General features: G+C 69.8%; 55 protein-coding genes, 4 tRNA genes and 1 pseudogene (1 of these 60 only partly in view). 46 read left to right on the forward strand and 14 right to left on the reverse strand.

All coding sequences use genetic code 11. From position 1 onward, the window contains the following. The 5 genes and pseudogenes from AB0L37_RS34505 to AB0L37_RS34525 all read right to left on the reverse strand — a co-directional run. A pseudogene (locus tag AB0L37_RS34505) lies at positions 1 to 257 on the reverse strand (2-oxoacid:ferredoxin oxidoreductase subunit beta); the annotation flags it as partial. Continuing rightward, positions 250 to 2,205, reverse strand: coding sequence for a 2-oxoacid:acceptor oxidoreductase subunit alpha (locus AB0L37_RS34510; RefSeq protein WP_365514724.1), 1,956 nt, complete (start codon positions 2,203 to 2,205; stop codon positions 250 to 252). The pseudogene AB0L37_RS34505 and the gene AB0L37_RS34510, both read right to left, overlap by 8 nt. A 281-nt stretch (positions 2,206 to 2,486) precedes the next feature. Beyond that, positions 2,487 to 3,158, reverse strand: a complete 672-nt coding sequence (locus AB0L37_RS34515; RefSeq protein WP_338697398.1) for a response regulator transcription factor — start codon at positions 3,156 to 3,158, stop codon at positions 2,487 to 2,489. 255 nt (positions 3,159 to 3,413) lie between these two features. Continuing rightward, positions 3,414 to 4,766, reverse strand: a complete 1,353-nt coding sequence (locus tag AB0L37_RS34520; protein WP_365514728.1) for a sensor domain-containing protein — start codon at positions 4,764 to 4,766, stop codon at positions 3,414 to 3,416. A 147-nt stretch (positions 4,767 to 4,913) separates the two neighbouring features. Then, on the reverse strand, positions 4,914 to 6,101 hold the full coding sequence (locus AB0L37_RS34525) for a sensor domain-containing protein (RefSeq protein WP_365514731.1): 1,188 nt from the start codon (positions 6,099 to 6,101) through the stop codon (positions 4,914 to 4,916). Positions 6,102 to 6,368: 267 nt separating this feature from the next. Here AB0L37_RS34525 and AB0L37_RS34530 point away from each other — a divergent pair, with 267 nt between their 5' ends. The 13 genes from AB0L37_RS34530 to AB0L37_RS34590 all read left to right on the forward strand — a co-directional run bounded on the left by AB0L37_RS34530 (position 6,369) and on the right by AB0L37_RS34590 (position 18,294). Beyond that, on the forward strand, positions 6,369 to 6,752 hold the full coding sequence (locus AB0L37_RS34530) for an NADH-quinone oxidoreductase subunit A (RefSeq protein ID WP_365514734.1): 384 nt from the start codon (positions 6,369 to 6,371) through the stop codon (positions 6,750 to 6,752). Continuing rightward, on the forward strand, positions 6,749 to 7,384 hold the full coding sequence (locus AB0L37_RS34535) for an NADH-quinone oxidoreductase subunit B family protein (RefSeq protein ID WP_365514737.1): 636 nt from the start codon (positions 6,749 to 6,751) through the stop codon (positions 7,382 to 7,384). The genes AB0L37_RS34530 and AB0L37_RS34535 overlap by 4 nt, the downstream gene beginning before the upstream one ends. Then, positions 7,381 to 8,457, forward strand: coding sequence for an NADH-quinone oxidoreductase subunit C (locus AB0L37_RS34540; RefSeq protein WP_365514740.1), 1,077 nt, complete (start codon positions 7,381 to 7,383; stop codon positions 8,455 to 8,457). Before AB0L37_RS34535 ends, AB0L37_RS34540 begins: the two co-directional genes overlap by 4 nt. After that, positions 8,454 to 9,422, forward strand: a complete 969-nt coding sequence (locus AB0L37_RS34545) for a complex I subunit 1 family protein (protein ID WP_365514743.1) — start codon at positions 8,454 to 8,456, stop codon at positions 9,420 to 9,422. The genes AB0L37_RS34540 and AB0L37_RS34545 overlap by 4 nt, the downstream gene beginning before the upstream one ends. Further along, positions 9,423 to 10,175: a 4Fe-4S binding protein gene (locus AB0L37_RS34550; RefSeq protein WP_365514745.1), complete on the forward strand. Its 753-nt coding sequence runs from the start codon at positions 9,423 to 9,425 to the stop codon at positions 10,173 to 10,175. Continuing rightward, complete coding sequence (locus AB0L37_RS34555; protein WP_365514748.1) at positions 10,172 to 10,801, forward strand: NADH-quinone oxidoreductase subunit J; 630 nt, start codon at positions 10,172 to 10,174, stop codon at positions 10,799 to 10,801. The genes AB0L37_RS34550 and AB0L37_RS34555 overlap by 4 nt, the downstream gene beginning before the upstream one ends. Beyond that, positions 10,801 to 11,205 (forward strand): NADH-quinone oxidoreductase subunit NuoK, encoded by a 405-nt coding sequence (gene nuoK / locus AB0L37_RS34560; protein WP_365514750.1) that lies wholly within the window; start codon positions 10,801 to 10,803, stop codon positions 11,203 to 11,205. The genes AB0L37_RS34555 and nuoK overlap by 1 nt, the downstream gene beginning before the upstream one ends. Next, positions 11,202 to 13,232 carry an NADH-quinone oxidoreductase subunit L gene (locus AB0L37_RS34565; RefSeq protein WP_365514753.1) on the forward strand — a complete coding sequence of 677 codons (2,031 nt, stop codon included), beginning with the start codon at positions 11,202 to 11,204 and terminating at the stop codon, positions 13,230 to 13,232. Before nuoK ends, AB0L37_RS34565 begins: the two co-directional genes overlap by 4 nt. Positions 13,233 to 13,238: 6 nt before the next feature. After that, positions 13,239 to 14,816: an NADH-quinone oxidoreductase subunit M gene (locus AB0L37_RS34570; protein WP_365514756.1), complete on the forward strand. Its 1,578-nt coding sequence runs from the start codon at positions 13,239 to 13,241 to the stop codon at positions 14,814 to 14,816. Continuing rightward, entirely contained in the window at positions 14,813 to 16,348 is a 1,536-nt protein-coding gene (locus AB0L37_RS34575; protein WP_365514759.1) for an NADH-quinone oxidoreductase subunit N, read from the forward strand. Before AB0L37_RS34570 ends, AB0L37_RS34575 begins: the two co-directional genes overlap by 4 nt. 51 nt (positions 16,349 to 16,399) lie before the next feature. Continuing rightward, entirely contained in the window at positions 16,400 to 16,855 is a 456-nt protein-coding gene (locus tag AB0L37_RS34580; protein ID WP_365514761.1) for an MscL family protein, read from the forward strand. A 186-nt stretch (positions 16,856 to 17,041) separates the two neighbouring features. Beyond that, complete coding sequence (htpX, locus tag AB0L37_RS34585) at positions 17,042 to 17,905, forward strand: zinc metalloprotease HtpX (protein WP_365514764.1); 864 nt, start codon at positions 17,042 to 17,044, stop codon at positions 17,903 to 17,905. Beyond that, the gene (locus AB0L37_RS34590) at positions 17,902 to 18,294 is read left to right on the forward strand and encodes a YccF domain-containing protein (protein ID WP_365514767.1); all 393 of its coding nucleotides are present in this window, start codon (positions 17,902 to 17,904) and stop codon (positions 18,292 to 18,294) included. The genes htpX and AB0L37_RS34590 overlap by 4 nt, the downstream gene beginning before the upstream one ends. Before the next feature lie 9 nt (positions 18,295 to 18,303). Here AB0L37_RS34590 and AB0L37_RS34595 read toward each other — a convergent pair whose 3' ends face one another. After that, positions 18,304 to 19,548: an APC family permease gene (locus AB0L37_RS34595; RefSeq protein WP_365514770.1), complete on the reverse strand. Its 1,245-nt coding sequence runs from the start codon at positions 19,546 to 19,548 to the stop codon at positions 18,304 to 18,306. Positions 19,549 to 19,641: 93 nt separating this feature from the next. On the opposite strand from AB0L37_RS34595, the gene AB0L37_RS34600 reads away from it, so the two are divergent. Continuing rightward, positions 19,642 to 19,914: a GlsB/YeaQ/YmgE family stress response membrane protein gene (locus AB0L37_RS34600; RefSeq protein WP_365514773.1), complete on the forward strand. Its 273-nt coding sequence runs from the start codon at positions 19,642 to 19,644 to the stop codon at positions 19,912 to 19,914. Positions 19,915 to 20,022: 108 nt separating this feature from the next. On the opposite strand, the gene AB0L37_RS34605 is transcribed toward AB0L37_RS34600, so the two are convergent. After that, positions 20,023 to 20,511: a YajQ family cyclic di-GMP-binding protein gene (locus AB0L37_RS34605; protein WP_365514775.1), complete on the reverse strand. Its 489-nt coding sequence runs from the start codon at positions 20,509 to 20,511 to the stop codon at positions 20,023 to 20,025. A 234-nt stretch (positions 20,512 to 20,745) separates the two neighbouring features. Between AB0L37_RS34605 and AB0L37_RS34610 the strand changes: the two genes are divergently transcribed. Then, positions 20,746 to 20,827, forward strand: a tRNA-Tyr gene (locus tag AB0L37_RS34610). A 227-nt stretch (positions 20,828 to 21,054) separates the two neighbouring features. Here the strand turns inward: AB0L37_RS34610 and AB0L37_RS34615 are convergent. Next, positions 21,055 to 21,270, reverse strand: coding sequence for a hypothetical protein (locus AB0L37_RS34615; RefSeq protein WP_365514778.1), 216 nt, complete (start codon positions 21,268 to 21,270; stop codon positions 21,055 to 21,057). Continuing rightward, on the reverse strand, positions 21,267 to 21,587 hold the full coding sequence (locus AB0L37_RS34620; protein ID WP_365514886.1) for a nucleotidyltransferase domain-containing protein: 321 nt from the start codon (positions 21,585 to 21,587) through the stop codon (positions 21,267 to 21,269). The genes AB0L37_RS34615 and AB0L37_RS34620 overlap by 4 nt, the downstream gene beginning before the upstream one ends. Before the next feature lie 136 nt (positions 21,588 to 21,723). Here AB0L37_RS34620 and AB0L37_RS34625 point away from each other — a divergent pair, with 136 nt between their 5' ends. From AB0L37_RS34625 to AB0L37_RS34640, 4 genes are read left to right on the forward strand one after another with little or no spacing between them, the layout of a single operon-like run. After that, positions 21,724 to 23,607: a RiPP maturation radical SAM C-methyltransferase gene (locus AB0L37_RS34625; RefSeq protein ID WP_365514781.1), complete on the forward strand. Its 1,884-nt coding sequence runs from the start codon at positions 21,724 to 21,726 to the stop codon at positions 23,605 to 23,607. Next, complete coding sequence (locus tag AB0L37_RS34630) at positions 23,604 to 24,194, forward strand: DUF5825 family protein (protein ID WP_365514784.1); 591 nt, start codon at positions 23,604 to 23,606, stop codon at positions 24,192 to 24,194. The genes AB0L37_RS34625 and AB0L37_RS34630 overlap by 4 nt, the downstream gene beginning before the upstream one ends. Before the next feature lie 4 nt (positions 24,195 to 24,198). Further along, positions 24,199 to 25,497, forward strand: a complete 1,299-nt coding sequence (locus AB0L37_RS34635; protein WP_365514787.1) for an MFS transporter — start codon at positions 24,199 to 24,201, stop codon at positions 25,495 to 25,497. A 4-nt stretch (positions 25,498 to 25,501) separates the two neighbouring features. Beyond that, positions 25,502 to 25,720: a hypothetical protein gene (locus tag AB0L37_RS34640; protein WP_338697355.1), complete on the forward strand. Its 219-nt coding sequence runs from the start codon at positions 25,502 to 25,504 to the stop codon at positions 25,718 to 25,720. Between the two features lie 20 nt (positions 25,721 to 25,740). On the opposite strand, the gene AB0L37_RS34645 is transcribed toward AB0L37_RS34640, so the two are convergent. Beyond that, positions 25,741 to 26,397, reverse strand: coding sequence for an SDR family oxidoreductase (locus AB0L37_RS34645; protein ID WP_365514791.1), 657 nt, complete (start codon positions 26,395 to 26,397; stop codon positions 25,741 to 25,743). Here AB0L37_RS34645 and AB0L37_RS34650 point away from each other — a divergent pair. Next, positions 26,371 to 27,591, forward strand: coding sequence for a hypothetical protein (locus AB0L37_RS34650; protein WP_365514794.1), 1,221 nt, complete (start codon positions 26,371 to 26,373; stop codon positions 27,589 to 27,591). The genes AB0L37_RS34645 and AB0L37_RS34650 overlap by 27 nt on opposite strands. Positions 27,592 to 27,717: 126 nt before the next feature. Here AB0L37_RS34650 and AB0L37_RS34655 read toward each other — a convergent pair whose 3' ends face one another. Further along, positions 27,718 to 29,004 carry an amidohydrolase family protein gene (locus AB0L37_RS34655; protein ID WP_365514797.1) on the reverse strand — a complete coding sequence of 429 codons (1,287 nt, stop codon included), beginning with the start codon at positions 29,002 to 29,004 and terminating at the stop codon, positions 27,718 to 27,720. A 228-nt stretch (positions 29,005 to 29,232) separates the two neighbouring features. Here AB0L37_RS34655 and AB0L37_RS34660 point away from each other — a divergent pair. The 10 genes from AB0L37_RS34660 (at position 29,233) to AB0L37_RS34705 (ending at position 35,891) form a co-directional block, all read left to right on the forward strand. Beyond that, positions 29,233 to 29,305, forward strand: a tRNA-Thr gene (locus tag AB0L37_RS34660). A gap of 34 nt (positions 29,306 to 29,339) precedes the next feature. Then, positions 29,340 to 29,412, forward strand: a tRNA-Met gene (locus AB0L37_RS34665). A 91-nt stretch (positions 29,413 to 29,503) separates the two neighbouring features. Then, complete coding sequence (rpmG, locus tag AB0L37_RS34670; protein WP_004571794.1) at positions 29,504 to 29,668, forward strand: 50S ribosomal protein L33; 165 nt, start codon at positions 29,504 to 29,506, stop codon at positions 29,666 to 29,668. Between the two features lie 76 nt (positions 29,669 to 29,744). After that, entirely contained in the window at positions 29,745 to 30,197 is a 453-nt protein-coding gene (locus AB0L37_RS34675; protein WP_365514800.1) for a MaoC family dehydratase N-terminal domain-containing protein, read from the forward strand. Positions 30,198 to 30,199: 2 nt separating this feature from the next. Then, on the forward strand, positions 30,200 to 30,628 hold the full coding sequence (locus AB0L37_RS34680; protein WP_365514802.1) for a MaoC family dehydratase: 429 nt from the start codon (positions 30,200 to 30,202) through the stop codon (positions 30,626 to 30,628). Positions 30,629 to 30,750: 122 nt separating this feature from the next. Next, positions 30,751 to 31,326 carry a TetR/AcrR family transcriptional regulator gene (locus AB0L37_RS34685; protein ID WP_365514805.1) on the forward strand — a complete coding sequence of 192 codons (576 nt, stop codon included), beginning with the start codon at positions 30,751 to 30,753 and terminating at the stop codon, positions 31,324 to 31,326. Between the two features lie 93 nt (positions 31,327 to 31,419). After that, the gene (locus AB0L37_RS34690; protein WP_365514808.1) at positions 31,420 to 32,856 is read left to right on the forward strand and encodes a DHA2 family efflux MFS transporter permease subunit; all 1,437 of its coding nucleotides are present in this window, start codon (positions 31,420 to 31,422) and stop codon (positions 32,854 to 32,856) included. Between the two features lie 40 nt (positions 32,857 to 32,896). After that, positions 32,897 to 33,277, forward strand: a complete 381-nt coding sequence (locus tag AB0L37_RS34695; RefSeq protein ID WP_365514811.1) for a DUF3291 domain-containing protein — start codon at positions 32,897 to 32,899, stop codon at positions 33,275 to 33,277. Position 33,278: 1 nt separating this feature from the next. Beyond that, a complete protein-coding gene (locus AB0L37_RS34700) occupies positions 33,279 to 34,394 on the forward strand; it encodes a UDP-N-acetylmuramate dehydrogenase (protein WP_365514814.1) in 1,116 nt (371 codons plus the stop codon). A 93-nt stretch (positions 34,395 to 34,487) separates the two neighbouring features. After that, the gene (locus AB0L37_RS34705) at positions 34,488 to 35,891 is read left to right on the forward strand and encodes a hypothetical protein (protein WP_365514817.1); all 1,404 of its coding nucleotides are present in this window, start codon (positions 34,488 to 34,490) and stop codon (positions 35,889 to 35,891) included. Here AB0L37_RS34705 and AB0L37_RS34710 read toward each other — a convergent pair. After that, a complete protein-coding gene (locus tag AB0L37_RS34710; protein WP_365514820.1) occupies positions 35,888 to 36,520 on the reverse strand; it encodes an NAD(P)H-binding protein in 633 nt (210 codons plus the stop codon). The two genes, AB0L37_RS34705 and AB0L37_RS34710, sit on opposite strands and share 4 nt — an antisense overlap. A gap of 120 nt (positions 36,521 to 36,640) precedes the next feature. Here AB0L37_RS34710 and AB0L37_RS34715 point away from each other — a divergent pair, with 120 nt between their 5' ends. After that, on the forward strand, positions 36,641 to 37,246 hold the full coding sequence (locus tag AB0L37_RS34715) for a TetR/AcrR family transcriptional regulator (RefSeq protein ID WP_365514823.1): 606 nt from the start codon (positions 36,641 to 36,643) through the stop codon (positions 37,244 to 37,246). 30 nt (positions 37,247 to 37,276) lie between these two features. Beyond that, positions 37,277 to 38,041 (forward strand): thioredoxin domain-containing protein, encoded by a 765-nt coding sequence (locus AB0L37_RS34720; RefSeq protein ID WP_365514826.1) that lies wholly within the window; start codon positions 37,277 to 37,279, stop codon positions 38,039 to 38,041. Here AB0L37_RS34720 and AB0L37_RS34725 read toward each other — a convergent pair whose 3' ends face one another. Next, the gene (locus AB0L37_RS34725; protein ID WP_365514829.1) at positions 38,042 to 39,067 is read right to left on the reverse strand and encodes an adenosine deaminase; all 1,026 of its coding nucleotides are present in this window, start codon (positions 39,065 to 39,067) and stop codon (positions 38,042 to 38,044) included. A 127-nt stretch (positions 39,068 to 39,194) separates the two neighbouring features. Beyond that, entirely contained in the window at positions 39,195 to 40,442 is a 1,248-nt protein-coding gene (locus AB0L37_RS34730; protein ID WP_338697328.1) for a pyridoxal phosphate-dependent aminotransferase, read from the reverse strand. A gap of 213 nt (positions 40,443 to 40,655) precedes the next feature. On the opposite strand from AB0L37_RS34730, the gene AB0L37_RS34735 reads away from it, so the two are divergent. From AB0L37_RS34735 to rpsG, 14 genes are all read left to right on the forward strand, one after another. After that, a tRNA-Trp gene (locus AB0L37_RS34735) sits at positions 40,656 to 40,728 on the forward strand. A gap of 108 nt (positions 40,729 to 40,836) precedes the next feature. Beyond that, positions 40,837 to 41,124: a preprotein translocase subunit SecE gene (gene secE / locus AB0L37_RS34740; RefSeq protein WP_365514833.1), complete on the forward strand. Its 288-nt coding sequence runs from the start codon at positions 40,837 to 40,839 to the stop codon at positions 41,122 to 41,124. A gap of 77 nt (positions 41,125 to 41,201) precedes the next feature. Continuing rightward, positions 41,202 to 42,062 carry a transcription termination/antitermination protein NusG gene (gene nusG / locus AB0L37_RS34745; RefSeq protein WP_365514836.1) on the forward strand — a complete coding sequence of 287 codons (861 nt, stop codon included), beginning with the start codon at positions 41,202 to 41,204 and terminating at the stop codon, positions 42,060 to 42,062. Between the two features lie 167 nt (positions 42,063 to 42,229). Continuing rightward, positions 42,230 to 42,664 carry a 50S ribosomal protein L11 gene (gene rplK / locus AB0L37_RS34750; protein ID WP_016645192.1) on the forward strand — a complete coding sequence of 145 codons (435 nt, stop codon included), beginning with the start codon at positions 42,230 to 42,232 and terminating at the stop codon, positions 42,662 to 42,664. A gap of 77 nt (positions 42,665 to 42,741) precedes the next feature. Then, complete coding sequence (rplA, locus tag AB0L37_RS34755) at positions 42,742 to 43,473, forward strand: 50S ribosomal protein L1 (RefSeq protein WP_365514839.1); 732 nt, start codon at positions 42,742 to 42,744, stop codon at positions 43,471 to 43,473. 125 nt (positions 43,474 to 43,598) lie between these two features. Then, complete coding sequence (locus AB0L37_RS34760) at positions 43,599 to 44,288, forward strand: hypothetical protein (RefSeq protein WP_365514841.1); 690 nt, start codon at positions 43,599 to 43,601, stop codon at positions 44,286 to 44,288. Between the two features lie 213 nt (positions 44,289 to 44,501). Beyond that, a complete protein-coding gene (locus tag AB0L37_RS34765) occupies positions 44,502 to 45,290 on the forward strand; it encodes a hypothetical protein (protein ID WP_365514844.1) in 789 nt (262 codons plus the stop codon). 265 nt (positions 45,291 to 45,555) lie between these two features. Further along, a complete protein-coding gene (rplJ, locus tag AB0L37_RS34770; protein ID WP_365514847.1) occupies positions 45,556 to 46,086 on the forward strand; it encodes a 50S ribosomal protein L10 in 531 nt (176 codons plus the stop codon). Between the two features lie 110 nt (positions 46,087 to 46,196). Next, complete coding sequence (gene rplL, locus AB0L37_RS34775; RefSeq protein ID WP_365514851.1) at positions 46,197 to 46,586, forward strand: 50S ribosomal protein L7/L12; 390 nt, start codon at positions 46,197 to 46,199, stop codon at positions 46,584 to 46,586. 567 nt (positions 46,587 to 47,153) lie between these two features. Then, positions 47,154 to 50,639: a DNA-directed RNA polymerase subunit beta gene (gene rpoB, locus AB0L37_RS34780; protein ID WP_365514854.1), complete on the forward strand. Its 3,486-nt coding sequence runs from the start codon at positions 47,154 to 47,156 to the stop codon at positions 50,637 to 50,639. 99 nt (positions 50,640 to 50,738) lie between these two features. Next, positions 50,739 to 54,638 carry a DNA-directed RNA polymerase subunit beta' gene (locus AB0L37_RS34785; protein WP_365514857.1) on the forward strand — a complete coding sequence of 1,300 codons (3,900 nt, stop codon included), beginning with the start codon at positions 50,739 to 50,741 and terminating at the stop codon, positions 54,636 to 54,638. Positions 54,639 to 54,757: 119 nt separating this feature from the next. Further along, positions 54,758 to 55,297, forward strand: coding sequence for a DUF1707 and DUF4190 domain-containing protein (locus AB0L37_RS34790; RefSeq protein WP_365514860.1), 540 nt, complete (start codon positions 54,758 to 54,760; stop codon positions 55,295 to 55,297). A 292-nt stretch (positions 55,298 to 55,589) separates the two neighbouring features. Further along, positions 55,590 to 55,961 (forward strand): 30S ribosomal protein S12, encoded by a 372-nt coding sequence (gene rpsL / locus AB0L37_RS34795; protein WP_003948652.1) that lies wholly within the window; start codon positions 55,590 to 55,592, stop codon positions 55,959 to 55,961. A 2-nt stretch (positions 55,962 to 55,963) separates the two neighbouring features. Further along, a protein-coding gene (gene rpsG / locus AB0L37_RS34800) for a 30S ribosomal protein S7 (RefSeq protein ID WP_116511074.1) crosses the window boundary here: on the forward strand, positions 55,964 to 56,385 show its 5' portion. The gene runs 49 nt beyond the window's last position; 422 of the gene's 471 nt are visible here — the first part of the coding sequence; it begins with the start codon at positions 55,964 to 55,966; its stop codon lies beyond the right edge, outside the window.

Consider the following 56,385-nt stretch of genomic DNA (forward strand, 5'->3'; position numbering starts at 1 on the left):
TTCATGTAGTACGGGAAGCGGGACGAGCAGCCGATGCCGGAGACGAAGACGATGTTCTCCTTCGCCAGGCCGAGTTCGGGCATGAAGCCCTGCACGGCGGCCAGGATCGCGTAGTCACCGCAGCCGGGGCACCAGCGCACCTCCTGGTCGGACTTGAAGTCCTTCATGGACTGCTTGGCCTCGGCCTTGGGGACGAGTGAGAGAAGCGCCTCCGCGCCGCCGCCCCCGCTTCCTTCCGTGGTCGTCGTGTCAGCCATCGATGGCCTCCTTGAGAGCCGTGGCGAGCTGCTCAGCCTTGAACGGCATTCCGTTGACCTGGTTGTAACTGTGGGCGTCCACCAGGTACGTGGCACGGATGAGGGTGGCGAGCTGGCCGAGGTTCATCTCGGGGATCACCACCTTGTCGTAACGCTTCAGGACCTCGCCCAGATTCCGCGGGAACGGGTTGAGGTGACGCAGATGCGCCTGCGCGATCGAGTCCCCCGCGCCGCGCAGTCGACGCACGGCCGCCGTGATCGGCCCGTACGTCGAACCCCAGCCGAGAACAAGGGTGCCGGCGGCGCCGGACGGGTCGTCGACCTCCACGTCCGGGACGGCGATGCCGTCGATCTTGGCCTGGCGGGTGCGGACCATGAAGTCGTGGTTGGCCGGGTCGTAGGAGATGTTGCCCGTGCCGTCCTGCTTCTCGATGCCGCCGATCCGGTGCTCCAGGCCCGGGGTGCCGGGGATGGCCCACGGCCGCGCGAGGGTCTGCGGATCGCGCTTGTACGGCCAGAAGACCTCGGTGCCGTCGTCCAGCGTGTGGTTGGGGCCCTGGGCGAACTGGGTGCGCAGGTCCGGGAGTTCGTCGATCTCGGGGATGCGCCAGGGCTCGCTGCCGTTGGCCAGGTAGCCGTCGGAGAGCAGCAGCACCGGGGTGCGGTACGTGACCGCGATACGGGCCGCTTCCATCGCCGCGTCGAAGCAGTCCGCCGGGGTGCACGGTGCGACGACCGGCACCGGGGCCTCGCCGTTGCGCCCGTACATCGCCTGCAACAGGTCGGCCTGCTCGGTCTTGGTCGGCAGACCGGTGGACGGGCCGCCGCGCTGGATGTCGACGACCAGCAGCGGCAGCTCCAGGGAGACGGCAAGGCCGATCGTCTCGGACTTCAGCGCCACACCGGGCCCGGAGGTGGTGGTGACGGCCAGCGACCCGCCGAACGCCGCGCCGAGCGCCGCGCCGATCCCGGCGATCTCGTCCTCCGCCTGGAAGGTCCGTACGCCGAAGTTCTTGTGCTTGGACAGCTCGTGCAGGATGTCCGAGGCCGGCGTGATCGGGTACGAGCCCAGGTACAGCGGCAGGTCCGCCTGCTTCGAGGCCGCGATCAGCCCGTACGACAGGGCCAGGTTCCCGGAGATGTTGCGGTAGGTGCCCGTCGGGAACGCGGTGGCCGCGGGCGCGACCTCGTAGGAGACCGCGAAGTCCTCGGTCGTCTCGCCGAAGTTCCAACCCGCGTGGAAAGCCGTCAAGTTGGCCTTCATGATCTCGGGCTTGCGGGCGAACTTCTGCTGGAGGAACTTCTCCGTGCCCTCGGTGGGCCGGTGGTACATCCAGGACAGGAGTCCGAGCGCGAACATGTTCTTGGAGCGCTCGGCCTCCTTGCGGGAGAGGTCGAACTCCTTGAGCGCCTCCACCGTCAGCGTCGTCAGCGGCACCGGGTGCACGTGGTAGCCGTCGAGCGAACCGTCCTCAAGGGGGGACGTCTCGTAGCCGACCTTCGCCATCGCCCGTTTGGTGAACTCGTCCGTGTTGACGATGACTTCGGCGCCGCGCGGCACGTCCCCGATGTTCGCCTTCAGCGCGGCCGGGTTCATCGCCACCAGCACGTTGGGCGCGTCGCCGGGCGTGAGGATGTCGTGGTCGGCGAAGTGGAGCTGGAAGGAGGAGACGCCGGGCAGCGTGCCGGCGGGGGCGCGGATCTCGGCCGGGAAGTTCGGCAGAGTGGAGAGGTCGTTGCCGAAGGACGCCGTCTCCGAGGTGAAGCGGTCGCCGGTGAGCTGCATCCCGTCACCGGAGTCGCCCGCGAACCGGATGATCACCCGGTCCAGGCGCCGCACGTCCTTGCTCGATCCACCCGCGGCTGTGCGCTGTTCTCCCACGACGACGCCGTCGGCCCCGTCTGCTCCGTCGGCCTGCTCGGCCGGGCTACTGACCTGGCTGGTCACTGAACTGGACCTCCCTCGAGGCGGCTGTTCGGGCAGGCCTGTACCGCCGGCCTTCCCACGGCCCACCCTACGTCTGTAAGGGTCGCCTTCCTCCGAGCATTCACATGATGGACGAGGAAATGAGATGATCTGTCGTCCTGGTTTGCCATGTTTTGCTCGCCCCCCTGGGCCTCTCCTTGAAGACGCTCCGTGCCGTCCTTCAGTTCTGGGCGGGCTCGGTTCCGCCTCGGTCCGGCCCACTGCATCTGACAGGGTGTCAGTTTTTCGGGAGTTCAGGTAGATCAGGAGTTCAGGTAGGTCAGGACCGCCAGGACGCGGCGGTGGTCCCCGTCGCTGGGGGAGAGCCCCAGCTTCAGGAAGATGTTGCTCACGTGCTTCTCCACCGCGCCGTCGCTGACCACGAGTTGACGCGCGATCGCCGAGTTCGTCCGGCCCTCCGCCATCAGGCCGAGGACCTCGCGCTCGCGCGGCGTGAGGTTCGCGAGGACGTCCTGCTTGCGGCTGCGGCCGAGGAGCTGGGCGACGACCTCCGGGTCGAGCGCCGTGCCGCCCTCGGCGACCCGCACCACCGCGTCCACGAACTCCCGCACCTCGGCGACCCTGTCCTTGAGCAGATAGCCGACGCCGTGGCTCGACCCCGCGAGCAGTTCGGTGGCGTACTGCTCCTCCACGTACTGCGAAAGGACGAGGACCCCGAGGCCGGGGAACCGGCCGCGCAGCTGCACCGCCGCGCGCACGCCCTCGTCGGTGTGCGTGGGCGGCATCCGTACGTCCGCGACGACCACGTCCGGGAGCTGATCCTGCGCCCCCAGGTCGGTGATCGTCTTGACCAGCGCGTCCCCGTCCCCGACGCCCGCGACGACCTCGTGCCCGCGGTCGGTCAGCAGCCGGGTCAGCCCCTCCCTGAGCAGCACTGAATCCTCGGCGATGACGACCCGCACCCTGTCCTCCATGTTTCTCGGCCCCCCAGCGCCCCCGCGTACGTGTTCACGGGGGTCGGTTCTGACAGGGCCAGCATTCCAGCATCACGTCCGGGGTGCGCCCGCGCGTAGGTAATCGTGGTGGATCCATCCGGTACGGGGCCGAACCCTGGCCGGACACCGTGTGTCTGGCCGGAACCCGACCCCGCGCGCACATGCGGGCGGGGCCGCCGTCTCCGGCCGCCCCGCCCTGTCCCGGGTCCGACTATGTCGTACGTCGGTGCTCGCTCACGCCCGTCGCCACGGCAGCTCCGCCGTCACCCGGGTCGGGCCCGCCGCGGGGGAGTCGACCACGAGGATGCCGTCGACCGCGTCCAGACGCTCGGCCAGGCCCGCGAGACCGCTGCCGGCGGAGGCGTCCGCGCCGCCGACCCCGTTGTCGTGCACCTGGAGCATCAGGCGGTCCCGGGTGCGCCACACATCGACGCTCGCCCGCGTCGCCCGGCTGTGCTTGCTGACGTTCTGGAGCAGCTCGGAGACGGTGAAGTACGCGATGCCCTCGATGGCGGGGGCCGGGCGCTCGGTGAGGTCGACCTCGACCGTCACCGGGACCGTGCAGCGGGAGGCGACGGAGGAGAGGGCGGCGTCGAGGCCGCGGTCGGTGAGGACCGCCGGGTGGATGCCGCGGGCCAGATCGCGCAGCTCCTGGAGGGCCGTCTTCACCTCGCCGTGCGCCTCGCCCACCATGCGCGCCGCCGACTCCGGGTCCTCGGCCAGCTTCTCCTTGGCGAGGCCGAGGTCCATGGCGAGGTTGACCAGGCGGGCCTGCGCGCCGTCGTGCAGGTCGCGCTCGATGCGGCGCAGGTCGGCGGCGGCCGTGTCGACCACGACGCCCCGGTCCGACTCCAGCTCCACCACACGCGAGTCCAGCCGCGACGGGCCGAGCAGCCCGGCGACCATCACCCGGTCCACCGTCGTCAGGGCCCGCAGCACCCACGGCGTCGCCAGCACGAAGAGCAGGCCGACCGCCGAGGTCAGGGCGATCTCGAAGGGGTTGTTCAGGTAGACGGAGTGCGACTCGTCGCCGTAGAGCTGAAGACCGGCCTGGCCCGCGTACATCGGGAAGACCCACTGCCACAGCGGATACGTGAACAGCGTCCAGCCCGTCGTCCAGAAGGCGATCGCCACCGAGAACGCGAACGTCGCCCACGGGAAGTGCAGCACCGTGTAGACGAGGTGCCGCCAGGAGGCGCCGCTCTTGAGCGTCGCGCCGATCCACGCCAGCGGACCGTTCTTGCGCGGGCGCAGCGGCTGCGGCGCGTCGACGTCGAGGCCGAGCAGCGTCCGCGCCCGCACCCGCTCCAGGGCGCCGAGGCCGCGCGCCCCGGCCAGGCCCGCCGCCAGCACCGGAACGCCGATGAAGGTGATGAGCAGGCCCGCGCCGAGCGACATCATCGTCACGGTCCACACGAACCCGACGACGGCGATCGGGAAGCTCAGCAGGAGGTAGCCGAACTCCCGCCAGGTGCGGCCCTCGACCGGGGCCCGCAGTCCGGCGGGCAGCCGGTTCAGACCGCGCTTGGGTCGCGGCTCGTCGTCGTACGAGTACTCGCTGCGGTATCCGTACTGCTGCGTGGCCATCGGCGTCGTCCGTTTCTGCTCAGGCTTGTCAAAGGGGGCTGCTTCTGGGCTCTGGTTCCAGCGTCCTCGCCGGCGGGCGTACGGGCCATGCGGCGGGTCGGCGTCTTCGACCGGGGGTTTTCCCCACCCCTGCTGCCCCTGTTACCGCTATGGCTGCTGGGGCGTGCGGTCGCGCCAGGGCAGCTCGGCGGTGACCGTCGTCCCCTCGCCCTCGGGGGAGTCGACGACGAACAGGCCGTCGACCGCGCCGAGCCGCTCCGCGAGACCGGCCATACCGGTGCCCTTGTCGAGGCTCGCGCCGCCCTGCCCGTCGTCCTTGACCTGGATCAGGAGCCGCTCGCCCGAGCGCCACACCTCGACCGACGCCGACCGCGCGCCGCTGTGCTTGCTGACGTTCTGGAGCAGCTCGGAGACCGTGAAGTACGCGATGCCCTCGATGGCCTCGGCGGGCCGTGCGGGCAGATCGGCCGTGACCTTCACCGGGACCGTGCAGCGGGAGGCGACGGAGGAGAGGGCGGCGTCGAGGCCGCGGTCGGTGAGGACCGCCGGGTGGATGCCGCGGGCCAGATCGCGCAGCTCCTGCAGCGCGAGCTTCACCTCGCCGTGCGCCTCGTCGACCATCGCCGCGACCGTGTCGTCGACCTGCCCCTCGAGGAGCTTCTCCTTGGCGAGGCCGAGGCCCATGGCCAGGTTGACCAGGCGGGCCTGCGCGCCGTCGTGCAGGTCGCGCTCGATGCGGCGCAGGTCGGCGGCGGCCGTGTCGACCACGACGCCCCGGTCCGACTCCAGCTCCTCGATCCGGCGCTCCAGCTCGTCGGACGGCGAGAGCAGGGCCCGCGCCATCGCCCGGTCCGCGTTGCTCAGCCCGCGCACCACGAACGGCAGCACCGGCCACAGCACGAAGAGGCCGACCAGCGTCACGACGAACGTGAGGATGCCCCAGGGCAGCCGCATCACCGCGTAGAGCATGGCCCGCCAGCCCACCGGGTCCTTCAGGGCGTTCCACAGCCGGCCGAAGAAACCGTCCCCGGGCCGCGTCGGCAACGGGCTCGGCTCGTCGATCCGCACCCCGAGCAGCGCCCGCGCCCGCCCCCGCTCGACCCGGCCGATCAGCCGCGCGCCCATCAGCGCGGCCGCGATCAACGGCAGGCCGACCACGGTCACGGTCAGGCCCGCGCCGAGGGCCAGCGCCGTCACGGCGTAGATGAAGCCGAGGAGGGCGAGCGGGAAGTTGGACAGGAGATACGCGATCTCCTTCCAGGTGTGGGCGTCGTAGGCGAGACGCGCCCGCGGCAGTACGGGCTGCGCGTCGGAGGCGTCGAGAGGCTCGGTCATATCGAAAGGGTGCCCTGCGCACGATGGGCGGCGCCATGAGGCGGACTGCCGGGGACGAACGGGGGATAACCCCACCCCGCAGAGGGCCGCGCCCGGGTGGTGGCCGGGAACCCGGGCGGTACCGGACTGCTTACCGTCTCTTTAACAGGCCCTAGACTCCCGTGCGTACAGATCGTCGAACACCACTCGGCGTACCTGACTTGTCGGAATGTTTCGGAACCTGCCGGAACTTGTCGGATACAACGAACACGCGAGGGGCGCTAGGACGTGACCGTCATCGCGGCGGACTACTTTCGGTCGTACTCGGTGGTCGGCCTGCTCGCCGTCGTCGGCGTGCTGTTCGTCGCCGTCGCCTTCGGCGCGGGGAAACTGCTGCGCCCGGTGGTCCCCACCCCCGAGAAACTCCTCACGTACGAGTGCGGCGTCGACCCCGTCGGCGAGGGCTGGGCCCACACGCAGGTCCGCTACTACGTGTACGCCTTCCTCTACGTGATCTTCGCGGTCGACTCGATCTTCCTCTTCCCGTGGGCCACGGTCTTCGCCGCGCCGGGATACGGCGCGACGACCCTCGTCGAGATGTTCGTCTTCCTCGGCTTCCTCACCGTGGGCCTGCTGTACGCATACAAGAAGGGCGTCCTGACGTGGGCGTGAGTGACGTGACCCCCGAGCCCGTGCCTGTGTCCGAGTCCGAGTCCGTGCCCGTTCTCCTCCCGGAGCCGAAGCGGCTCGGCGTGCTCTCGCGCCTGGCCCCCGAACCGATGAAGGTGGTCCTCAACTGGGGCCGCCGGTACTCGCTGTGGGTCTTCAACTTCGGCCTCGCCTGCTGCGCCATCGAGTTCATCGCGGCGTCGATGGCCCGCCACGACTTCATCCGGCTCGGCGTCATCCCGTTCGCCCCGGGTCCGCGCCAGGCCGACCTGATGGTCGTCTCGGGCACGGTCACGGACAAGATGGCCCCGGCCGTGAAGCGCCTGTACGAGCAGATGCCCGAGCCCAAGTACGTCATCTCGTTCGGCGCCTGCTCCAACTGCGGCGGCCCGTACTGGGACTCGTACTCGGTGACCAAGGGCGTCGACCAGATCATCCCCGTGGACGTGTACGTGCCCGGGTGCCCGCCCCGTCCCGAGGCGCTGCTCCAGGGCATCCTCAAGCTCCAGGAGAAGATCGCGCGCGAGTCGCTCGGCGACCGGTACGCCTCCGCCGACGCGGCGGCGGGACGGCCCTCGGCGGCGGCGCTGAGCAGCGGACTCGTGCAGCCGCCGAAGCCCGGGGGTGCGGCATGAGCTGGCTTCCTGCCCCCGTCGAGGAGGTGTTCGGCGACGCGGCCACGAGCGAGGAGGCGTACGACCTGCTGACGGTCGACGTCCCCGCCGCCGCGTGGACCACCGCCCTGGAGACGGCCCGTACGACGCTGGGCTGCACGTATTTCGACTGGCTGAGCGCGGTCGACGAACCCGGGACCGGCTTCCGCGTCTGCGCGCACGTCGCCGTCGTGGGCCCCGGCACCGTGCACCGGCTGCTGCTGCGCACGACGGTGCCGCACGAGGCACCGGTCCTCGCGTCGGCGGTCGGCGTGTACGCGGGCGCGGCCTGGCACGAGCGCGAGACCCACGAGATGTTCGGCGTGGACTTCACGGACCACCCCGGCCTCGACCCGCTCCTGCTGCCCGACGGCTTCGAAGGCCACCCGCTGCGCAAGGACTTCGTGCTCGCGGCGCGCGTCGCGAAGGCGTGGCCGGGCGCGAAGGAGCCGGGCGAGTCCGAGCACGGCGGACCCAAGCGGCGCCAGATGCTGCCGCCCGGCGTCCCCGACCCGAACGACTGGGGCCCCATGAAGGGCCAGCTCCCGCCCGCTCCGGCCCGGCCGGCGCGGGGGGCACGGGCTGCGGGTGCCGGTGCGGGCGCCGGTGCCGCGGGGCGGGCCGCGGGTGCGGGTGCTCCGGGGGAGCGGCCGGCTCGGCGCACGCGGTCGGTGAGCGAAGGCTCGGCGAGTCAGGCTGCGGCCGCGGCTCCCGCCGCGTCCCCTGCCGCTCCGGACGCGGCCCCCGCCGCGGAGCGACCGGCCCGTCCGGCGCGCCGCATGCGCAGCGTCTCGGAGGGCTCGGCGAGCCAGCAGGCGGCACCGCCCGCGCGGCCGGAGGCGGAGCAGCCGGTCCGGCCGGAGGCGGAGCAGCCCGCGCCGAAACCCCGGACCAGTGACGCACCTTGGCACCACGCCAAGCCCGCGTTCGACGAGAACGCGAAACCGGCGTCGGAGCCGGAGCCGGAGCGGGAGCCGAAGCAGGAGTCCGCGCCCGCGCCCGCCGAGTCCGATACCCCCGAAGACCCCGAGACGACCGACGGAGGCACGCAGTGAACGACGCGCTCGACGTCGCCCTGCGCCTCGTCCTCGTCTTCGTCGCCTTCCTGGTGCTGCCCCTGGTCGTGGGCCAGACCGAGCACAAGGTCATGGCCCATATGCAGGGCCGGCTCGGACCGATGTACGCGGGCGGTTTCCACGGCTGGGCCCAACTCGTCGCCGACGGCGTCAAGTTCGCGCAGAAGGAGGACGTGGTCCCGGCCGACGCCGACCGCCGCGTCTTCCAGCTCGCCCCGGCCGTCGCCCTCCTCCCGTACCTCCTCGTCCTCCTCGCGATCCCGGTCGGCCCCGGCGACGGCGCGGTCGGCGCGGTCGTCGACGCGGGCATCTTCTTCGTGCTCGCGGTGATGGGCGTCGGCGTGCTCGGCTCGCTGATGGCGGGCTGGGCGAGCGCCAACAAGTTCTCCCTCCTGGGCGGTCTGCGCACGGCGGCCCAGCTCCTCGCGTACGAACTCCCGATGCTGCTCGCCGCGGCGTCGGTCGCGATGGCCGCAGGCACGGTCTCGCTGCCCGGCATCCTCGACGCGTTCGAGTGGTGGTGGCTGCCCTGGCAGATCGTCGGCGCGATCGTGTTCTTCGTGGCCGGCCTCGCCGAGCTGCAACGCCCGCCCTTCGACATGCCCGTCGCCGACTCCGAGATCATCTTCGGCGCGTACACCGAGTACACGGGCCTGCGTTTCGCCCTGTTCCTGCTCGCCGAGTACGCGGGCATCGTGGTGCTCTGCGGTCTGACGACGGTCCTGTTCCTCGGCGGCTGGCACGGCCCCTGGGGCGCCGACGGCCTCGGCTGGGTCTGGACCCTACTCAAGACGGCCGTGCTGGCCTTCGTCGTGATCTGGCTGCGGGTGACGTACCCGCGCCTGCGCGAGGACCAGCTCCAGAAACTCGCCTGGACCACGCTCGTCCCCCTCGCCCTCGCGCAGATCGCGCTCACCGGAATCGTGAAGGTGGCGATCAACTAAATGCCCCCGATCCCTGGCTCCGGCCTCGCCAAGGGCCTCGCCGTCACGCTGCGCACGATGACGAAGAAGACCGTCACCGCGCAGTACCCGGACGTCCAGCCCGAACTCCCGCCCCGCACGCGCGGCGTGATCGGCCTGTTCGAGGAGAACTGCACGGTCTGCATGCTGTGCGCCCGCGAGTGCCCTGACTGGTGCATCTACATCGACTCCCACAAGGAGACGGTGCCGCCCGCCGCACCCGGCGGACGCGAGCGTTCCCGCAACGTCCTCGACCGCTTCGCCATCGACTTCTCCCTCTGCATGTACTGCGGTATCTGCATCGAGGTGTGCCCCTTCGACGCGCTGTTCTGGTCCCCGGAGTTCGAGTACGCCGAGACCGACATCCACGAACTCACCCACGAGCGCGACAAGCTCCGCGAGTGGATGTGGACGGTCCCGTCCCCGCCCGCCCTCGACCCCGCCGCCGAGGAGCCCAAGGAACTGGCCGCGGCCCGCAAGGCCGCCGACAAACTCGCGGCGGCCGCGGCCGCGGCGGCGGCCACCGCGGCGCCGGAGCCCGCCGGGAGCGCCCCGGACGCGAAGCCCGCCCCCGCCGAGGGCGCGGACGCGAAGCCCGCCCCCGCCGAGGGCGCGGACGTGAAGCCCGCTCCCGCCGAGGGCGCCGCGGACGTGAAGCCCGCGGAGGACGCCCCGGACGCGAAGCCCGCCACGAAGCCCGCCCCTGATCAGCCCGGAGAGGAGCCCACCGCATGACAGCCCTCGCCGTCCCCACCGCCCTCGCGGCACCGGCCGCCGAGAGCCACGGGTTCCTCTCCCCGACGGGCGTCGAGATCGCGTTCCTGCTCGTCGGTCTGGTCACCTTCGGCGCCGCGATCGTCACCGTCACCACGAAGCAGCTGGTGCACGCCGCCCTGTGGCTGGTCGTCGCCCTCGGTGGCCTCGCCGTCGAGTACCTCCTGCTCACGGCCGAGTTCATCGCCTGGGTGCAGGTCCTGATCTACGTCGGTTCCGTCGTGGTCCTCCTCCTGTTCGGACTGATGCTGACGCGGGCCCCCATCGGCCGCTCACCGGACGCCGACAGCCCCAACCGCTGGGCCGCCCTCACCGTGGCCGTCGCCTCCGCGGCGGCCCTGGTCTGGGTCGTCGTCGACGCCTTCCGCACGACCTGGATCGACCTCGACACCGCCGCCGGCGCGGCCCAGGGCAGCACGGCCGTGACCGGCTCGGTCCTCTTCCGGCACTGGGTCCTGCCCTTCGAGGCGCTCTCGGTCCTGCTGCTCGCGGCCCTGGTCGGCGCGATCGTCCTGTCCCGCAAGAAGAACGCCGAGCCGCAACCCGCGGGCTCCGCCGCGCAGGCCACCCGGGAGGGCAACCGCTGATGCACCTCGCCTATCCCGCCGTCCTGTCCTCCCTCCTGTTCTGCACGGGCCTGTACGGAGTCCTGGCCCGCCGCAACGCGATCCTGGTCCTGATGTCGGTCGAGCTGATGCTCAACGCCGTCAACCTCAACCTCGTCGCCTTCGACGTCTGGCTGCGCGACGCCCTGCACTCCGGCCAGGCCCTGACCCTGTTCACGATCGCCATCGCCGCCGCCGAGATCGGCATCGGCCTCGCGATCGTCCTGGCCGTGTACCGCAACCGCGGCACGTCGGACATCGACAAGCTCCGCGACTCCGCCGAACCCCACGACCCGGACGACGACCCGCACGACCCGTCCGACGCCACCGCCGCGGCCGGCACCCCGGCCGACGCGACGGACGAGAAGGCCGAGGCCACCGCGTGACCACCACGACCCTCGCCGTACTCGTCCCCCTCCTGCCGTTCCTCGGCGCCGTCGCGGGCCTGCTGCTCGGCCGCACCGCCCCCGGCTTCGTCCGCCCGCTGGCCGTCCTGCCGACGCTCGCCGCGCTGGCCCTGGCCGCGACGGTCGCCTTCCGGCAGGGCGGCGGCTCCGGCAACGGCACCGCGGCCCTCGACGCGCACACCGAGCTCACCCCGACCGGCTCCGTGCCGATCGAACTCGCCCTGCACATCGACGGCTTCGCCGCCCTCGTCGCCGTCCTGGTCGGCCTGGTCGCGACCTGCGTCCAGCTCTACTCGACGGGCTATCTGCGCGACGACCCGCGCTACCCCTCGTACGCCGCGCTCGTCTCGCTCTTCACCTCCGCGATGCTCCTGGTCGTCTACTCGGGCGACCTGATGGTCCTGCTCGTCGGCTGGGAAGTCATGGGCATCTGCTCGTACTTCCTCGTCGGCCACTACTGGGAGACCCCCGAGGCGCGGGCCGCCTCCCTCAAGGCCTTCCTCGTCACGAAGCTCGGCGACGTCCCCTTCCTCATCGGCCTGTTCGCGCTCGCCACGGACGCGGGTTCGTTCCGCATCACGACGATCCTGGGCAAGGTCACCAGCGAGGGCGGCCTCGACCACCCGACCCTGATCGCGCTCCTGCTCCTCGCCGGCGTGGCGGGCAAGTCGGCCCAGTTCCCGCTGCACACCTGGCTGCCCGACGCGATGGCGGGCCCCACGCCCGTCTCCGCGCTGATCCACGCCGCGACGATGGTCGCCGCCGGCGTCTACTTCGTCGCCCGCCTCCTCCCGGTCTTCGCCGCCTCGCAGGCAGCGCTGATCGTGCTCGCCGTCATGGCCGCGGTGACCATGGTGGGCTCGGGTCTCGCCGCGCTCGCCCAGGACGACATCAAGCGCGTCCTCGCGTACTCGACGGTCGGCCAGCTCGGCTACATGACCGGCGCCCTCGCCGTCGGCGACCGTGACGCCGCTGTCTTCCACCTCCTGTCCCACGGCGCTTTCAAAGCGCTGCTGTTCCTCGCGGCGGGCGCGATCATCCACGCCGCCGGCACCAACTCACTGGCCGCGATGTCGCGCATGGGCCATCTGCGCGCCCGCGTGCCCGACGCCTTCTGGACGATGACCGTGGCGCTGCTCGCGCTCGCCGCGATCCCGCCCTTCAGCGGCTTCTTCTCCAAGGAGGCCGTCCTCGGCGCCGCCGAGCACACCGCCACCGGCCATGAGACCGGCGCCCTGGCCGCCCCGGTCGCGTCCGGCTGGATCGTCCTGGTCGCGGGCCTGGTCACGGCCCTGCTCACCGCCGCCTACGCGACCCGGCTGTGGCTCCTCGCCTTCAACGGCCGCGGCGCCGAAGCCCCCGACCACGGCAAGCAGCCCGCCGTGATGAGCGTCGTCCTGTGGGTCCTCGCGATCCCCTCCCTCACCTTCGGTCTGATCACGGGCGTGCTGCCCGACTGGTTCGACGGCCGCTCGCTCACCCCGACGCTGACGACCTCCGTCCTCGGCACCGGCTTCGCGCTCGTCGGCGGCCTGGTCACGTACGCGGCCTGGCGGCACACCACCGCGATGGCCGCCCGCTCCGCCGTCCCGATCGGAGCGGTGGCGGTCGACACCGAGTCCGGCGACGGCGGCCTGGTCGAGGCCGAGGCCATCGCGACGCACACCCCCGCGTACGGCGACATCGCGAGCGCCCCCGACCCGGCCGACCCGGGCCGGCTGCTGCTCGGCCCGCTGCACCGGCACGCGGCCGTCGGCTTCCACCTCGACGCCGTCTACGCGGCGCTCTTCGTCCGCCCCGTCCAGGCCGCGGCCGCCCTGGTCCGCTTCCTGGACCGCGCGGTCGTCGACACCTACGTACGCGCGGCGGCCGAGACCCCCAAGGCTCTGGGCTGGGCCGTGCGCCGCGCCCAGACCGGAAACGTGCAGACCTACCTCAGCGCACTGCTCGCAGGCACCGTCGTCCTGGTGGTCGCCGTCGTCCTCGTCGCCACCGCCGGAGCGTGAGCAGCCGTGATCGATATCAGCGAATCCGTGATGCAGTTCCTTCTCGCATTGATCGTCGTCGGCCCGCTCATCGGCGCGGTCCTCGCTCTCCTCCCGGCCCCGCCCGGGCTGAAGGGGAAGTCTCCGGACCAGGCCGTGCTCCGCCACGGCGTGACCGTGACCGGCGTGATCCTCATCGCCTCGATCGTCCTCGCGCTCGGCTTCGACCACGACCATCCGTCGAGGATGCAGGCCACGACGGACATCAGCTGGATCCCGGCGCTGGACGTGCGTATCCACCTGGGCATCGACGGCATCTCCCTCCCCCTCCTGGTGCTCACCGCGCTCCTGACGTTCCTGTGCGCGCTGTACTCCTCCTTCAAAATGCCGGCGGGCCCCTCGCCCAAGGCATTCGTCGCCCTGATCCTGGTCCTGGAATCGGGCACGCTCGCGACCTTCGCCGTCCTGGACCTCCTCCTTTTCTTCCTCGCGTTCGAGATGGTCCTCATCCCGATGTACTTCCTCATCGCCCGCTGGGGCGGTGCCGAACGGGCCGCGGCGGCCTGGAAGTTCATCCTCTTCACCCTGCTCGGCTCGGTCGTGATGCTGCTCGGCATCCTCCTTATCGGTGTTAAGTCGGGCACGTTCGACATGATGGCACTCGCCACTGACAACGGCCGGAACCTGACCGCATCGGTGCAGGTCATCGCGGTTCTGGCGATCGGGATCGGGCTCGCCGTGAAGACCCCGATGTGGCCGTTCCACAGCTGGCTGCCGGACGCGCACACCGCCGCCCCGACCGTCGGCTCGGTCCTGCTCGCGGGCGTCCTGCTGAAGATGGGTACGTACGGATTCGTCCGGATCCTGCTCCCCATCACCCCCGACGGGATGCGGACCTTCGCGCCGTACCTCGCCGCGTTCGCCGTCGTCGGGATCATCTACGGATCCCTGGCCTGCCTGAACCTCGCGAAGCAGGGCGCGAAGGGCGATCTCAAGCGCCTCATCGCGTACTCCTCCGTCGGTCACATGGGCTTCGTCCTGCTCGGCATCGCGACCATGAGCCCGACCGGCGTGAACGGCGCGCTGTTCGCCAACATCGCGCACGGCCTCATCACCGGCCTCCTCTTCTTCCTCGTCGGCGCGCTCAAGGACCGGGCCGGCACCAGCGACCTCGACACCCTCGCCGAGCAGGGCGGCATGGCCCTGTACGGCAAGGCCCCGCGCCTCGGCGGCCTCATGGCCTTCGGCGCCGTCGCCTCGCTCGGCCTGCCGGGCCTGGCCGGGTTCTGGGGCGAGATGCTCGCCCTGTTCGGCGCGTTCAGGCCCGCGGACGACCTCAGCCGCCCGGCGTTCCTCGTGTTCATGGCGATCGCGGCCTTCGGCACGCTGCTCACCGCCGCCTACATGCTCATCGTGGTCCGCCGCGTCTGCATGGGCCCCCGGCCGACGGAGACGGCCCCGCCCGTCCTCGACGTCCAGGGTTACGAGTTCGCCGCCTGGACCCCGCTCGTCGCCCTCACCGTCCTCGCGGGCCTGTGGCCCGCCGCGCTGCTCGGCCTCACGAACCCGGCCGTGCAGAAGCTCCTCGCAGGAGGCCTCCAGTGACCGCCGTCGCCGCGCCCTCCGTGGCGTCCCTCGTCCAGTCCGTCGACTGGGTCGCGATCGCGCCGCCCACCATCGCGGCGGTCGTCGCCCTCGTCGTGCTGGTCGCCGACCTGTTCGTGGGGGAGCGGCGCAAGCCCGTCCTCGGCTGGATCTCCGTCGCGGGCCTCGCCGCCGCCGCGCTCACTCTGATCCCGCTGATCGGTGACGAACGCTCCACGTTCTGCCTCCAGGACGCGCCCTACGACGCCTGTAGTTACACCGCGGACCGCTTCACGCTCGTCATCCAGTTCCTGGTCCTCGCGGGCGCCCTGCTCACCGCGCTGCTCTCGATCAGCACCTTGAAGGACGCGAAGAACGCGAACAGGCCGCTCCCCGAAGGGGAGTTCTGGTTCCTTCTGCTGTCGTCGGCCGCGGGCGCCGCCCTGCTGCCCGCCTCCCGCGACCTGGCCACCCTCGTCGTCGCCCTGGAAGTCGCCTCGCTGCCCGCCTTCGCACTCGTAGGCCTCAAGCACGGCGACAAGCGCTCCTCCGACGCGGCCCTGAAGTTCTTCCTGTCCTCCGTCACCGCGACCGCCGTCACCCTGCTCGGCGTGAGCTTCGTGTACGCGACCACGGGCACCCTGCACCTCACCCAGGTCGCCACCGAACTCACCCACGTGGACGGCCAGTTCCACACCCTCGCCCAGGCGGGCGTGGCCCTCACCCTCGTCGGGTTCGCCTTCAAGACGGCCGCCGTACCGTTCCACTTCTGGGTGCCCGACACCTACGTAGGCGCGCCGCTTCCGATCGCCGCCTACTTGTCGGTCATCGGCAAGGCCGTCGGCTTCACCGGCCTCATCCTCGTCACGGTCGTCGCGTTCCCCTCGTACGCCGCCGTCTGGGGCCCGGCGCTCGCCGCCCTCGCCGCGCTGACCATGACCATCGGCAACGTCGGCGCCCTGCGCCAGCAGGCCACGCGCGCGTACAGCGCCGTCCGCCTGCTCGCCTGGTCCTCCGTCGGCCAGGCCGGCTACCTCCTGGTGCCGATCGCCTCGGCCGCGTACTCCGACGACCCACAGAAGTCGATCGGCTCCACGCTCGCGTACGCCCTCATGTACGCCGCCGTGAACCTCGGCGCCTTCGCGGTGGCCGCCCTCGTCGCCCGTACGAAGCCGCTGAACCGCCTCAGTGACTACCGCGGCCTGTACGCCTCGCGTCCGCTCGCCGCGCTCATCCTGGGCTTCTTCCTGCTCTGCCTCGCGGGCCTGCCGCCCGGCATCATCGGCCTCTTCGCGAAGGTCACCGTCTTCTCGGCGGCCGTCGACGCGGGGCTCGGCTGGCTCGCCGTCGTCATGGCCGTGAACGTCGTGATCGCGCTCTTCTACTACCTCCAGTGGACCGCGACGCTCTTCCGCGCTCCTGAAGGCGAGCCGTCCGCGTACCGCGCATCCATGCCGCTCACCGCCGCGATCGCCGTCACGGCCGTCATCGGAGTGGCCCTGTCAGGAGCGCCGCAGCTGGTCCTGCGTTTTGCCTCGACGGGCCTCTTCTAGGCACCCTCGTACGGCATCGGGAAAAGCCACACCTTCAAGGAGACACACGCAGTGCTGAGCGGGTTCAAGGACTTCATACTTCGCGGAAACATCATCACGATGGCCATCGGTCTGGCCGTCGGTTCCGCCTTCACCGCGGTCGTCACCGGCTTCAGCACGGCGTTCATCGCCCCGCTCATCGGCCTCGCCACCCGCTCGACCGGCGACTTCAGCAAGGCGCACTTCACGGTCGAGGGCACCGACTTCCCGTACGGCAAGTTCGTCAGCGCGGCCATCGCCTTCCTGATCACCGCGGCGGTGCTCTACTTCGTGGTCGTCGTCCCGATGATGAAGTTCCAGGCCCGTATCGACCGCGGCAAGCCCGTCGACATCAAGGCCGCCCTGCGCGACTGCCCGCGCTGCTTCAGCCAGATCCCCGGCATCGCCACCCGCTGCTCGCACTGCACGAGCGAGGTCAAGGCGGACCCCGAGGCCCTGGAGCTGGCCGGTCTGCCGCAGCAGCGCTGACCCGTACGGCCTACACGCGCGGCCCCTGCCCCGTGCGCGCACAAGGGAACTAGTCCTCTTCGTCTGGCGTTGACCAGTACGGGAGGGTCCACTGGACGTGGATACACGCAGAGACCTGCACACCCAGTGGAAGCAGCAAGACAGCAAGCAGTGGGTTCCCCTGCCGCACCATCAGGAGGGCGTACCGTGCACCGCCGGCACAACGGGCTGAAGACCGCCGTACTCCTCGGGGGACTTTCCGCCCTCATCCTCGTCATCGGCAGCTTCTTCGGCCGTACGGGGCTCATCATCGGCCTCGTCATCGCTCTCGGGACGAACGCGTACGCGTACTGGAACAGCGACAAGCTGGCCCTGCGCGCGATGCGCGCCCGCCCCGTGAGCGAGTTCGAGGCGCCCGCGCTCTACCGGATGGTGCGCGAGCTCTCCACGCAGGCCAAGCAGCCGATGCCGCGCCTGTACATCTCCCCGACCGAGGCGCCGAACGCGTTCGCGACGGGCCGCAACCCGCGCAACGCGGCGGTGTGCTGCACCGAGGGAATCCTGCGCATCCTTGACGAGCGGGAGCTGCGCGGCGTCATCGGGCACGAGCTGAGCCATGTCTACAACCGCGACATCCTGATCTCCTCGGTGGCCGGTGCCCTCGCCTCCGTGATCATGTTCCTGGTCAACTTCGCGTGGCTGATCCCGGTCGGCCGCTCCAACGACGACGACGGGCCCGGCATCTTCGGGATGCTCCTGATCATGATCCTGGGCCCGCTCGCCGCCTCGCTGATCCAGCTCGCCATCAGCCGCTCCCGCGAGTACGAGGCCGACGCCTCCGGCGCCCAGCTGACGGGCGACCCGCTGGCCCTGGCCAGCGCGCTGCGCAAGCTCGACGCCGGTACGAAGCAACTGCCGCTGCCGCCCGAGCCGCGTATCGAGACGGCGAGCCACATGATGATCGCCAACCCCTTCCGTCCCGGTCAGGGCATGTCGAAGATGTTCTCCACCCACCCGCCCATGGCGGAGCGCATCGCCCGCCTCGAGCAGATGGCAGGTCGCCAACAGTGAAGACAATCCTGAACGTCATCTGGCTCGTCCTGAGCGGCTTCTGGCTGTTCCTCGGCTACCTGCTCGCGGGCGTGCTGCTGTGCATCACCATCATCGGGATCCCGTTCGGCATCGCCGCCTTCAGGATCGGCATCTACGCCCTGTGGCCCTTCGGGTACACGACGGTCGAGCGCAGGGACGCCGGAGCGGCCTCCTGCATCGGCAATGTGCTGTGGCTGATCCTCGCGGGCTGGTGGCTCGCCCTGGCGCACGTCTTCACGGGCATCGCGCTGTGCGTGACGATCATCGGCATCCCGTTCGGCATCGCCAACTTCAAGATGATCCCGCTCTCGCTGCTGCCGCTGGGCCGCGAGATCGTCCGCACCGACCAGCCGTTCGCGACGCGCTAGGGACTGCCTTCAAGAGCTCCGTACGCGCAGCCGCACCGCGTACGCGGCCGCCCCCAGGGCGAGCACCCCGGCCCCTGCCACCACCGAGGTCACCGGCAGCGCGCACGCGAGGGCCACGCACCCCACGGCGCCGAGCGCGGGCAGCGCACGCGCGCGTGTGGCCGAACTCAGCGTCCATGCCGACGCGTTGGCGATCGCGTAGTAGACGAGCACGCCGAACGACGAGAAGCCGATCGCGCCGCGCACGTCCCCGAAGGCGGCCGCGACGGCCACCACGGCGCCCACCGCGATCTCCGCCCGGTGCGGCACCTGGAAGCGGGGATGCACAGCCGCGAGACCGCTCGGCAGATGCCGGTCCCGTGCCATCGCCAGCGTTGTCCGTGACACCCCGAGGATCAGCGAGAGCAGCGACCCGAGCGCCGCCACGGCCGCGCCGACCCGCACCACCGGCACCAGCCCGTCGGCACCCGCCGCCCGTACGGCGTCCGCCAGCGGAGCCGTGGCGTGCGCGAGGCCGTCCACGCCGAGCACGGCGACGGCGGCCGCGGCCACGGCGGCGTACACGACGAGCGTGATCCCGAGCGCGATCGGAATGGCCCGCGGGATCGTCCGCGCCGGGTCCCGCACCTCCTCGCCGAGCGTCGCCACGCGCGCGTACCCCGCGAAAGCGAAGAACAGCAGCCCCGCGCCGCTCAGGACGCCGCTGACGCCTCCGGAGAGCCCCGCCTCGAGCCGCCCGCCCGACGCGCTCCCCGACCCCGCACAGGCGACCACGACGGCCGCGAGCACCCCGAGGACGACGGCGACGACCACCCGCGTGAGCCACGCCGACTTCTCGACCCCCAGGCAGTTCACGGCGGTCAGCGCCACCACGGCCCCCACGGCCACCGCGTGCGCCTGCCCCGGCCACGCGTACGTGCCCACGGTCAACGCCATCGCGGCGCACGAGGCCGTCTTGCCGACGACGAACGCCCAGCCCGCCAGATACCCCCAGAACGGCCCGAGCCGCTCCCTGCCGTACACGTAGGTGCCCCCCGACACCGGATACAGAGCGGCGAGGCGCGCCGACGCCATCGCGTTGCAGTACGCCACCACGGCCGCCGCGGCGAGCGCGTACAGGAGCCCCGTACCGGCCGCCCGTGCCGCCGGCCCCAGCGCGGCGAACACACCCGCCCCCACCATCGCCCCGAGCCCCACCACGACGGCGTCACGCACGCCCAACGCCCTGCGCAAGGACGGAACCGAATGTGTCATGGGCCGCACCCTAGAACGCCACCGCAACCGCGCCGTGCCTACTTGGCGTCCTATAGGTCAACAGCACAGCACGACAGAAGGGCAGTTCGCGGCATGGGCGTCATCAGCTGGATCCTCCTCGGCCTGCTCGCGGGCGCCATCGCCAAGTTCCTGCTCCCGGGCCGCGACCCGGGCGGCCTGATCGGCACCACCCTCATCGGCGTCGCCGGCTCCTTCATCGGCGGCTGGATATCGGCCCGTTGGCTCGACCGCCCGATCAACACCGACTTCTACGACACGGCCACCTGGGTCGCCGCGATCGGCGGCGCCCTGGTCCTGCTGATCGTGTACCGCATCTTCTTCGGAGACTCCCGAAGCCGCCGCTAGAGCGCAGCCAGCAGCAACAAGTAGGGGCGGCACCCGGCCGGGTGCCGCCCCTACATGCGGCGCTCGTGCGGACAGCGCCCTACATGTGGTGTTTCAACTTCCGCGTGGCTATCGGTAGTTCACGAACTGCAGCGCGAAGTCGAAGTCCTTGCCCTTCAGGAGCGCCTGTACGGCCTGGAGGTCGTCACGGCTCTTGGAGCTGACCCGCAGCTCGTCGCCCTGCACCTGCGCCTTGACGCCCTTCGGGCCCTCGTCGCGGATGATCTTCGCGACCTTCTTGGCGTTGTCCTGGGAGATGCCCTCCTCGATGGAGGAGAAGATCTTGTACTCCTTGCCGGACAGCTGCGGCTCACCGGCGTCCAGGGCCTTCAGCGAGATGCCTCGCTTGACCAGCTTGGACTGGAAGACGTCGAGGATGGCGTTGACCCGCTCCTCGGAGTTGGCCTCCATCAGGATCTTCTCGCCGGACCAGGAGATGGAGGCGCCGACGTTCTTGAAGTCGTAGCGCTGGGAGATTTCCTTGGCGGCCTGGTTGAGGGCGTTGTCGACCTCCTGCCGCTCGACCTTCGAGACGATGTCGAAACTGGAGTCGGCCATGTCCTGTGGCTCCTTGTATCGGGGACTGCTATCGGTACTGCGTATCGGTACTACGGCACTACGTAGGCGCCGCGCCCCCGGTTTCCGAGGGCGTCGCGCCGCGTGCAAAGCCTAGCCACCGCCCCGGGCTCCGCCGCCGATCAATCGGGTGGCGAAGCACCCCCGTGCATCAGGTATTGTTTACGTCGTTGCCAGCGAGCACCGCGCGAGCGGGGCCCGAGGCAGCAAACCCAAGGCGGTGTGCCCGAGCGGCCAAAGGGAGCAGACTGTAAATCTGCCGGCTCAGCCTTCCCAGGTTCGAATCCTGGCGCCGCCACACTTGGGTGAAGCCCCCTCCGGATTCCGGAGGGGGCTTCGTCGTGTCCGGGGTGCCGCGCGTCACCTCCGGCCCGGCGGCCGCCCCACGGCATCACTCTCGGTACGCACCCCGCCCACCCGGCACCCGCTCCTGCACGTATCCCTCGCGCAGCGGCCCCCCGGTCAGGTCCAGGACCTTCTGTGCGGCAGCCGTCAGCGCCGTCGCGTCGCCGTGTTCCGCCCCCGTCAGGTGGCCCGCGAGGAGCGCGTCGCCGAGCAGGTCAGGAGGTAGCGGGCGCGGACGTGGGCCAGGTCGCCGCGCGGGTCGAGGAGCGGGACGCCCTCCCCGTGGAGGAAGAGGATCGTGCCGCGGCACAGGGACCGGTCGCGGTCGAAGAAGCCCGGGAGGTCGCCGAGCGTGTGCGGGAACAGTTCCGCGAGCCGGCCCTCGTGGCGGATCACCTCGCGGCGGCTCGTGTCCGTGTCGGCAGCAGGACGGCCGGATCCAGGTCGCTGGTCGCCGTCGCCCGTCCGCGGGCCGTTGAGCCGCCCAGGACGGCACCGAGGGCCTCAGGATGGCGTTCGGTGAGGAGGCGGCGGGCCTGGTCGAGCAGCGCGGCGGTTTCGGGGGTGATGCGAGGGGGCGTGTTCCTGCCGTCCGGGTCTGCCGGGCGGCAGGTGAGCGCGTCCGGGGGGGGGATTGCGGGGCCCGTGCGACCGACGCGACGTGGGCACCCTTGTGCGATTCCTGAGGCTCGCCCTAGGGTGAACCGCCTTATTGCACACGGGTGTTCGAGGCCGAGGGGGCGTCATGGAGATCAAGAAGACCGTGATCCGTGAGGAAGAGCGCACGAATCGCAGGCCGGCCATCATGGAGAAGCGGCCGACCCGCTGAACGACCAAGAAGAGGGCGGCATGCGCGTTCAGCTGGTGACCATGCCCTGGCACCCGATCGATCTGCCCTCCCTCCAGGTGGGCCTGCTGCACCAGCTGCTGCGGCGGACCCGCCCGGACGACGAGGTGCGCGAGTTCCACGGCTCACTGCGCTGGGCGGAGTTCCTCCTGGAGCGCTCCGGCGGCCGGCTGCGGCCCGGCGACTACGAGTCGATCGGCAGCGACTCGATCTTCCACGGGCTCGGCGACTGGGTCTTCTCCGGCGTGCTCTACGAGGACGACGAGTGGGGCGCCGCCCGGCTCAGGGAGTACGCGCGCGAACGCGACCTGTGCGCCGACACCCTCGCGACCGTCTTCGAGATGCGCGGCCACGCCGCCGAGTACATCGCGCGGTGCGCCGACGAGGTGCTCGCCCACGACCCCGATGTCGTCGGCTTCACCAGTACGTTCATGCAGAACGTGCCCTCTCTCGCGCTCGCCCGCGAACTCAAGCGCCGCCGCCCGCAGTTGACGGTCGTCTTCGGTGGCAGCAACTGCGACGGCCCCATGGGTCACGCCCTGCACCGCAACCACCCCTACGTCGACCACGTCGTGCGCGGTGAGGGCGAGTACGCCTTCCCGGCGCTCCTCGCCCACGTGGCCGTGGGCACGCCACCCGACGACGTGCCGGGCGTCTGCTGGTGGGACACGACCACGACGCCCTCCGTGTCGCGCGCCAACGCCGAAGCGCACCGCATCGTGGCGCCCGCCGACATTCCGTCGCCCGACTACGACCAGTGGCAGGCGGAGATCGAGGCCTCCCCGGTCATCGAGTACGTGTATCCGAAGCTGGTCGTCGAAGGCGCGCGCGGCTGCTGGTGGGGCGAGAAGCACCACTGCACGTTCTGCGGACTCAATGGCACGACGATGGCCTTCCGCGCCAAGCCGGGCGAGCGGCTGTGGGAGGAGATCGACCGGCTCGTGCGGCGCCACCGCATCCTCGACGTCGTCACCGTCGACAACATCATCGACATGGCGTACTTCAAGGACTTCCTGCCGCGCGCGGTCGAGAGCGGCTGGGACCTGCGCATGCACTACGAGGTGAAGTCCAACCTCAACCGCGAGCAGATCGCCCTGCTCGGCGAGGCCGGTGCCGTCCTGATCCAGCCCGGCATCGAGAGCCTCAGCAACCGCGTCCTCGACCTCATGGACAAGGGCGTCAGCGGCGCACGCAACATACGTACGCTGCGCGAGTTCGACAACCATGCGATCACCTGCACGTGGAACTACCTGTACGGCTTCCCGGGCGAGACCGCAGAGGACTACGCGCCGGTGCTCGACCAGCTGCCCGCGCTCGTCCACCTCCAGCCGCCCGGCGGCGCCCACCGCATCCAACTGGAGCGTTTCAGCCCGCACTTCACCGACCCGGGCTTCGGCTTCGGCAAGCGGCGGCCCGCCGAGATGTACCAGCACGTCTACGAGCTGCCCGAGGACGAACTGGCCGAGCTGGTCTACCTGTTCGACACCGAGGACGCCGGGATCGGCGGCGACGTGGAGAAGCGGCTCATACAGGCCGTCGCCGACTGGCGTGCCGGCCACGCCGACTCGACGCTCCTCATGGAGACGCCGGGCGACGACGGCGACGCCCTTCTGGTGCACGACCAACGGCACGGCTGGCCGCAGCGCACCTACTGGCTCAACGGCTGGCAGGCTGCGGCGATGCGTCACTTGGAGGAGGGGCGCGCGCTCCCGGCCCTTCACAAGAAGCTCGCCGCCGAGGGACACGACATGAATGCCGAGGACTTGGGGGAGTGGCTCACCGACGCCGTCGCCCTGGGTCTGCTGTTCCGCGACGGCCGCACGTATGTCGCGCTGCCGACCAGGACCGCCCCCCTCCGTATCGACCGTGAGGTGGTGTCCGGATGACGGCCTCGACGCTCTCCGCGGGTCCCGTCCAACTCCCGACCGCTGTCGCCCACCGGATCGTCGGCGGCGAGGTCCAGGTCGGCGAACCCCTGCCCTTGTGCGGCGCAGGTGACGGACGCGCGGTCACGCAGTCCGTCCAGTTCCTGCGCGAGTGCCTGGGCCAGGGGCTGCGTGTCACGTATGACGTCCGGTGGCCCCTGGAGGCCGACGCGGGTGTTACGTATGACGTCCGCATCCTGCGCCATCTGCCTCCGCCGGCCGAACACCCCGAAGAGCACCCGGAGTTGGGCACCTGGCGGGCCGATCACGTCTACGGGATGCTCTACCACCGCCGCGGCCCGGGCTTCGTCACCGTCATGGACCGCAGGGAACGCCCCGCCTCGGCCCGGTTCACGCTCGACCATCCCGATCTGCTCGCCGCCTTCGAGGTGCTCCAGGAGGCGGTCCCCCTGGACGCGCTCAGCCCGGTGCACCAGGAGGCCACCGCGCTGCTCGCCGAGGAGCGGCTCGCGCTGGTCGCCGACGGCTGGGCGGTGGCGCTGCCGCCACGACTGCGCCGCTGGCCCGTTCCCTGCACGGGGATCTGAGCGGGTGACCTCGGCCGCGGCCGCCGCTCCCTTGTGGCGGCACCGCCCGTTCGTGCTGCTCTGCGGCGAGCAGACCGCCAGTTCGATGGGCCGCCAGATCACCACGCTGGCGCTCGCGCTCCTGGCGGTGACCCGCCTGAAGGCGGGTCCGTTCGGCGCGGCCGCGCTGCTCGGCCTGACCTATCTGCCCGGCGTGGTGCTGAGCCCGCTGGCCGGCGTCCTCGTCGACCGGGTGCGGCTGCGCACGCTGCTCGTCACGGTCACGGCCGCGCAGGCCCTCGTCGTCGGCTCCGTCCCGCTCGCGCACGCGGCCGGACAGCTCACGCGGCCGCACCTGTACGCCGTCGCCGTCGTGTCCGGCGCCCTGACCTTCACGCTCTCGGTCGCCCTCCAGGCGGCACTGCCCCGTGTCGTCGCGGCCGACCGCCTCCTGGGCGCCAATTCCGCGCTGACCGCGGCCCGTACCAGCGGGCAGATCGGCGGACCCGCGCTCGGCGGTGTCCTGGTCGGACTCGTCGGGCCCGCCCCGGCCCTGATCGCCGGCAGCGCCGCGTACGCCGTGGAGGCCCTGTTCGTCCTCGCCCTGCCGGCCACCCTGAACGCCCGCATGCAAGAAGGCGTCCGCGCCCCACTCAATGCGCTGCGCTGGGGCCTCGCCGTCGTCAGGTCCCAGCCGCGCCTGCGCCGCATGATCCTGTCCGGCGCCGGTCTCAACCTCGGCAGCGGCGCCGCCACCGCGCTCTACGTCTTCTATGCGACCGACGAATTGGCGCTCCCCGCATGGCAGTTGGGCACTACATATGCGGCCTACAGCGCGGCCACGGTCGCGGGGGCGGTGCTCGCCGGACGGTTCGCACGCACCGTGGGCCTGTGGCGCGCCACCCAGGTCTGCGGCGTCGCCGCGGGCGCCACGGTGTTCCTGATCCCCGCCGCCTCCCTGGGGACGGGCTTCGCGCTGCTGCTCGCCTATCAGGTCGCGTACGGCCTGACCGGCACCGTATGGATGGTCTCCATGACGACCACGCAGCAACTGGTCACCCCGGACGAGCTCCAGGGGCGGGTCGCCGGGCTCGTGCAGTCCGTGCTCCTGGCGACGGTGCCGGTCGGCGCGCTCGCCGGCGGCGCGCTCGCCGCCTGGCTCGGCAGCGTCACCGTTCTGCTGGGCGCCGCGTCGATCGCCCTCCTCTCGGCGGCCACCCTCTGGTCGCCCGTCCGGAGCGCCGACCAGGCCGCAGGAAACCCCCTCATGCACGCTCCTGAGGGGGTTTCACCGTGTGCCCGCGCCGATCACGACGCAGACTGAACCCATGTCGACCACGTCCCGCCGCCGAAACTGCCCCGAGTGCCGTCGCGAGATCGCCGTCGTCGCAGGCCGCTTCGCCCGCCACGACCCACCCGGCGCCCGCGCCGCGGGCGAACTCGTCTCCTGCCCCGGGTCGCGCAGGCAGGCCCAGCTCGGCGCGGTCCAGGACGCCCTCGACGGCTACGTGGTCCCGCACGTCCCGGGCCAGATGCCGCTGTTCTGACCCGGGTCCGCGCCACGGGATCAGTTCCCGGCGACCGACTTCACCGCAACCGTCACCGGCGTCGACCCGGAGATCAGCTCCAGGGTCAGCCCGGCCGTGGCGGGCGTGTCCACCAGCTCCGCGAGGACCGCGGCCACGTCGTCGCGCGGCACGGGCCCGCGCCCGGTCGACGCCTCAAGGCGGACGAGCCCCTTCCCGGCGTCGTTCGTCAGCTGACCCGGTCGCAGAATCGTCCAGTCCAGGCCGCTGCGACGGCGTACGTCGTCGTCCGCCGCGCCCTTGGCCCGCAGATAGACGTCGAAGATGTCGTCACCCGGGTGCGCGGCGTCCGCGCCCATCGACGACACCACGACGTACCTCCGCACCTTGGCCCGCTCCGCCGCGTCCGCGAACAGCACGGCGGCGTCCCGGTCCACGGTGTCCTTGCGGTCGGCCCCGCTGCCCGGACCGGCGCCCGCCGCGAAGACGGCCGCGTCCGCGCCCTGAAGGTGCGCCGCGACCTCCTCCACGGATGCCGACTCCAGATCGCACAGAACCGGCTCCGCACCGGCCGCCCGCAGGTCGTCGCCCTGCTCGGCCTTGCGGATGATGCCCGACACCTCGTCCCCGCGCGCGGAGAGCAGCCGCTCCAGCCGCAGCGCGATCTGACCATGACCACCAGCGATGACAATGCGCATGCTTCCGACGGTACGCCCGGTACGGGCGGTTCACCGCGCAACCATGTGGGCGGCTCACAGGTCATACAGGCACCGCGGTGCCATCCCGGCCCCGCGGCCGCACACGGGGAGCCCCTCATCAACGTCATACGCACCACCACCCTCACCGCGGCGGGCTGCGCCGCCCTGCTGCTCGCGACGACCGCCGCCTGCGGCACCGTCGAGAACCTCACGGCGGCCCAGAAGATCGACCGCGCCGCCGACAAGCTCGGGGAACGCAACTCCCTGTCCCTGGAGTTGGGGCTCGACGCCTCACCCGCCGCGCTCACGAAGCTCGCCGGCCAGACCGACGACGAGCCGCTTCCGCCCAAGGTCGCCAAGGCGCTCACGAAGTCCCGTGTCAGCATCTCCGTACGGTCGAAGAAGCCGCTGGAGGACTCCGGCGAGAAGGACATCGTCGCCGCGGGCATGAAGGTCACGACGCCCGAGGGGGTGCTGGCCGAGTACCGGCTCGTCGGCGACTACACGTACTACCGGATGAACCTGAAGGCCTTCTCCGAGCTCGCGGACTTCCCCGCGCCCACCGCCGACGAACTGCCGGACGAGGCGGGCGCCTTCAAGGACGTCGTCGAGGGCAAGTGGGTCAAGTTCAAGACGGACGACCTGGCCAAGGGCATCGAGGAGAGCGGCGGCGACAAGAGCGGCACGAGCGACAAGAAGGAGTCGTCCGAGTCCCTTGATGCCGCCACCCAGAAGAAGATCATGAAGGCGGTGCGCGGCGCGTTGCAGCGCAATGTGACCTTCAAGGACATGGGCAGCAAGGACGGCACCGACCACGTCGTCGCCAAGGCGCCCTTCCGCACCCTCCTGACGGACCTCTTCGACCGGCTGCGCCCGGTGGTCGAGGACCTGCCCGAAGGCGCCGAACTGCCCACCTCCAAGGACCTGAAGGACGCTCCGAACAAGAAGGTCGCCGTCGACTTCGCCATCAAGGACGGCGCCCTGACCCGCGTCTCCCTGGACGTCGCGACGCTCGCCGACGACGCCGACGGCGTGAAGGTCCCGCTCTACGTGAAGTTCGGCGAGGCGAGCGCCATCAAGGCCCCCGCCGGCGCTACCGAGATGCCCGCAGAGGACCTTCTGTCGGGCTTCCTGTCCGGCCCTGGCTCCGCGGACGGCTCCGGAAGCTTCGACCCGCTCGACGAGGACTTCTGACCCGACCTGGACTTCTGGCCGATCGGGACTTCTGACCCGACCTGGACTTCTGATCCGGCCAGGGCTGGTGATCCGGCCAGGACTCCAGGCCCGACCAGCGCTTCGAGCGGGCCCGCACGGGCCCGCTCAAGCCTGGCCGCCGCCCCCGTACTTGGCGGCCCGCCCCTGCCGTGGCAGATCGAGCGCCACGGCCACCGCCGAGTCGCAGTACTCCCGCACCGCACTCGTCCGCGCCACCACCCGCCCCCGATGCACCACGATCCGGCTGTACGCGAGCGAGAGCGCCCCCGCCAGCCGGTCGCCGCGCACCGCGAGCAACTCGGCCGGGAACCCCGCCTCCACGCGCACCTCGGGCAGCCCCAGGGCCGTGCGTGCCGACGAACTCACCGCCGCGTACGCGTCCTCGGCCCGCATCCCGTACTGCGACGCCAACAAGTAGGCGGCCTCCAGCGGATCGCCCCGGCCCACCGGGTTGGACACGTCCCGCAGCGCTCCGCTGCCCGCCGCCACGCGTACTCCGGCCGCCCGCAGCAGCCGTACCGGTGCGACGCCCCGCACGTCCACGCCCGCGCACCCGCCCTGCGGCAGGCACACCGCCGTCACCCCGGCCGCCGCGAGCCGGTCGACGACGCGCCGCGCCGCCTCTGCGGGCAGCCGCGCGAGTGCGCCGAGCGGCCCGACGGCGACCCCGGTGTGCAGTCCGCCCGCGGCCGCTGCGAGCCGCCCGAGCCGGGCCGGATCCGCGCCGTCCGTATGCAGGTCGACCGGGCAGCCGTGCTCGGCGGCGACCTCAAGCACCGCCTCCACGTAGCCCGTTGGGTCGGGGTCCAGGTCCGGGCAGCCGCCCACCACAGAAGCGCCCATTTTCACGGCGTCCCGCAACATGGCGAGCCCGTCGGCCCCGGCGAGCCCGGTCAGCAGCCGTGGCATCGCCACCGCCCGCAGATCCGCGAGCCCCACCAGCGAACGCCGCGCCTGAAGCACGGCCTCCATCGAACCGAGCCCCTCCATGTCGCCGATCCGCACATGAGAGCGCAGCGAGGTGGCCCCGTGCCCGAGTTGCAGCAAGGAGGCCTCCGTGGCCCGCCGTTGGACCTCGTCGCCGGCGTACGAGACCGGACCCTCGCCGTCCGCCGACAGGGCCGTGTCCCCGTGCGCGTGCGGCTCCACGGGCGCGGGCAGCAGGAGATGGCCGGAGAGGTCCACGCGCGGCACGGAGGCGGTGAGGCTGCCGGCGGTGCCGACGGCTTCGATGCGCCCGCCGCCGAGCCGCACGTCCACGGTCCTGCCGTCGGTGAGCCGGGCGCCGCACAGCAGCAGACCGGAGCCGTCGGGCCCCGTGTCGTCGCCGGACGGGCCCGACGGGCCTGCGGAACCGGAGGAAGGGGGCTGCTGCGGCGGGCTGTCGGCCATCGCGCTCCAGGGGGCTCGTCGAAGACTCGTGGGGCGTGCAAGATCACCCAGAGTGGGACGAGCCTAGGACGGCGGCGCGGGCGCTTCGCGGAAGGGCGCAATAGTCGTACTGATGGGGTCCGAGGGGCCCAAGTGCCGCGCGGGCAAAGGCGCGGCCCTGCCCTGGTGTCGGGCGCGCGAAACGGATTTGGGCGATCGGCGCGCAACCGTGTAATGTCTTCCTCGCTCGCCCCAATAGCTCAGTCGGTAGAGCGTCTCCATGGTAAGGAGAAGGTCTGCGGTTCGATTCCGCATTGGGGCTCTGGTGCACACGTCGTTCGCAGCGTATGCATCACAGCGGTGTAGCTCAGTCGGTAGAGCAAGCGGCTCATAATCGCTGTGTCACCGGTTCAAGTCCGGTCACCGCTACTGACAGTAGCCGATTGTGGGGTCGGTCCTTCGATCGGCTACTCTTTTATGCGTTCAACCCTGTCCCATCCGTTCGTCAAGGAGCACTCACGTGGCTGCCACCGACGTCCGCCCGAAGATCACGCTGGCCTGCGTGGAGTGCAAGGAGCGGAACTACATCACCAAGAAGAACCGGCGTAACGACCCGGATCGACTGGAGATGAAGAAGCACTGCCCGCGTTGCAATGCGCACACCGCGCACCGCGAAACGCGATAAATAAGGCTCGTATGCGAGGCCGTCCCCATTCTGGGGGCGGCCTCGTGTCGTTCTAGACCCAGGAGGTGCCGAGTCCATGGCGCTCGACCAGTCCTTCGTGGGGCGGACCTACCCGCCCACCGCCCCGTACGAGGTCGGCCGGGAGAAGATCCGCGAGTTCGCCGAGGCGGTGGGGGACCCGAACCCCGCCTACGTGGACCGTGATGCCGCGCGTGAGCTCGGCCACTCCGATGTGATCGCTCCGCCCACCTTTGTGTTCGCGATCACGTTCAAGGCCGCCGGTGAGGTCATTCACGACCCGGAGCTGGGGCTCGACTACAGCCGCGTCGTGCACGGTGACCAGAAGTTCGCCTACACGCGCCCCGTGCGGGCCGGCGATCGACTCTCCGTGACCTCGACCATCGAGGCCATCAAGTCGCTCGCGGGCAACGACATCGTCGACGTCCGTGGCGAGGTGCACGACGAGGCCGGCGAGCACGTCGTGACCGCCTGGACCAAGCTCGTCTCGCGCGCGGCAGAGGAGGCCTGATCATGGCGACGACCATCAAGTACGCGGACATCGAGGTCGGCACCGAGCTGCCGGCGCAGACGTTCCCCGTGACGCGCGCCACGCTCGTGCAGTACGCGGGCGCCTCCGGTGACTTCAACCCGATCCACTGGAACGAGAAGTTCGCGGTCGAGGTCGGGCTGCCGGACGTGATCGCGCACGGCATGTTCACCATGGCCGAGGCGATCCGCGTCGTCACCGACTGGGCCGGCGACCCGGCCGCCGTCGTCGAGTACGGCGTGCGCTTCACGAAGCCGGTCGTCGTCCCGAACGACGACAAGGGGACCGAGGTCGAGGTCAGCGCCAAGGTCGCGGCCAAGCTCGACGACAACCGCGTGCGGGTCGACCTCGTCGCCATGTGCGCGGGACAGAAGGTGCTCGGCATGTCGCGCGCGGTCGTTCAGCTCGTCTGACCCGCGCCTCGGACTCCGTAGACGCTGGTAAGGGGCGCTCTCCATTGAGGGGCGCCCCTTACGCGTATCCGGGCGGCGTTCGGGGGTTGACGTAGGTAGTGATTGGCCACTAACTTAATCGCATGGTCAGGATGAGTGCAGAGGAGAGGCGCGAGAGCGTCATTCGCGCGGCGATGATCGAATTCGCCCGCGGCGGCTACAAGGGCACGTCCACCGAGGCGATCGCCAAGCGGGTGGGCGTCTCGCAGCCGTACCTCTTCCGGCTCTTCCCGGGCAAGCAGGCCATCTTCCTCGCGGCGGCGCGGCATTGCTGCGAGAGCACCACCGAGGTGTTCCGGAAGGCGGCCGAAGGGCTGGAGGGGGCCAAGGTCGAAGAGGCCTTGGGCGGCGCCTACATGTCGCTCATCGCCGACGAGCCCGACATGCTGCTCATGCAGATGCAGATCTACGTGGCGGTGGCCGCGGCGGAGGCGTCCGGCGAGGCGGAGTTCGGTGAAGAGATCCGCCGCCTGTGGATGGAGATGTACGACACGGTCCTGCTGGCGATGGGGGCGGACGTCGACGAGGCGACCGACTTCCTCGCCGAAGGGATGCTGATCAACGTCCTGGTGTCGATGGGGTTCCCGCCGGACCACCGGGTCTGGGCCGGCTGCTTCAAGCCGTCGCAGTCGCCGCAGGGCGACCGGGAAGCGTCGTAAGCGCAACGCACGAAGGTGTCACGGGGGTGCGCACTTTTGTACCCGCGAAAGTTAGTCATCAATAACTAACCTCACGGACCTCAAGGGGAAGCAATGTCACAGCGAACAGCGTCACCGCAGCGCGGGGGAGCCGTCTGGGCCCTCGTCATCACGAGCGCCGCCGGATTCATGGCGTCCCTCGACAATCTCGTCGTCACCACCGCCCTGCCGTCCATCCGCAAGGACCTCGGCGGCGCCCTGGACGACCTGGAGTGGACGGTCAGCGCCTACACGCTGACCTTCGCCGTCCTGCTCATGTTCGGCGCGGCGCTCGGCGACCGGTTCGGCCGCAGGCGGCTCTTCCTCGTCGGGCTCACCGTCTTCACCGGCGCGTCCGCCGCCGCGGCCATGGCGCCCGGCATCGACTCGCTGATCGCCGCCCGCGCGGTGCAGGGTGTCGGCGCCGCGATCATGATGCCGCTCACGCTGACCCTGCTCACCGCGGCCGTCCCGGCCGCCAAGCGCGGGATGGCGTACGGCATCTGGGGCGCGGCCAACGGACTCGCCGTCGCCTCCGGACCGCTCATCGGCGGCAGCCTGACCGAGCACGTCTCCTGGCACTGGATCTTCTGGCTGAACGTCCCGCTGGGCCTCGCCCTGCTCCCGCTCGCCCGGCTCCGCCTGAAGGAGTCGTACGGGTCCGGCGCGCGGCTCGACATCGCGGGCACCGTGCTCGCCAGCGGCGGCCTCTTCGGGATCGTGTACGGCCTGGTCCGCGCGCCCATCGTCGGCTGGACCGACACGCTGGTCCTGACCAGCATGTTCGCGGGTGCCGCGCTGCTCGTCGGGTTCGTGTACCACGGCGTCCGCAGCAAGAACCCCATGCTTCCCATGCGCCTGTTCCGCTCCCGCGCCTTCTCGGGCATCAACGCCGCGAGCCTGCTGATGTTCCTCGGGATGTTCGGATCGATCTTCCTGCTCAGCCAGTTCATGCAGGGCGTGCTCGGCTACTCGCCGACCGAGGCGGGCCTCAGGATGCTGCCCTGGACCGGCATGCCGATGCTCCTCGCGCCGGTCGCCGGCATCCTGGCCGACCGGATCGGCGGCCGCCCGGTCGTGGCCGCGGGGCTCTTCCTCCAGGCCGTCGGACTCGGCTGGTTCGCCGCCGTGGTCGCCGCCGACGTCTCGTACGCCGCTCAGCTGCCGGCCCTGATCGTCAGCGGTGTGGGCATGTCCTTCTACTTCGCGCCCGCCTCGCACCTGGTCATGTCCAGCGTCCGTGACCACGAGCAGGGCATCGCGTCGGGCGCCAACAATGCGCTGCGCGAGGTCGGCGGAGCACTCGGCATCGCGATCATGTCCTCCATCTTCTCCGCGCAGGGCGGCTACGATTCCGCGCAGCACTTCGTGAACGGCATCGAGCCCGCCCTGTGGGTCGGCTCGGGCATCGTGGCCCTGGCGGGCGTCGCCGCCCTGCTCATCCCGTCGGCGCGACGCACTACGGCCGTAGTGCGCGACGTCGAGTCCGCCCCGGTCCTGGAAAGCGTCTGACAGCCCCGCACCTCCAGCCGTACATGGAAGGAAGCACGTCATGCCGACACTGCCCTGGACCGTTCCGAACACCCCGCCCACAGGCACGGAGGCCACGGTCTTCGCCTCCCGCTTCGAGACCCGCACCCTGTGGGGCGCCATGAAGTTCCTCGCCCGTACGCCGACCATCTGGCGCCAGGTGGGGCGCGCTCCGGGCTGCTACGGGGCCACCTTGAAGGCGGCGCCTTTGCGGCGCAGCTTCTGGACGCTGTCCGTCTGGGAGTCGCCCGAGGCGCTCAAGGCCTTCGCCGCATCGGCGCCGCACGGCCCGATAGCCGCGGGCCTGCGCGGACAGATGAAGGACTCGGTCTTCCGCAGCTGGAAGACGACGACCGACGAACTGCCACTGAAGTGGGAGGACGTCCTGAAGCGGCTGTCGTGAGATGCGGCACGACAGAACGGCCCCGTCCGAGCGGCGGGGCCGTTCTCGTACCCTGGAGCGCGTGCAGGAACTCCACGACGCCCCCCTCGCCCCCCTGACCACCTTCCGGCTCGGCGGGCCCGCCACCCGGCTGCTCACCGCGACGACCGACGCCGAGGTGATCGACGCGGTGCGCGAGGCCGACGCCGCCGGCACCCCGCTGCTGATCATCGGCGGGGGCAGCAACCTCGTCATCGGCGACAAGGGCTTGGCGGGCACCGCCCTGCGCATCGCCACGAAGGGCTTCGAACTCGACGGTACGAAGCTGGAGTTGGCCGCCGGCGAGGTGTGGACCGACGCCGTCGAGCGCAGCGTCGAGGCCGGCCTCGCGGGCATCGAGTGCCTCGCGGGCATCCCCGGTTCCGCGGGCGCGACGCCGATCCAGAACGTGGGGGCGTACGGCCAGGAGGTCTCCGCCACGATCACCGAGGTGATCGCCTACGACCGCGCGGCCGGCGAGACCGTCACGATCCCGAACGCCGAGTGCGCCTTCTCGTACCGCCACAGCCGCTTCAAGGCCGAACCCGACCGCTACGTAGTGCTGCGGGTGCGGTTCGAGCTGGAGGACGCGGACGGTCTGAGCGCGCCTATCAAGTACCCGGAGACCGCGCGCACCCTCGGCGTCGAGGCGGGCGACCGGGTGCCGGCCGCCACCGCGCGGGAGACCGTCCTGAAGCTGCGCGCGGGCAAGGGCATGGTGCTCGACGCGGAGGACCACGACACCTGGTCGGCCGGTTCGTTCTTCACCAACCCGATCCTCACGGAGGCGGAGTTCGCCGCCTTCCGCGCGCGCGTGGCCGAGCGTCTGGGACCCGACATGAAGGCGCCCGCTTTCCCGGCGGGCGACGGGCTCACCAAGACGTCGGCGGCCTGGCTCATCGACAAGGCGGGCTTCACCAAGGGCTACGGCACGGGCCCGGCCCGGATCTCCACGAAGCACACCCTCGCGCTCACCAACCGGGGCGAGGCCACCACGGAGGACTTGCTCGCACTCGCGCGCGAGGTCGTCGCCGGGGTGCGCGAGGCGTTCGGCGTGACGCTGGTCAATGAGCCGGTGACCGTCGGCGTAAGTCTCTGAGCAGCGTTTTTCCTGCTTGACCCCGTGGTCGTACGCCCCTGATAGTGACCGCGTCGAGGTGTTCGACGCATACCTCAGGGGTGGGGACCACACATGCCGGAGAACTCCGGGCAGCCCGCGCTGCCCGCATACGAGCGTGCCCAGGCGCTGCTGCGCGCGGGGGAGCTGCCCTCGGCCCGGGCCGAGGCGCAGGCAGGCCTCGACGCGCACGGGCCGCACGCGGGCCTCTGTCTGGTCCTCGGCCGCGCCCATGCCGCCGAGGACGCGGACGACCACGACACGGCCGCGGAGCGCGCCTACCGGGCCGGCCTCGACGCCTTCCCCGACGACCTCGACCTCCTCGCCGCGTACGCCGAGTTCGGTCTGGCCGGCGACGTCATGGACCAGCCCGGCCGCAGGGCGCGCGGGCAGGCGGCCGCCGACCGGCTGCGGGAGCTCGCGCCGGAGTCGGCGCAGGCGCGGCGCCTGGAGGAGACGGACGCGCGCCGCGGGCCCCGGCCGCCCTCCGTGTCGTACGTCCAGCGCTATGACGCGCGCCTCGCCCTCAACAGCGGCGTGGATCTGGACGTCGCCGCGGAGCAGGCCCGCGAGGCCGCCGAGGCCTGGCCGCACGACCGGCGCCTCCAGGTGCGGGCCGAGACGCTCGCCGCGCTGCGGACCGAGGGGCTCGTCCGCCTGACGCTGCGCAGCCCGTACCGTACGGCGCTCGTGCTCAGCGTCCTGGCGGGCGCCTGGCTCCTTGCCGTGCCCGCCCTGGGGCTCGCCTGGCCGCACTCGCTGTGGACGCTGGTGACACTGGTCCCCGTACTGCGGGAGCAGTCGGTCCTGCGGCGCGCACGCCGCCGCGCGGAGCTGCGGATGCCCGCCGGGTACGCGACGCCCGCGCCCGGCGCCCCGGACGTGCCGCTGCCGACGCCGCGCGAGCGGGTGGCGCTCGCGCTCGCCCTGGTGGTCGTGGCGGGGACGCTGTACGGGTCCGTCGGCTGGCAGCGGGCGCAGACCACGGCCTACCCGCGCTACGTGGCGACCGTGCCCGCCGCGTTCCGGGGCATGGACCTGCGGGCGCACGACCCGATAGCCGGCTACCTGAAGGCAGCCATGGCGGACGTTCCGCTGCCCAGCGACGTCGATCCCTTTTCCGCGGCATACGGAGAAGCGGGTTCGCCCGCACCGGCCCTTCTGGTCTACGGCGCCACAGGCGATCTGCACGACCAGGAGGCGGACGATTTCTTCTCCGGGTTCCGCAGCGGGGTGGAAACGGTGGGCGGCGAGTACGAGGACAGCTGGACCGCGGACCCCGGCCGGCTCGGCGGCTCCCTGGAGTGCTTCGCCTTCCGGCAGGCGGGCGCCGAGCTGACGTTCTGCACCTGGCTGGACCGCGGCAGCTTCGGCGCGGTCATCGCGTTCGGCGGGGACGGGAAGCGCGAGGCCCGCGCCGCGACCGCCCGAGCGCTGCGCGAGGCCACCCTGCGACCCGCCGAGCCGGAAGCGGCCTAGTAGGCGACCCCCACCCCCTGTTTCACCGTCCCCGTGTCGTCCACCATCGCCAGCATCGCGTGGGCCACGTCCGCGCGGGCGATGAAACGGCCCGAGCGCGGGAAGCCGCCCACGACGGTGCGGTACGAGCCGGTGAGCGGCTTGTCCTGGAGCCGGGGCGGCCGTACCGAGGTCCAGTCGGTCGCGCTGCGCGCCAACTCGGCCTCCATGGCGGCCAGATCGACGTAGACGTCCTTGAGGATCGCGCCGACCAGCTTCAGCATGACGCGGTCGGCGAGCGGCGAGTCCGCGGGCTCGGGGCCCACCGGGCCCGCGCTGACCACCAGGAGGCGTCGCACGCCCTCCGCTTCCATGGCCGCCAGGACCGAACGCGTCAGCTCCGTCGCGATCCCCGCGTCCGAGCGCTTGCGGGCGCCGAGCCCGGAGAGCACCGCGTCCCGGCCCGCCACCGCCGGGCGCAGCGACTCGGGGTCCTTCAGATCGCCGCGGAACACCTCGAGGCGCTCGCCGGTGACGGTGAACCGCGCGGGGTCCCGCACCACCGCCGTGACCTCGTGACCGGCGGCCAGGGCCTGCTTGACGATCTCCTGACCGATGCCGCCGGTCGCACCGAAAACCGTGAGCTTCATGGCGTACCTCCAGGTGCGCATGGCTGAGGAAGGGAAGAGGTGGGTGAGTGTTCACTCACCTGCGTTCACCCTTAGAGTGAGTGAGTACTCACCCCCGCGTCAAGCTCGGTTGGAGCCCGCATGGACCAGAAGCCGGCCCGCGTCCGCATCGTCGACGCGGCCCACGAACTCATGCTGAGCATCGGTCTCGCCCGCACCACCACCAAGGCCATCGCCAAGGCGGCGGACTGCTCCGAAGCGGCGCTCTACAAGTACTTCGCCAACAAGGAAGAGCTCTTCGTGACGGTGCTCAACGAGCGCCTGCCGAAGCTGGGTTCGCTCCTGGGCCGCCTGCTCACGGAAGGCGTGGGAAACCCCGACCGCACGGTCGAGGAGAACCTGACCGACATCGCCCGCGAAGCGGCGCTCTTCTATGAGCAGACGTTCCCGATGGCCGCGTCCCTGTATGCGGAGCCCCAGCTCAAGCGCCGCCACGAAGAGGTGATGCGCGAGCTGGGCAGCGGCCCCCACAAGCCGATCCAGGGGCTCGACGCCTACTTGCGGGCCGAACAGAGGTCGGGCCGCATCAGCGCCGAAGCGGACACGTATGCGGCCGCTTCGCTCCTCCTGGGCGCGTGCTCGCAGCGCGCCTTCGCCTACGAGATGTCCCCGGACCGCAAACCGCCGCAGCCGGTGGACGAGTTCGCGGCGGACATCGCCCACACACTGCTCACAGGCATCGCATAGGGTCTCCCCGTTCCAGGGGAGGGATCATTCATGCGTGCAGGAGCACGCCGTGCCGCCGTGTCCGCGGTGAGCACGGTACTGGTGGGGATACTCGCGACAGGATGCGGCCGGTCCGGCCCGATCGAGGACGACGACAAGAATGGGGCCCGCGCGCACGACGCGGTGGCGTACACCTCCGCCGGAGCACTGCCCGAGCGGATGGCCGCCGACGGCACGACCGTCGTGGTCGGCTCGCCCGACGCGGACACGGTCGTCCACGTCTACGAAGACATGCGCTGCCCGGTCTGCCAGGAGTTCGAGCGCGAGGGCGGCGGCGAGGCCCTCCAGAAGCTGGCCCTGAAGGGCGAGGTCCGGCTCGAGTACACCTTCGCCTCCTTCCTCTCCGACCAGCGGCATCTGGGCGGCAGCGGATCGCGCAAGGCGGCCAACGCGCTGCGGGCCGCCGTCGACCAGGGCAAGTTCATCGAGCTCCACGAACTGCTCTTCGCCCACCAGCCGGAAGAGGCCGTCGACGGCTACACGGACGCCTTCCTGCTGAGAACGGCCTCACAGGTCGACGGCCTGCGCGGCAAGAAGTTCGACGCGGCGGTGCGGACCATGAAGTACGGCGCCTTCGTCAAGGCGTCCCAGAAGGCGTTCGACGACGGCGGCGCGGCCGGCACACCGGGCTTCGCGGTCAACGGCGACCTGGTGCCCGATCAGCTGTGGGGCGCCATGTTCGACGCCGAACTGCTCCCGGTGGCGGTACGCATGCTCGCCGCCGGCGTCACACCCGCACCGGACGAGACGGGCTGATCAGCCGGCCAGCCACGCGTCCACGCCGCCCAGAAGCTTCTCCTTGACGTCCTCGGGCGCCGCCGAGCCGCGCACGGACTGCCGTGCAAGCTCGGCCAGTTCGGCGTCCGAGAAGTCGTGGTGGCGGCGCGCGATCTCGTACTGGGCGGCGAGCCGCGAGCCGAACAGGAGCGGGTCGTCGGCGCCGAGTGCCATCGGCACCCCGGCCTCGAACAGCGTGCGCAGCGGGACGTCCTCGGGCTTCTCGTAGACGCCGAGCGCCACGTTCGAGGCCGGGCAGACCTCGCACGTCACGCCGCGGTCCGCGAGCCGCTTCAGCAGCCGCGGGTCCTCGGCGGCCCGCACCCCGTGCCCGATCCGCCGCGCGTCCAGGTCGTCGAGGCAGTCGCGTACGGACGAGGGACCGGCCAGCTCGCCCCCGTGCGGCGCGGCGAGCAGGCCGGCTTCGCGCGCGATGGCGAACGCGCGGTCGAAGTCCCGCGCCATGCCCCGGCGTTCGTCGTTGGAGAGCCCGAACCCGACGATGCCCCGGTCCGCGTACCGCACCGCGAGACGCGCCAGCGTGCGGGCGTCCAGCGGGTGCTTCATGCGGTTCGCGGCGACGAGCACGCGCATCCCCAGCCCGGTCTCGCGCGAGGCGCTGTCGACGGCGTCGAGGATGATCTCCAGGGCCGGGATGAGCCCGCCGAGCCGGGGCGCGTACGACGTCGGGTCGACCTGGATCTCCAGCCACCCGGACCCGTCCGAGATGTCCTCCTCGGCGGCCTCCCGCACCAGACGCTGGATGTCCGCGGGCTCCCGCAGGCAGGAACGCGCCGCGTCGTAGAGCCGCTGGAACCGGAACCAGCCCCGCTCGTCCGTGGCCCGCAGCTTCGGCGGCTCGGCCCCGGTCAGCGCGTCGGGCAGCCGCACGCCGTACTTGTCGGCGAGTTCCAGCAGGGTCGAGGGCCGCATCGACCCGGTGAAGTGCAGATGCAGATGGGCCTTCGGCAACTGGCGGACGTCACGTCCTACTACGCGCTCCATCCCAAGATCCTGCCGTACGCACCAGGGGTCCCGGTAGCGCCTTTCCACCTTCGAGCGCTTGCCCGAACGAAGGAACGGGCCGCTTCCTTAAGGAAGCGGCCCGTTCAGCAGACGACTACAGAGGTGTTCAGTCCTGCGCCTCGGCCAGCAGCTTCTGGATGCGCGAGACACCCTCGACCAGGTCCTCGTCGCCCAGCGCGTACGAAAGACGCAGGTAACCCGGCGTACCGAAGGCCTCGCCCGGAACCACGGCGACCTCGGCCTCCTCAAGGATGAGCGCGGCGAGCTCGACGGAGTCCTGCGGACGCTTGCCGCGGATCTCCTTGCCGAGCAGCCCCTTCACCGACGGGTACGCGTAGAAGGCGCCCTCGGGCTCGGGGCACAGCACGCCGTCGATCTCGTTGAGCATCCGCACGATCGTCTTGCGACGCCGGTCGAAGGCCTCGCGCATCTTCTCCACGGCGGTCAGGTCGCCGGACACGGCGGCGAGCGCGGCCGCCTGCGCGACGTTCGACACGTTCGACGTGGCGTGCGACTGGAGGTTCGTCGCGGCCTTCACGACGTCCTTCGGGCCGACGATCCACCCCACGCGCCAGCCGGTCATCGCGTACGTCTTCGCGACACCGTTCACGACGATGCACTTGTCGCGCAGCTCCGGAAGGATCGCGGGCAGCGACGTGAACTTCGCGTCTCCGTAGACGAGGTGCTCGTAGATCTCGTCCGTCATGACCCACAGGCCGTGCTCCACGGCCCAGCGGCCGATCGCCTCGGCCTCGGCCTCGCTGTACACGGCGCCCGTCGGGTTCGACGGCGAGACGAAGAGCACGACCTTCGTACGCTCCGTGCGCGCGGCCTCCAACTGCTCGACGGTGACCCGGTACCCGGTCGTCTCGTCGGCGACCACGTCCACCGGCACACCGCCCGCGAGGCGGATCGACTCCGGGTACGTCGTCCAGTACGGCGCCGGGACGATCACCTCGTCGCCCGGGTCGAGGATCGCGGCGAACGCCTCGTAGATGGCCTGCTTGCCGCCGTTGGTCACCAGAACCTGCGAGGCGTCGACCTCGTAGCCGGAGTCGCGCAGCGTCTTGGCGGCGATCGCGGCCTTCAGCTCGGGCAGACCGCCGGCCGGCGTGTAGCGGTGGAACTTCGGGTTCTTGCAGGCCTCGATGGCCGCCTCGACCACGTAGTCGGGCGTCGGGAAGTCGGGCTCACCGGCGCCGAAGCCGATCACCGGACGCCCGGCGGCCTTGAGGGCCTTGGCCTTGGCGTCGACGGCGAGGGTCGCGGACTCGGAGATGGAGCCGACGCGGGCGGAGACCCGGCGCTCGGTGGGAGACGAACCAGCGGACGGGGAAGGAGTTGCAGCGCTCATAACCCCATCGTTCCAGACCGGAAACCCGCCCGGCACACGGGTTTCCAAGACCATCGGATCCGCCGCCGATCCGTTGTTGATCCACTTCCGCTCGCCATTCGTTCGACGGGGGGCCGCGGACCACGTACACTCACTGCTCGTTGGCCTTCACCGGCCGCTCCTTCCGACCGCACTCCGTGCATCCGGGTGGATGCGGTACGTTGGGGGAAACAAAGGGTCGTAGCTCAATTGGTAGAGCACTGGTCTCCAAAACCAGCGGTTGGGGGTTCAAGTCCCTCCGGCCCTGCTACACACTCCTTCGCCAGGATGTGTGCGCATGTACGTACTGCATTGCACCGCCGTGCGGCTCATACCGGGCGCGGCACGGCCACGACCCGGAATCAGGTGAGGACGCGTGACGGACGCCGTGGGCTCCATCGACATGCCTGATGCCCAGGACGAAGTGTCGGAGTCCAAGAAGAAGGCCCGCAAGGGCGGCAAGCGTGGCAAGAAGGGCCCCTTCGGCCGCCTCGCTCTCTTCTACCGCCAGATCGTCGCGGAACTCCGCAAGGTCGTCTGGCCGACTCGCAGTCAGCTCTCGACGTACACCACCGTGGTGATCGTGTTCGTCGTCATCATGATCGGTCTCGTGACCGTGATTGACTATGGCTTCAGCCATCTCATCAAGTACGTCTTCGGTTAAACCGAATGCGGAGGGCGCCGTCCACCGGCGCCCCTTTCGCGCGTTCCACCCCATGTATCCAGGAAGAAGCAGCCACCGTGTCTGACCCGAACCTGAACGACGCCATCGAGTCGGCGGAGTCCGTGGAGGACCAGCTCGACATCGTCGAGGCGGCGGATGCCGAGGACCCGGACCAGGCTGAAGCTGCCGACATCGCTGCTGAGCCCGCCGAAGAGGCTGCTCTCGAAGTCGAGACCGACGACGCCGACGTCTCCGTCGACGACGCCGAGGACGAGGCCGTCGAGGCCGAGATCGAGGCGCTCGAGGAGGAGCAGGCGCAGGTCGACCCGATCACCGCGCTCCGCGACGAGCTGCGTGGCCTGCCCGGCGAGTGGTACGTCATCCACACCTACGCGGGCTACGAGAAGCGCGTGAAGGCCAACCTCGAACAGCGTGCCGTCTCGCTGAACGTCGAGGAGTTCATCTACCAGGCCGAGGTCCCCGAAGAGGAGATCGTCCAGATCAAGAACGGCGAGCGCAAGAACGTCCGGCAGAACAAGCTGCCCGGTTACGTTCTCGTCCGCATGGATCTGACGAACGAGTCCTGGGGCGTCGTCCGCAACACCCCCGGCGTCACCGGCTTCGTGGGCAACGCCTACGACCCGTACCCGCTGACCCTGGACGAGATCGTCAAGATGCTCGCCCCGGAGGCCGAGGAGAAGGCCGCCCGCGAGGCCGCCGAGGCCGAGGGCAAGCCGGCTCCGGCCCGCAAGGTCACCGTCGAGGTCCTGGACTTCGAGGTCGGCGACTCGGTCACCGTCACCGACGGCCCGTTCGCGACGCTTCAGGCCACGATCAACGAGATCAACGCCGACTCGAAGAAGGTCAAGGGCCTCGTCGAGATCTTCGGCCGCGAGACCCCGGTCGAGCTCAGCTTCGACCAGATCCAGAAGAACTGACGTTCTTCCAGGAAGAGCTTCCGACCAGGTCAGGCGGGCTTTCACAGCCCTCCTGACCTGCTCGGTTTTTAGCCGCGCATCTATACCCGTTATCGTTGTGCGGTATGCCTGCGACCGGTTGGTCCCGTCTCGTGGGCATGGACCCGATTGAAAGGACCCGGAGAGCTATGCCTCCCAAGAAGAAGAAGGTCACGGGGCTCATCAAGCTCCAGATCCAGGCCGGTGCCGCCAACCCGGCTCCGCCGGTCGGCCCCGCGCTGGGCCAGCACGGCGTCAACATCATGGAGTTCTGCAAGGCCTACAACGCCGCGACCGAGTCGCAGCGCGGTTGGGTCATCCCGGTGGAGATCACGGTCTACGAAGACCGCTCCTTCACCTTCATCACCAAGACCCCGCCGGCCGCGAAGATGATCCTCAAGGCCGCTGGTGTCGAGAAGGGCTCGGGCGAGCCGCACAAGACCAAGGTCGCCAAGATCACCGAGGCGCAGGTCCGCGAGATCGCCACGACCAAGATGCCCGACCTCAACGCCAATGACCTGGACGCCGCGTCCAAGATCATCGCCGGCACCGCCCGTTCCATGGGCATCACGGTCGAGGGCTGACACCCACCCCGTAGGTACCACCGTGGCAGGGCCTGCTCGGCCCGGACCACGACTCCTCAGAACACACAGGAGCAGTAGTGAGCAAGCGCAGCAAGTCTCTCCGCGCTGCGGACGCCAAGATCGAAGCGGACAAGCTCTACGCCCCGCTCGAGGCCGTCCGTCTCGCCAAGGAGACCTCCACGTCGAAGTTCGACGGCACCGTCGAGGTCGCCTTCCGCCTGGGTGTTGACCCGCGCAAGGCCGACCAGATGGTCCGTGGCACCGTGAACCTCCCGCACGGCACCGGCAAGACCGCCCGGGTCCTGGTCTTCGCGACCGGTGACCGTGCTGCGGCCGCGGAAGCCGCTGGCGCCGACATCGTCGGCTCCGACGAGCTCATCGACGAGATCTCCAAGGGCAACCGCCTGAACGAGTTCGACGCCGTCGTCGCCACCCCGGACCTCATGGGCAAGGTCGGCCGCCTCGGCCGCGTGCTCGGTCCGCGTGGCCTCATGCCGAACCCGAAGACCGGCACCGTGACCCCGGACGTGGCCAAGGCCGTGAACGAGATCAAGGGTGGCAAGATCGAGTTCCGCGTCGACAAGCACTCGAACCTGCACTTCATCATCGGCAAGGCGTCCTTCGACGACACCAAGCTGGTGGAGAACTACGGCGCGGCCCTGGAGGAGATCCTCCGCCTGAAGCCGTCCGCCGCCAAGGGTCGCTACATCAAGAAGGCCGCCATCACCACCACGATGGGCCCCGGCATTCCGGTCGACCCGAACCGCACCCGCAACCTCCTCACCGAGGAGGACCCGGCCGCGGTCTGAGCTGCATAGCTCGCTGAAGTCGGCGACGGGCCCCGCACCTTCCGAGGTGCGGGGCCCGTTCCTCTTTTCCCGCCCTTCCCCGTACGGAGCTGCGCTAGCGTCGCCGTGACCGACCGGGGGAGCGCATGAGGTACGTACGAGGCGCGGTTCTGGCCGCGGTGGGCGCACTGCTCGTGGGCTGCGGGGCTTCCGGCGGGAGCGGCGCGGACCCGGCTGCGGCGGAGGCGCTGCGCGCGGCTCACCGGCACGTCGCCGCGGCGGACTCGGCCCGCGTCGACGCGACGACGGACACCGGCCGCGGCCTCACCTCGCGCAGCACGGGCACGCTCGCCTGGTCCGACGGGGTCGAAGGCACCCTCACGGTCCGCGTCACCGGCGGCGAACTGGCCGCCACCACCCGCAAGTTGGGCGGCGACCCGTCGCAGACGCGCTTCCTGCCCGACGCCTACTACACCCGTATGACCGACGCCTTCGCGTCCCTCCAGGGCGGCAGGCACTGGATCCGCTACCCGTACGACGCGCACAGCGACCTCACGCCGGCCGACTCCCTCAAGGCCCTCGGCGCGGCGAAGGACCTGCGCCGGGTGGGCCGGGAGACCGTCCGCGGGGTCCTGACCACGCACTACCGGGGCACCTACGGCAAGCAGCACCTCGATGTGTGGATCGACTCACGCCACCTCCTGGTGCAGCGCACCCAGCGCGCGGGCGACTTCACCAGCACCGTGCGCTACAGCGATTACGGGGCCGAGGCGGCGGCCGAGCGCCCGCCCGCGCACGACACCGTCGCCTTCTCGGACGTCGCGAGCGGCGGATAACAGTCGAACCGACCCGCTGTCGGAGGCGTCCTATACGGTGAAATCAGTACGCGTGTTCCAAGGGGTGGGATTGATATGGCTGTTGTCGTACGACGTGTGGCGGTCGCTGCCGCCGCGACCGCGTTCCTGTGTGCCGGAGCCGTCGCCTGCGATGGCGGAGTGGACAAGGGGAGCGGGCAGAAGGCGTCCTCGGGCACACAGTCCCGTTCCCAGGTGACCCAGGCCCTCACGGCCGCGTACGAGAAGACCGCGGAGGCCAAGTCCGCCAAGGTCGAGATGACGATGAAGTCGCCCGCGGCGCTCGGTGGCGGCGGCACCATGAAGATGTCCGGGACCATGGGCTGGGATCCCACCGTCATGGATATGACGATGACGGGATCCGCGCTCACGGCCGGCGATCCGGACGCCCCGGAGAACATCCGCATGGTCTGGCAGGACGACGTGATGTACATGGACATGGGCGCGGCCGCGGCCAAGGACATGGACGGCAAGCGCTGGATGAAGATGGACCTCGGCGCCCTCGCGAAGCAGTCCGGCGACGAGAAGCTCACCCGGCAGATGACCGGCAGCCTGGACAGCATGAACCAGGACCCGGCCCAGCAGATCGCGGTCCTGCTCGACTCCCCGAACCTGAAGCACATCGGCTCCGCCACGGTCGACGGCGTCAAGACGCAGCACTACAAGGGCAAGCTCACGGTCGACGAGATGATGAAGTCGAACGACTCCCTGAAGGTGCTCGGCGAGTCCGAGCGCAGCCAACTGCTGAAGAACGTCAAGAAGGCCGGCATCAAGGACTACGACACCGAGCTGTGGGTCAACGAGGACGACCTGCCGGTCCGCCTCGACGTCACGATGGACAGCGCCCAGGGTGCCGTGGACATCTCGGAGAAGTTCTCGGACTACGGCGCCGCGGTGAAGGTCGACGTCCCGCCGGCGAGCCAGACCTTCGATCTGATGGACATGCTCGCGGAGCTCGGCGAGGGCGCGGGCAGCGGCGTCTGACCGGATTTGCTTGACACGCCCGCCTTCACGTAACCTTCCACAGAAGCCAAAGACCGCTGGTCGTCGCCGTTCGCTCGCAAGAGGGTTCGGTGGCCGAAGGATCCGCTGAATTGCGGACGACCCGCGCAGGTGACCGTGGAAGTGCTCCTGGGATTCGTCAAGATTCCTGGTTGAGCTCACGCCCCGTGCGCCTGCGCCGGGGCGTTTTCGTTTTCCCAGCCTCCTTGCGAGCGGTCCTCATCACCCGGAAGGAGGCCGACGCTCTATGCCGACGCCCGACAAGGCTGCCGCGGTAGCCGAGCTCACGGACAAGTTCCGCAGCTCGAACGCCGCCGTGCTGACCGAGTACCGGGGTCTCACCGTGGCCCAGCTCAAGCAGCTGCGCCGTTCGCTCGGTGAGAACTCCGAGTACGCCGTGGTGAAGAACACGCTGACCAAGATCGCGGCCAACGAGGCCGGGATCACCACGCTCGACGACCTGTTCAACGGTCCGACGGCGGTTGCCTTCGTCACCGGTGACCCGGTGGAGTCGGCGAAGGGTCTTCGTGACTTCGCCAAGGACAACCCGAACCTCGTCATCAAGGGCGGTGTCCTTGACGGCAAGGCGCTGTCCGCCGACGAGATCAAGAAGCTTGCGGACCTCGAGTCCCGCGAGGTTCTGCTCAGCAAGCTGGCCGGTGCGTTCAAGGGCAAGCAGTCCCAGGCTGCTCAGCTCTTCCAGGCGCTCCCGTCGAAGTTCGTCCGCACCGCGGAGGCGCTTCGTGCCAAGCAGGCCGAGCAGGGCGGTGCCGAGTAATTCGGCTCGCACATTGACCGCCGCCTGAGGCGACGGTCGAAGCGGGCCGACAGTACGCCCGCCTACATGGACAACCGGCACCAGCCGATTTAGTGGAAGGATCGCCCATCATGGCGAAGCTCAGCCAGGAAGACCTGCTCGCCCAGTTCGAGGAGATGACCCTCATCGAGCTCTCCGAGTTCGTGAAGGCCTTCGAGGAGAAGTTCGACGTCACCGCCGCCGCGGCCGTCGCCGTTGCCGCCCCGGGTGCCGCTGGTGGCGCCGGTGCCGCTGAGGCCGCCGAGGAGCAGGACGAGTTCGACGTCATCCTCACGGGTGCCGGCGAGAAGAAGATCCAGGTCATCAAGGTCGTGCGCGAGCTCACCTCCCTGGGCCTCAAGGAGGCCAAGGACCTCGTCGACGGCACCCCGAAGCCGGTCCTCGAGAAGGTCGCCAAGGAGGCCGCTGAGAAGGCTGCCGAGTCCCTCAAGGCCGCCGGCGCCTCCGTCGAGGTCAAGTGACCTCGCGAGTCTGCTGACTCCTCTTCGGTGAAACTGCTCCCCCGGGAGCTGTAACGCCGAGGTACCGAAGGGCGATCACCCAACTGGGTGGTCGCCCTTCGGCGTTGTCTGGCTCGCAGGCCGAGGGTGCCTTGCACTGCTGGTCGCGAAGAGTATGGTGATCTTCGTTGTGCCTGGCGCCACCTCTGTTCGGTCACGAGGGGGCCTTGACGAACCGCACGCAGCGCGCAATTCTCAGGACGCGTCGTCACAACGATCCGGATCCGAGGCATGGATCGACGGCGAAGAGGGCAGTAAGGATGTGCGCTCAGCGCGCAGGGCATGCCGCAGACAGTGAACGGATGAGAACAACGAGGGTGTCAAAAAACCCGCACTGGACATCAGTGGGCCTTCTGGCTACACTGTCCCTTTGCGCTGCCTGTTAGCTGCTCCCTGCCCGTCACCAGGGGCATGCCCTCGCTTGAGCACAGTGGACTGAATCGACCCTGACCTGGGCTTTTCCGTCTCTCTGCCTGGCTTGGGACCGGTACGCGCGTAGTGAGTCCGAGCCCTCGGAAGGACCCCCTCTTGGCCGCCTCGCGCAACGCCTCGACCGCGAATACGAACAACGGCGCCAGCACCGCCCCGCTGCGCATCTCCTTTGCAAAGATCAAGGAGCCCCTCGAGGTTCCCAACCTGCTCGCCCTGCAGACCGAGAGCTTTGACTGGCTGCTCGGCAACACGGCTTGGCAGAGTCGGGTCGAGGCGGCTCTGGAGTCGGGTCAGGACGTCCCCACCAAGTCCGGTCTGGAGGAGATCTTCGAGGAGATCTCCCCGATCGAGGACTTCTCCGGGTCGATGTCGCTGACGTTCCGCGACCACCGTTTCGAGCCCCCGAAGAACTCGATCGACGAGTGCAAGGACCGCGACTTCACGTACGCCGCTCCGCTCTTCGTCACCGCCGAGTTCACCAACAACGAGACCGGCGAGATCAAGTCCCAGACGGTCTTCATGGGCGACTTCCCGCTCATGACCAACAAGGGCACCTTCGTCATCAACGGCACCGAGCGTGTCGTCGTGTCGCAGCTCGTCCGTTCCCCCGGTGTCTACTTCGACTCCTCCATCGACAAGACGTCCGACAAGGACATCTTCTCCGCCAAGATCATCCCGTCCCGGGGTGCCTGGCTCGAGATGGAGATCGACAAGCGCGACATGGTCGGTGTGCGCATCGACCGCAAGCGCAAGCAGTCCGTCACCGTTCTCCTGAAGGCTCTCGGTTGGACGACCGAGCAGATCCTCGAGGAGTTCGGCCAGTACGAGTCCATGCGCGCCACCCTGGAGAAGGACCACACCCAGGGCCAGGACGACGCGCTGCTCGACATCTACCGCAAGCTGCGCCCGGGCGAGCCGCCCACGCGTGAGGCTGCTCAGACGCTGCTCGAGAACCTCTACTTCAACCCGAAGCGCTACGACCTCGCGAAGGTCGGCCGCTACAAGGTGAACAAGAAGCTCGGCGCCGACGAGCCGCTGGACGCCGGCGTGCTCACCACCGACGACGTCATCGCGACCATCAAGTACCTGGTCAAGCTGCACGCCGGTGAGACCGAGACGGTCGGCGAGTCGGGCCGGGAGATCGTCGTCGAGACCGACGACATCGACCACTTCGGCAACCGCCGTATCCGTAACGTCGGCGAGCTCATCCAGAACCAGGTCCGTACGGGTCTGGCTCGTATGGAGCGCGTCGTGCGTGAGCGCATGACGACCCAGGACGTCGAGGCGATCACGCCGCAGACCCTGATCAACATCCGCCCCGTGGTGGCGTCGATCAAGGAGTTCTTCGGTACGTCGCAGCTGTCCCAGTTCATGGACCAGAACAACCCGCTGTCGGGGCTGACGCACAAGCGTCGTCTGAACGCCCTCGGCCCGGGTGGTCTCTCCCGTGAGCGGGCCGGCTTCGAGGTGCGAGACGTTCACCCCTCGCACTACGGCCGCATGTGCCCCATCGAGACCCCTGAAGGCCCGAACATCGGTCTGATCGGTTCGCTCGCCTCGTACGGACGGATCAACCCGTTCGGTTTCATCGAGACGCCGTACCGCAAGGTCGTCGAGGGTGTCGTCACCGACGAGGTCGACTACCTGACGGCCGACGAGGAAGACCGCTTCGTGATCGCCCAGGCGAACGCGACGCTCTCCGACGACATGCGCTTCACCGAGGCCCGCGTTCTCGTCCGCCGTCGTGGCGGCGAGATCGACTACATCCCCGGTGACGACGTCGACTACATGGACGTCTCGCCGCGCCAGATGGTGTCGGTCGCGACCGCCATGATCCCGTTCCTCGAGCACGACGACGCCAACCGTGCCCTCATGGGCGCGAACATGATGCGTCAGGCCGTGCCGCTCATTAAGTCCGAGGCGCCGCTCGTCGGCACCGGCATGGAGTACCGCTGCGCCGTCGACGCCGGCGACGTGCTCAAGGCCGAGAAGGACGGTGTGGTCCAGGAGGTCTCCGCGGACTACATCACCACCGCCAACGACGACGGCACGTACACCACGTACCGCCTGCACAAGTTCTCCCGCTCGAACCAGGGCACGTCCGTCAACCAGAAGGTTGTCGTGGACGAGGGTGCCCGCGTGATCGAGGGCCAGGTCCTGGCCGACGGTCCCGCGACCGAGAACGGCGAGATGGCGCTCGGCAAGAACCTGCTCGTGGCGTTCATGCCGTGGGAGGGTCACAACTACGAGGACGCGATCATCCTGTCGCAGCGCCTCGTGCAGGACGACGTCCTCTCCTCGATCCACATCGAGGAGCACGAGGTCGACGCCCGTGACACCAAGCTCGGCCCGGAGGAGATCACCCGGGACATCCCGAACGTCTCCGAGGAGGTCCTCGCCGACCTCGACGAGCGCGGCATCATCCGTATCGGTGCCGAGGTCGTCGCCGGCGACATCCTCGTCGGCAAGGTCACGCCCAAGGGCGAGACCGAGCTGACGCCGGAGGAGCGCCTGCTCCGCGCGATCTTCGGTGAGAAGGCGCGCGAGGTGCGCGACACGTCGCTGAAGGTGCCGCACGGTGAGATCGGCAAGGTCATCGGCGTCCGCGTCTTCGACCGTGAAGAGGGCGACGAGCTGCCGCCGGGCGTGAACCAGCTGGTTCGTGTCTACGTGGCGCAGAAGCGCAAGATCACCGATGGTGACAAGCTCGCCGGCCGTCACGGCAACAAGGGCGTCATCTCGAAGATCAACCCGATCGAGGACATGCCGTTCCTGGAGGACGGCACCCCGGTCGACATCATCCTCAACCCGCTGGGTGTCCCGTCCCGAATGAACCCGGGACAGGTCCTGGAGATCCACCTCGGCTGGCTCGCCAGCCGCGGCTGGGACGTCTCCGGGCTCGCGGACGAGTGGGCTCAGCGTCTGCAGGCCATCGAGGCCGACCAGGTCGCCCCGGGCACCAACGTCGCCACCCCCGTCTTCGACGGTGCGCGTGAGGACGAGCTCGCGGGCCTGTTCGAGCACACCCTGCCGAACCGCGACGGTGACCGTCTGGTCCTCCCGTCCGGCAAGGCCCGGCTGTTCGACGGCCGCTCCGGCGAGCCGTTCCCGGACCCGATCTCGGTCGGGTACATGTACATCCTCAAGCTGCACCACCTGGTCGACGACAAGCTCCACGCCCGTTCGACCGGTCCGTACTCGATGATCACCCAGCAGCCGCTGGGTGGTAAGGCCCAGTTCGGTGGCCAGCGCTTCGGTGAGATGGAGGTGTGGGCGCTGGAGGCGTACGGCGCCGCTTACGCCCTCCAGGAGCTGCTGACCATCAAGTCCGATGACGTCACCGGCCGCGTGAAGGTCTACGAGGCCATCGTCAAGGGCGAGAACATCCCCGAGCCGGGCATCCCTGAGTCCTTCAAGGTGCTCATCAAGGAAATGCAGTCCCTGTGCCTCAACGTGGAGGTGCTGTCCTCGGACGGCATGTCCATCGAGATGCGCGACACCGACGAGGACGTCTTCCGCGCGGCGGAGGAGCTCGGCATCGACCTGTCCCGGCGCGAGCCGAGCAGCGTCGAAGAGGTCTGACGGGAGTCAGGCCGGGGGGCTCTTCATGAGCCCCCCGGCCGGCCCCCAGACCCCCGTTTCAGACCACAGACTTACAACCCTGAGAGGGATTGACGCATAGTGCTCGACGTCAACTTCTTCGATGAGCTCCGGATCGGTCTGGCCACCGCTGACGACATCCGTCAGTGGAGCCACGGCGAGGTCAAGAAGCCCGAGACCATCAACTACCGCACCCTCAAGCCCGAAAAGGACGGACTCTTCTGCGAGAAGATCTTCGGTCCGACCCGGGACTGGGAGTGCTACTGCGGTAAGTACAAGCGTGTCCGCTTCAAGGGCATCATCTGCGAGCGCTGTGGCGTCGAGGTCACGCGCGCCAAGGTGCGTCGTGAGCGGATGGGCCACATTGAGCTGGCCGCTCCCGTCACCCACATCTGGTACTTCAAGGGCGTTCCGTCGCGTCTGGGCTACCTGCTCGACCTCGCCCCGAAGGACCTCGAGAAGGTCATCTACTTCGCCGCGTACATGATCACGTACGTCGACGAAGAGCGTCGTACCCGCGACCTGCCCTCGCTCGAGGCGCACGTCCAGGTCGAGCGTCAGCAGGTCGAGAACCGTCGTGACTCGGACCTCGAGGCCCGCGCCAAGAAGCTCGAGACCGACCTGGCCGAGCTCGAGGCCGAGGGCGCCAAGGCCGATGTGCGCCGCAAGGTGCGCGAGGGTGCCGAGCGCGAGATGAAGCAGCTGCGCGACCGTGCGCAGCGCGAGATCGACCGTCTGGACGAGGTCTGGTCGCGCTTCAAGAACCTCAAGGTCCAGGACCTGGAGGGCGACGAGCTCCTCTACCGCGAGCTGCGTGACCGCTTCGGCACGTACTTCGACGGCTCGATGGGTGCCGCGGCGCTGCAGAAGCGCCTCGAGACCTTCGACCTCGAGGAGGAGGCCGAGCGTCTCCGCGAGATCATCCGTACCGGCAAGGGCCAGAAGAAGACCCGTGCGCTCAAGCGCCTCAAGGTCGTCTCCGCGTTCCTGCAGACCAGCAACAGCCCCAAGGGCATGGTGCTCGACTGCGTGCCGGTCATCCCGCCGGACCTGCGTCCGATGGTGCAGCTGGACGGTGGCCGCTTCGCGACCTCCGACCTGAACGACCTGTACCGCCGCGTGATCAACCGCAACAACCGTCTGAAGCGACTCCTCGACCTCGGTGCGCCCGAGATCATCGTGAACAACGAGAAGCGCATGCTTCAGGAGGCCGTCGACGCCCTCTTCGACAACGGTCGTCGTGGTCGTCCGGTGACGGGCCCGGGCAACCGCCCGCTGAAGTCCCTCAGCGACATGCTGAAGGGCAAGCAGGGTCGTTTCCGTCAGAACCTGCTCGGTAAGCGTGTGGACTACTCCGCGCGTTCCGTCATCGTCGTCGGTCCGCAGCTGAAGCTGCACCAGTGCGGTCTGCCCAAGGCCATGGCGCTGGAGCTCTTCAAGCCGTTCGTGATGAAGCGCCTGGTCGACCTGAACCACGCGCAGAACATCAAGAGCGCCAAGCGCATGGTGGAGCGCGGCCGCACGGTCGTGTACGACGTCCTCGAAGAGGTCATCGCCGAGCACCCGGTTCTGCTGAACCGTGCTCCCACCCTGCACCGCCTCGGCATCCAGGCCTTCGAGCCGCAGCTGGTCGAGGGCAAGGCCATCCAGATCCACCCGCTCGTCTGCACCGCGTTCAACGCGGACTTCGACGGTGACCAGATGGCCGTGCACCTGCCGCTGTCCGCGGAGGCGCAGGCCGAGGCCCGCATCCTGATGCTGTCCTCGAACAACATCCTCAAGCCCGCCGACGGCCGTCCGGTGACGATGCCGACCCAGGACATGGTCCTCGGTCTGTTCTTCCTCTCCACCGACGGTGAGCTCCGTGACACCAAGGGCGAGGGCCGCGCGTTCGGCTCCGTCGCCGAGGCGATCATGGCGTTCGACGCCGGCGAGCTGGCGCTCCAGTCGCCGATCGACATCCGCTTCCCGGTGGGCACCATCCCGCCGCGTGGCTGGACGCCGCCGGTGGCCGAGGAGGGCGAGCCGGAGTACCAGGCGGGCGACAGCTTCCGTCTGCGTACGACGCTGGGCCGCGCGCTCTTCAACGAGCTGCTGCCCGAGGACTACCCGTTCGTCGACTACTCGGTGGGCAAGAAGCAGCTCTCCGAGATCGTCAACGACCTGGCCGAGCGCTACCCCAAGGTCATCGTGGCGGCGACGCTCGACAACCTGAAGGCGGCGGGCTTCTACTGGGCGACCCGTTCCGGTGTCACCGTGGCCATCTCCGACGTCGTCGTTCCCGAGGCGAAGAAGGAGATCGTCGCGGGCTACGAGGCGCAGGACGAGAAGGTCCAGAAGCAGTACGAGCGCGGTCTCATCACGAAGGAAGAGCGCACTCAGGAGCTCATCGCGATCTGGACCAAGGCGACCAACGAGGTTGCCGAGGCGATGAACGCGAACTTCCCGAAGACCAACCCCATCTTCATGATGGTTGACTCGGGTGCCCGAGGAAACATGATGCAGATGCGTCAGATCGCCGGTATGCGTGGTCTGGTGTCGAACGCCAAGAACGAGACGATCCCGCGCCCGATCAAGGCCTCCTTCCGTGAAGGCCTGTCGGTGCTCGAGTACTTCATCTCGACGCACGGTGCTCGTAAGGGTCTGGCGGACACCGCCCTGCGTACCGCCGACTCGGGTTACCTGACCCGTCGTCTGGTGGACGTCTCGCAGGACGTCATCATTCGCGAGGAGGACTGCGGCACCGACCGTGGTCTGCGCCTGAAGATCGCCGTCCGCGGCGAGGACGGCGTCCTGCGCAAGACGGACGACGTCGAGACCAGCGTGTACGCCCGTATGCTCGCCGAGGACATCGTCGTCGACGGCAAGGTCATCGCGCCGGCCAACGTCGACCTGGGTGACGTCCTCATCGACGCCCTGGTCGCCAACGGCGTCGAGGAGGTCAAGACCCGCTCGGTCCTGACCTGTGAGTCCGCGGTCGGCACCTGTGCCTTCTGCTACGGCCGTTCGCTCGCCACCGGCAAGCTGGTCGACATCGGTGAGGCGGTCGGCATCATCGCCGCCCAGTCCATCGGTGAGCCCGGTACCCAGCTGACGATGCGTACCTTCCACACCGGTGGTGTGGCCGGTGACGACATCACCCAGGGTCTGCCCCGTGTCGTCGAGCTCTTCGAGGCTCGTACGCCGAAGGGTGTCGCCCCGATCTCGGAGTCCGCGGGCCGGGTCCGGATCGAGGAGACCGAGAAGACCAAGAAGATCGTCGTCACGCCGGACGACGGCAGCGACGAGATCCCCTTCCCGATCTCGAAGCGCGCCCGTCTGCTCGTCGGCGAGGGCGACCACGTCGAGGTGGGCCAGAAGCTCACCGTGGGTGCCACCAACCCGCACGACGTGCTGCGCATCCTCGGTCAGCGTGCGGTCCAGGTCCACCTGGTCGGCGAAGTCCAGAAGGTCTACAACTCGCAGGGCGTGTCGATCCACGACAAGCACATCGAGATCATCATCCGGCAGATGCTGCGCCGCGTGACGATCATCGAGTCCGGCGACGCGGAGCTCCTGCCGGGCGAGCTCGTCGAGCGCTCGAAGTTCGAGACCGAGAACCGTCGTGTGGTCACCGAGGGCGGTCACCCCGCCTCCGGCCGTCCGCAGCTGATGGGTATCACCAAGGCCTCGCTGGCGACGGAGTCCTGGCTGTCGGCCGCCTCCTTCCAGGAGACGACCCGAGTCCTGACGGATGCGGCGATCAACGCCAAGTCCGACAGCCTCATCGGCCTCAAGGAGAACGTCATCATCGGTAAGCTCATCCCGGCCGGTACGGGTCTGTCCCGCTACCGCAACATCCGGGTGGAGCCCACCGAGGAGGCCAAGGCCGCGATGTACTCGGCCGTCGGCTACGACGACATCGACTACTCGCCGTTCGGCACCGGCTCCGGCCAGGCCGTTCCGCTGGAGGACTACGACTACGGTCCGTACAACCAGTAAGCGAGCAGTACCCGCGTGATCCGCAGGGCGGTCACCCCGACGAAAGTCAGGGTGGCCGCCCTGCGGCGCGTTGGCGCATGATGGAGGCACCAGATGTCCGGCTCCGGGGGAGTGGTCTCGTGTCGAATCCGTCGTGGCAGCCGGCTCCCTGGCCGCCGCAGCAGGGTCAGCAGCCGTCGATGCTCGCCGCGCACGCCGACCGGGAGCGCGCGGTGGACGTGCTGCGGGCCGGGTTCGCCGAGGGGCGGCTGCCGCAGGTCGAGTACGAGCGGCGCATCGAGCGGGCCTACCAGGCGCGTACCGTGGCCGAGTTGGGGGTGCTCGTCGCGGACCTGCCGCAGGGGCCCGTACCGCAGCAGTCCTTCCAGACGGCTCCGGTGCCGCGGACGTTCCTGCCGGCTCCGCTGCCGCCGCCGCCCACCAACAGCAAGGCGATCGGCGCGCTCTCGTGCGGGGTGGCCACGTTCCTCACGATGGGGGCCACCGGGATCCCTGCCGTGATCCTGGGGCACATGGCGCGGGCCGAGATCCGGCGCACGGGAGAGCAGGGCGACGGGATGGCCGTCGGCGGCCTGGTGCTCGGGTGGCTGTCGGTCGCGGCGTGGACGGCGGTGCTGCTTCTGCTGATCGTGGTGGCGGCACAGAGTCCCGGCCAGTAGCACGCAGTGACGCTCCGCCCGGCGTGTCCTGGCTGCGGGGCATTTGTTTTGACCGCAGCGTATGAGATAGGTACGCTCAGACCTTGTGCCTGGGGTGTGCCTGGGCTCGTGTGCGTGTTTTCAGCCGCACGGCGAGCCCCGATCGATACCGGTCAAGGTTTCGATCAAGGTCACCGCAATCTGCCGTTTTCCCGCCTTCAGCGGGGGTCTGCAGTATTCGACACACCCGACCGCGTGGGTCGGCGATGTTCCAGGTTAGTTTCACGATCGGCACACAGAAACCGGAGAAGTAGTGCCTACGATCCAGCAGCTGGTCCGGAAGGGCCGGCAGGACAAGGTCGAGAAGAACAAGACGCCCGCGCTCGAGGGTTCGCCCCAGCGCCGTGGCGTCTGCACGCGTGTGTTCACGACCACCCCGAAGAAGCCGAACTCGGCCCTCCGGAAGGTCGCGCGTGTGCGTCTGACCTCCGGGATCGAGGTCACGGCCTACATCCCGGGTGAGGGACACAACCTGCAGGAGCACTCCATCGTGCTCGTGCGTGGCGGCCGTGTGAAGGACCTGCCTGGTGTTCGTTACAAGATCATCCGCGGTTCGCTCGACACCCAGGGTGTCAAGAACCGCAAGCAGGCCCGCAGCCGCTACGGCGCCAAGAAGGAGAAGTAAGAATGCCTCGTAAGGGCCCCGCCCCGAAGCGCCCGGTCATCATCGACCCGGTCTACGGTTCTCCTCTGGTGACCTCCCTCATCAACAAGGTGCTGCTGAACGGCAAGCGCTCCACCGCCGAGCGCATCGTGTACGGCGCCATGGAGGGTCTGCGTGAGAAGTCGGGCAACGACCCGGTCATCACGCTGAAGCGCGCGCTGGAGAACATCAAGCCGACCCTCGAGGTCAAGTCCCGCCGTGTCGGTGGCGCCACCTACCAGGTGCCGATCGAGGTCAAGCCCGGTCGCGCCAACACGCTCGCGCTCCGCTGGCTCGTCGGCTACTCGCGCGCCCGCCGCGAGAAGACGATGACCGAGCGTCTGATGAACGAGCTGCTCGACGCCTCCAACGGCCTCGGTGCTGCCGTGAAGAAGCGCGAGGACAC

The organism is Streptomyces sp. NPDC052225 (genome assembly GCF_040679615.1).
Lineage (GTDB): Bacteria > Actinomycetota > Actinomycetes > Streptomycetales > Streptomycetaceae > Streptomyces.

Coding starts and splice junctions, on each gene's coding strand:
- AB0L37_RS34655 (WP_365514797.1), bottom strand. CDS start 29,004: ATGGCCGACAGCCCGCCGCAGCAGCCCCCTTCCTCCGGTTCCGCAGGC.
- AB0L37_RS34640 (WP_338697355.1), top strand. CDS start 25,502: ATGTCGACCACGTCCCGCCGCCGAAACTGCCCCGAGTGCCGTCGCGAG.
- AB0L37_RS34650 (WP_365514794.1), top strand. CDS start 26,371: ATGACCACCAGCGATGACAATGCGCATGCTTCCGACGGTACGCCCGGT.
- AB0L37_RS34550 (WP_365514745.1), top strand. CDS start 9,423: ATGCCCCCGATCCCTGGCTCCGGCCTCGCCAAGGGCCTCGCCGTCACG.
- AB0L37_RS34690 (WP_365514808.1), top strand. CDS start 31,420: ATGTCACAGCGAACAGCGTCACCGCAGCGCGGGGGAGCCGTCTGGGCC.
- AB0L37_RS34625 (WP_365514781.1), top strand. CDS start 21,724: ATGCGCGTTCAGCTGGTGACCATGCCCTGGCACCCGATCGATCTGCCC.
- AB0L37_RS34525 (WP_365514731.1), bottom strand. CDS start 6,101: ATGACCGAGCCTCTCGACGCCTCCGACGCGCAGCCCGTACTGCCGCGG.
- AB0L37_RS34630 (WP_365514784.1), top strand. CDS start 23,604: ATGACGGCCTCGACGCTCTCCGCGGGTCCCGTCCAACTCCCGACCGCT.
- AB0L37_RS34600 (WP_365514773.1), top strand. CDS start 19,642: ATGGGCGTCATCAGCTGGATCCTCCTCGGCCTGCTCGCGGGCGCCATC.
- rplL (WP_365514851.1), top strand. CDS start 46,197: ATGGCGAAGCTCAGCCAGGAAGACCTGCTCGCCCAGTTCGAGGAGATG.
- rplJ (WP_365514847.1), top strand. CDS start 45,556: ATGCCGACGCCCGACAAGGCTGCCGCGGTAGCCGAGCTCACGGACAAG.
- AB0L37_RS34725 (WP_365514829.1), bottom strand. CDS start 39,067: ATGGAGCGCGTAGTAGGACGTGACGTCCGCCAGTTGCCGAAGGCCCAT.
- AB0L37_RS34515 (WP_338697398.1), bottom strand. CDS start 3,158: ATGGAGGACAGGGTGCGGGTCGTCATCGCCGAGGATTCAGTGCTGCTC.
- AB0L37_RS34730 (WP_338697328.1), bottom strand. CDS start 40,442: ATGAGCGCTGCAACTCCTTCCCCGTCCGCTGGTTCGTCTCCCACCGAG.
- AB0L37_RS34710 (WP_365514820.1), bottom strand. CDS start 36,520: ATGAAGCTCACGGTTTTCGGTGCGACCGGCGGCATCGGTCAGGAGATC.
- rplK (WP_016645192.1), top strand. CDS start 42,230: ATGCCTCCCAAGAAGAAGAAGGTCACGGGGCTCATCAAGCTCCAGATC.
- AB0L37_RS34700 (WP_365514814.1), top strand. CDS start 33,279: ATGCGGCACGACAGAACGGCCCCGTCCGAGCGGCGGGGCCGTTCTCGT.
- AB0L37_RS34555 (WP_365514748.1), top strand. CDS start 10,172: ATGACAGCCCTCGCCGTCCCCACCGCCCTCGCGGCACCGGCCGCCGAG.
- AB0L37_RS34760 (WP_365514841.1), top strand. CDS start 43,599: ATGAGGTACGTACGAGGCGCGGTTCTGGCCGCGGTGGGCGCACTGCTC.
- AB0L37_RS34540 (WP_365514740.1), top strand. CDS start 7,381: ATGAGCTGGCTTCCTGCCCCCGTCGAGGAGGTGTTCGGCGACGCGGCC.
- nuoK (WP_365514750.1), top strand. CDS start 10,801: ATGCACCTCGCCTATCCCGCCGTCCTGTCCTCCCTCCTGTTCTGCACG.
- AB0L37_RS34695 (WP_365514811.1), top strand. CDS start 32,897: ATGCCGACACTGCCCTGGACCGTTCCGAACACCCCGCCCACAGGCACG.
- AB0L37_RS34645 (WP_365514791.1), bottom strand. CDS start 26,397: ATGCGCATTGTCATCGCTGGTGGTCATGGTCAGATCGCGCTGCGGCTG.
- AB0L37_RS34705 (WP_365514817.1), top strand. CDS start 34,488: ATGCCGGAGAACTCCGGGCAGCCCGCGCTGCCCGCATACGAGCGTGCC.
- AB0L37_RS34520 (WP_365514728.1), bottom strand. CDS start 4,766: ATGGCCACGCAGCAGTACGGATACCGCAGCGAGTACTCGTACGACGAC.
- AB0L37_RS34680 (WP_365514802.1), top strand. CDS start 30,200: ATGGCGACGACCATCAAGTACGCGGACATCGAGGTCGGCACCGAGCTG.
- AB0L37_RS34675 (WP_365514800.1), top strand. CDS start 29,745: ATGGCGCTCGACCAGTCCTTCGTGGGGCGGACCTACCCGCCCACCGCC.
- AB0L37_RS34720 (WP_365514826.1), top strand. CDS start 37,277: ATGCGTGCAGGAGCACGCCGTGCCGCCGTGTCCGCGGTGAGCACGGTA.
- AB0L37_RS34685 (WP_365514805.1), top strand. CDS start 30,751: ATGGTCAGGATGAGTGCAGAGGAGAGGCGCGAGAGCGTCATTCGCGCG.
- AB0L37_RS34715 (WP_365514823.1), top strand. CDS start 36,641: ATGGACCAGAAGCCGGCCCGCGTCCGCATCGTCGACGCGGCCCACGAA.
- AB0L37_RS34595 (WP_365514770.1), bottom strand. CDS start 19,548: ATGACACATTCGGTTCCGTCCTTGCGCAGGGCGTTGGGCGTGCGTGAC.
- AB0L37_RS34605 (WP_365514775.1), bottom strand. CDS start 20,511: ATGGCCGACTCCAGTTTCGACATCGTCTCGAAGGTCGAGCGGCAGGAG.